Here is a 57,671-nt window from a genome sequence, read left to right on the forward strand (position 1 = left end):
GGTTAATAGAAATATTGCCCGGGGCTTTTCTCTTTCTGTCTCTCGTTCAGTGATGCACTTAAGACAGAAAGCCTTAAGCACCCGCTGACTATATTAAATGTCCGTCGATAAAATACCATAAAATCTGCGATGTAATTTTAGGCGCGATTTTTCATTGTTATGGAATTAACCTCGCAGAAGTTTAATAATTTATTGATGGTACTTTTGATTAATGGTTTTACTAGCGCCTTTTCTGAATATCCAGCGTTAATTCAGCGAGCGTTTTTGCGCCGTCGATGGCATTCGCACATAACAGACTCGCCCGAGCACAGGCATGCGCCAGTAAAATACTGTCAGAAAGCGACCAGCTTTCATGGCTACCGTATAGCAGGCCCGCGCAGAACGCATCGCCTGCGCCGACGCTACCGGCTATCTCCTCCTGGCTTAATGTCATTGACGCTATCCACAGACCCTCACCGCCGGATTCAACACCAAACGCGCCTTCCGGGCAGTGTATCACCACACGCTGACGCACACCGGCATTCAGCAACTGCCTGGCGACAGCGCCGATCGCGTCAATATCCGGGGTATGGTCATCCTTACGCATTGCCTGGCCGCTAAACTCGCCGGCTTCCAGTTCATTAATCACCAGATAATCCAGCCAGGGCAGGGCGGGCATGACTAAAGGTTGATAGCGTGGATCGCCCTGGCGCGACACCAAATCCAGCGAAGTTTGATAGCCCTGCTGTTGCATCTGCGCCAGCAAGCGGGCACTGCGCGTGCCGTAGTCAGCGTCGGGTAAATCCAGGCTATCGAGCAGCAATAAATAGCCAAGATGGAAAATCTTCATCCTGCTGTCGAGATGATCAAATGCCGGTAAATCCAGCAACCGGTTCGCACCGGGAGAATGAAAAAAGGTGCGCTGACCGCTGGGATCGGTCATGACCTGGGTCATCGACGTTGGCGAGAATGAGGTACGCTGCACGTGTTGGCGATTGACGTGGTATTGCTCAAGCATCGCCATAACAAAATCGCCATCATGATCTTCGCCGATAAGGCCCACCGCCTGAAGCGGCAGGCCGGTATGCATTTTCGCGAGGGTGAGCAAAACGTTAAGCGGCGCGCCGCCCGTGGAGCGCTCACTGCGGATGATTTCTGTTAACCAACCCGGCTCCGGCCATTTCACAATCTGATGGACATGGTCCACCAGCATATTGCCAGCGGCAATAACGCCTTTCCGTTCGCTCATTATCTCTCCTTACGCGTGCCCCGCGCTGCCAAAGGTGCGCATCTGTTCCGCCACCACATCGGTAATCGCTTCTTCAATCCCCAGCAGCAACTCAGCGAATTCGTCATACATTGGCTTACGATCTGCCATACGCCGTTCCACCGCACCCAGCGCCGCCTGAGACATACCGGTATAAAAGTTGATTTTATGGATGCCCAGCGAGATGGCGCGCCGGAAATCGGCATCGCTAATCCCCGAGCCGCCATGTAGCACCAGCGGAATACCGGTTTGCTGGCTGATGGCGCTGAGCCGGTCGAAATCGAGCTTCGGCTCGCCCTTATATTTACCGTGGGCATTGCCGATGGCGACCGCCAGAGCGTCGATACCGGTACTGTCGACAAATTCGCGGGCAATCGCGGGATCGGTGAATTTCGCGCTGTCCGCTTCGCCATACAGCGCGCCGCCTTCATCGCCGCCTACTGCGCCTAACTCCGCTTCTACCGATACGCCTACCGCGTGGCACATCTTCACGACTTCCCGGGTCTGGCGAACGTTCTCTTCATAACTCAGGGTTGAGCCATCAAACATCACTGAGCTAAACCCGAGACGCAGCGCCCGGACAACCGACTCAAAATGCAGGCCGTGATCGAGGTTGAGTACGACCGGAATATCGTGGCGCGCCGCCTCGAATTTCACGGCTTCCACCAGTGAATCCAGCGACACGTATTTAAAATGCACTTCTGCAATATTGATGATAAACGGTGAGCGCTCCTGCTTTGCCGCAGCGAAAAGCGCGCGCAGAAAGTGGCTATCCAGCACGTTAAACGCGCCGAGCGCATAGCCGTGCTGACGGGCGTGGGCCAGTCCGTCTGCAAGCGAAATCAATGCCATGTTGGCCTCCTGGAATTAACGGAAAACGCGGTATTCATTGCACAACACCAGTTGAGCGGGCTCGTCCTCTTCGATGGCGTTGAACCGTTCAAGGGGTTTAAGGAAGCGATTGTCACGGTCGTCGTCGTTTACCGTTGAGACCTCACCTGCCAGCACATCACCAAACCCGGCTTCAGCCCAAAAGCTGTGGTACATGCCGGGTGTCAGGCAAATGCTTTCCCCTGGTGCGAGGCGCAATTGGCTGCCGGCGCTGTGCGTCTGTCGGCAACCATCGATGACCACCGTGACATCGCTTTGTTCGGGTTGTTCGTACTGGTCTGCATTCCAGATTTCGATAATTAAATTGCCGCCGCCCCGGTTAATGATGTCTTCCCGTTTGCGCCAGTGAAAATGCATCGGCGTCACCTGGCCATCCCGGACGTGCATGATTTTTTCGGCATAGCTTTTCGGCCAGGGAACGCCGTCCACCGAGCCGTTGCGCAGGGTAAACAGCGTCAGCCCCTGGGCGGTAAAATTATTGCCGCCGAAGGCGGTCACATCCCAGCCGAGCTTTAAGTCGAAGACCTCTGCCCAACTGGCTTCATCCAGTTCGCGCCACTTTGTGGGGGCGAAGCTGGCAAACGGCGGCAGATGCACATCATGGCGGGAAAAAAACTGGCGTGTGTGGCCGATGATTTCATTGATTTCAGAGCGTTTCATTGCATCTCCCTGGTAGAGTGTGTTCTCTGCCTGAAGAAGAGGCGTGAGAGGCAGAGGCGCCCCTCACCCTCGCCTGAAGGTTATTTCACCGTCCAGCCTTTGTAAGTGCCGATGTTGTTCTTATCAATCATCGTCACCGGGATCAGCACCGGTTCTTTCGGCGCAGGTTTGCCCTGAAGGATGTCATAACCGATCTCCACCGCTTTGGCCGCCATCACCTGCGGGTCCTGGGCTGGCGTCGCCACGAACAACGAGTTATCGCGTTTCAGGGCTTCTTCCGCATCCGGCGATCCGTCCACGCCGACGATAAAGAACTCGTTACGCTGCGACTGCTTCGCCGCCAGATCTGCGCCTATCGCCGTTGGATCGTTGATCGCGAATACGCCGTCGATCTTCGGATTCGCCGCCAGCAGCGAGGTCATTATTTCCAGCCCTCCTTCGCGGCTGCCTTTGGCGTTCTGGTTCCAGGAGAGCACTTTGATATCCGGATGGCGTTTGAATTCGGTCTGGCAGCCTTCCACACGGTTTTGTACGGCGGATACCGGCGGTCCGTTGATGATCACCACATTGCCTTTGCCTTTCAGGCGGTCGGTAATGTATTTACAGGCGATTTCTCCGGCCTGGGTGTTGTTTGAGGTGATGGTGGCATCAGCCCCATCAGCCGCCACGTCAACCGCCACGACCACAATCCCGGCGTCTTTGGCGCGTTTCACCGCCGGGCCGATGCCTTTGGAGTCCGCAGCATTAAGGATGATCATGTCCACTTTAGCGGCGATAAAGTTATCGATTTGCGCCACCTGCTGACCCAAATCGTAGCCGCTGGACACCAGCGTCACTTTCACGCCGTCGCCCGCCAGCTTACGTGCTTCCAGCTCCGCCCCTTTGGTGATCTGCACGAAGAACGGGTTGGCGAGATCGCCCACGGTAACACCGATGGATTTTAACTCTTTGGCCTGGGCGGCACCGCCGGCGGCCAGCATGGCACCTACGCAAAGCGCGGTGACAAGAGGTTTCAAACGCATATTTCTCTTCCTCATATAGGGAGTAGGGTATTGTTGTTATGCACTTTGATGGTGACGGGTACGGTACTTGTCTATCAGCACTGCAATGATGATCACCGCCCCTTTGATCACCAGTTGCCAGAAGTAAGAAACGCCCATTAGGGTCATGCCATTGTTGAGGGTCGCGATGATTAACGCCCCCACCAGGGTACCGGTGATGGTGCCGATGCCCCCAACAAAGCTGGTGCCGCCGAGAATAACCGCCGCAATCGCATCCAGCTCATAGCCCATCCCCAGATTGCCGTTGGCGCTGTACAGCCGTGATGCGCTCATCAGCCCGCCAAGCCCGGAAAGCAGCCCGCTCATCCCATAAACAAACAGCAGTACCAGCCATACTTTGATGCCGGTCAGACGGGCCGCCTGCATGTTGCCGCCTACCGCATAGATATGAACCCCCAGCGTGGTGCGGCGCAGAATGAACCAGCAAATCGCCACCACCAGCAGCGCAATCACCACCAGCCAGGGAATAGGGCCGAGGTAGGCGTTGCCTATCCATTCAAAACCGATATTGGAGTTGATGACCGTGGTGCCATCCGCCAGCAGATACGCCGCGCCGCGCAGCGCCGTGTAGGTCCCCAGCGTGACGATAAACGGCGGTAGCCCGGCAAAGGCCACCAGCGCGCCGTTAAACAAACCGAGCGCCAGCCCTAACATCAGCGCCGCAGGCATCGACAGCATCGACAGTTCCGGGGAGAGCGAGACCACCATCGCCGCCACCGCCGTGGTGCCAAGTATTGAACCCACCGACAGGTCAATCCCGCCGGTCAAAATAATGAAGGTCATTCCCGCCGCCAGCACGATATTGATCGACGCCTGACGGGTGATATTCAACAGGTTGCTTTCGGTAAAGAAGTTGGGCGCGATAAAGCCAAATACCGCCACGATCAGGATCAGAATCGGCAAAATTCCCACCGTTTGCATGATGTCGCCCATCAGCATTTTTTTCACTGAGGCGGATTTTGGGGCGGGTGAAGTGGATGGCGTCATGGTTGGCCCCTTTTGGGAAGAGTTAGTCATTGCGCACCGCCTTGTGCCGTGAATCGTCAACGCCGGTAGCCAGCGTCATGATATTTTCCTGGGTGATGCCGAGACCGTTCAGTTCCCCGGCAATACTGCCTTCGCGCATCACATACACCCGGTCGCTCATGCCGACAACTTCCGGCAACTCGCTGGAAATCATCAGGATCGCCACGCCCTGGCGCGCCATCTGGTTCATGATGCGGTAAATCTCGCTTTTTGCGCCGACGTCCACGCCGCGCGTCGGTTCATCCAGAATCAGAATGCGCGGGCCGATGGCGACCCAGCGGGAAATCAACAGCTTCTGCTGGTTGCCGCCAGACAATCCGCCCGCCCGTACCTGGGCATGGGGCACGCGGATATTGAGCGTGGCGATAGCGTCATCGGAAATCGACTGCGCTTTTTTGCGATTCAGCAGCCCGTAACTGGCGTCGCGTTCCAGCGTCGCCATGGTGATGTTTTCCTGCGCCGCCATTTCCAGAAACAGCCCTTGCTCTTTGCGGTTTTCGGTTAAAAAGCCGATGCCGCGATCGATAGCATCGCGCGGGGAGTGGATCACCGCCGGTTTGCCGTCGATTTCGATACTGCCGCCGGTGGCTTTGCGCACCCCGAAAATCAGCTGCGCCAGCTCAGAACGGCCCGCGCCGACCAGACCTGCCAGCGCGACCACTTCACCGGCACGTACCTCCAGGCTGACCGGCTGGATTTTTTCGCCGTCGGTCAGATGATGCACCGCGAGCCGGACTTCGCCGCGCGGGATATCACGCTCTTTATTAAACAGATCGCTCAGCGGGCGGCCCACCATCATGCGTACCAGTTCCTGGGCGTTCAGCTGGTCACGCTCAAGGCTGCCCACGTACTGGCCATCGCGCAGCACGCTGACGCGGTCGGACAGCTCGTAAACTTCCGCCATGCGGTGGCTGATGTAGATAATCGCCATGCCTTCATTACGCAGCCGCATAATCAGCTCGAACAGGCGATGGGTTTCACGGGAAGAAAGAGCGGCGGTGGGTTCATCCATCACCAGAATGCGGCTGTTGCGATGCAGCGCGCGGGCAATTTCAACCTGCTGCTGTTCGGCGATGGTCAGTCGCATCACCCGGTCGGTAGCGCGGAACTGCGCGCCAAGCCGGTCGATAACTTTCTGGGCCTGCGCCACCATCTCTTTGCGGTTCACCAGCCCGGCGCTGGAAATTTCGCTGCCGAGGAAAATATTCTCGGCGACGGTTAAATTGGGCGCGAGCTGCATCTCCTGATAAATCAGCGTGATGCCCGCCTGTAACGCATCTTTCGGGCTTTTGATGCTGTAAGGTTGCCCGTCGATCAGGATCTCGCCGCTGGTGGCGGTATACGCCCCGGCGAGGATTTTCATCAGGGTGCTTTTCCCGGCGCCGTTTTCGCCCATCAGCGCGTGGATCTCGCCGGGATAGACCGTCAGGCTGACGCCTTTAAGCGCGTAAAATTTGCCAAATGCTTTGGCAATATCGCGCATCTCCAGCACAGGCGTTGCGTTCATGGCGCACTCCATTCGGGGTCAGGTGCCTTCAATTGACCACTGCCAGATAAATGCATGATGTCAAAAGCCATTCATATTTGTCATATACCCTTCATACTTCGCGTTGCAGATGCGTTGGCTACGTTCGCTCACCCCAGTCACTTACTGGTGTAAGCTCCTGGGAATTAATGAGAGACATCCTGTCTCTCACCGAAGGCCAGCCGTTGGCTGGTCAAATTCGTTCCAGACGAATTTGTCACTCTCTTGCCGCCTTTCTGCACCACGAATTATTTTGGGTAAAATGTTGAATAGTTAACATTGATCACATTCCCGCAACGCAACCGTGCCGGGGAACACTGCGAGGCGCTACTGTTTTGTTTTCGCCAGTGGAGTGGGTTATGACACAGCCAGCCAGCCGATTTTTGACCAGCGCACGCGGGCGGTTACTGTTTTTTAATCTGCTGGTGGTGTCGGTCACGCTGATGGTGAGCGTGGTGGCGATTGTCGGCTTTCGGCACGCCAGCGTGTTGCAGGAGCAGGTTCAGAAGCAGACGCTCAGCGATATGACTGGCAGCATGGCGCTGGCGCGTGATACCGCCAATGTCGCCACGGCGGCGGTGCGGCTAAGCCAGGTGGTCGGTGCGCTGGAGTATCAAAGCGAAGCGGATCGGTTAAAGCAAACACAGCTTGAGCTACAGCGCTCATTGCATTTGCTGTCAATGGCGCCGCTGGCGGCTCTGGAGCCGGAACTGGTCAGCAATATCATTTCCCGCAGCATCCAGTTGCAGCAAAGCGTGACCCAGATGCTGGAGCGCGGCCATCGCCGCCATCTTGAACGCAACGCGCTACTGAGCGCCCTGTATCAAAACCAAAGCTATCTCCATCATATTCAGACGCTTAATCAGCGAGCCGGGGAAACATTGCCCCCGCCTGCGCTGCTTATCGAAATGGATCGCCTGATCGACGCGGCAATCCAGACGCCGTCGCCGCGCCCGACGGTGGAACAAATCGACGCGGTAATGCAGCAACTGCCCGCTCAGCTCCGCGAGCCGCTGGTTAACGGCATCTATCAGGACTTTACCCGACAGTTGGGCCAGCTTGATCCGCTCTCCGCCGCGCTGGCGGAGAGCGATCTTGCTATTAGCTGGTCGATGTACCACATCAAAGCGCTGGTGGCGTTTCTGAATACCGACATCAATCATTATGTCAAACGCGTGGCGCAGGAGTCGGCGCTGCGTACCGCCGCCAGCCATAAAGAACTGCGCTCGATGATCCTGTTTATCGCGGTGTTTGCCGCGCTGGCGCTGATTATCACCGGGTTTGCCGGGTGGTATATCTACCGCAATCTCGGCTCGAACCTGACGGCGATTTCCACGGCGATGGCGCGGCTGGCGCGCGGCGAGCGGGATGTGACCGTTCCGGCGCAGCAGCGGCGCGATGAACTTGGCGAACTCGCCCGCGCATTTAACGTATTTGCTCGTAATACCGCGTCCCTGGAACACACCTCGCGGCTGCTGAAAGAAAAAAGCACCCAACTGGAAACCACTTTTCACGCTATGCGCGACGGCTTTGCGCTGTTCGACAGCCACGGCGAGCTGGTGGTATGGAACCCGCAATATCCTTTGCTGCTGGGCCTGGAGGCGGAAGGCGTGCAGCGCGGCCAGCACTATCTCCAGCTGTTGCGTCACGTCGCGCCCCAGGATGCCCACATTCAGGAAAACCTTGCGCTGCCGCTGCCCCATCCGCAGGAGTTACGGTTGGCTGACAACCGCACCATCGAGCTGCGCTTTAGCCCGGTGCCGGGTCGCGGTATGGTCAACGTGGTGCTGGATCGCACCGAGCGTAAAGGGCTTGAAGAGGCGCTGGTGCACGGACAGAAAATGAATGCCGTCGGCCAGTTGACCGGCGGGCTGGCCCATGATTTCAATAACCTGCTGGCGGTGATAATCGGTAGCCTGGAATTAACCGCGCCCGATACGCCGGACGCGCCGCGCATCGCCCGCGCGCTAAAAGCCGCCGAACGCGGCGCACAGCTCACCCAGCGCCTGCTGGCGTTCTCGCGTAAACAATCCCTGAATCCGCGCGCCGTACAGCTCAAGGCGCTGCTGGAAAACCTGGTCGAACTGATGCGCCATTCCCTGCCCGCGACCCTGGCCCTGGAACTGGAAGCACAGCAACCGGCATGGCCCGCGTGGATTGACGTCAACCAACTGGAGAACGCCATTATCAACCTGGTGATGAACGCACGTGACGCGATGGAAGGGCGCAGCGGCATCATCAAAATTCGTACCTGGAACCAGCGCGTGACCCGTGGCGACGGGCGGCGGCACGATATGGTGACGCTGGAGGTGATCGACGGCGGCTGCGGGATGTCGGACGAGGTGAAGGCCCACGTCTTCGAGCCGTTCTTCACCACCAAACAGACCGGCGAAGGCAGCGGTCTTGGCCTGTCGATGGTGTATGGCTTTGTGCGCCAGTCTGGCGGGCGTGTACAAATCGATACCGCCCCCGGCCAGGGTACAACGGTGCGCCTGCAACTGCCGCGCGCGCCGCAGGCGGCCAGTGAACTGGCGCTGCCGGTCGATATTCCTGATGTGTCTTCACAAGATGAGCTGGTGTTGTTGCTGGAAGATGAAGCCGATGTGCGCCAGACGCTGTGCGAACAACTGCACCAACTGGGCTATATCACGCTGGAAGCGCAGACCGTTGAGGAGGCCATTAGCCTGCTGGATAACGTCGGGGAGATCGGCATCCTGATTAGCGATCTGATGCTGCCCGGCGGCGTAAGCGGCGCGGAAGTGTTGAACTACGCGGCGATTAATCATCCGCATATCGCCCGGCTGCTGATCAGCGGCCAGGACTTACGCACCGCGCAAGACCCGGTGGCGCAGCCGGATGTGGAGTTGTTGCGTAAACCCTTTACTCAGGTACAGCTGGCGCAGGCGCTGCGTAATATGATGACATCACATAGAACTGAAACTTAGTTTATTTACTACAAAGGAGCTTTCAAAAGGTAAACTATTCTATAAGGTGATTTTTTATAAATAAAATGAATATAGTTAATGTAAGAAGTATTGAATACCTGTGGTTTCATCAGTTTTATAAGTAATTATGATAATTGCAATAAAAATGTATTGATTATACTTATGGATATTAAAATATAAATCTAAAATCTCGCATGCAATATATTAATTATTGAAGTACATGTCGCACAGTATAATGTATATAACAACACGGATAATAATTTCAAGCTATAAAAATCAATTATGAGTAAAATCAAGGGATATAAATTATCAGTAATATATATTATAAATATATAATATATTGCGTTGGTATTTTCACTATAAAAATGAATTTTAATTCTATCCACTTGAAATATAAAAACATTTTCAATTAACAAGTTAACATATTTTAAAATAATTTTTAGGCTTTACATTCGGTTTGAAGATGGTAATTTTCATTTAGCCCATATGAAAACATGGCTAACCGTTAATTTTATAGAACAAGGAAGAATTATATGAATATTTCAAAAGCTGATTTTTATAGATTTACATGTACAGCATTAAGTAGTGTTGCCGTTTTTTCATCGCACGCAAGTATTGATTCCAATGAAAGTAAGACGAGCACTCAAGTTACGAGTTCACAAATCATGTCAGAGAAATCTAAAGATACAAGCGCCTCCCGGGACATAAAGCTAAATCAGGGGATATTAACGTCTTGCATGTCGTGTTCGAATAATTCAGGTATTTAAAATTATAAGAGGCTCGCCTACCAGAGCCTCAAATTAACATATAGTAAAAGTAACTATCAAGGAAGATAAATGACTTACTTCATCAGCAAGGAAAACGTCACAGAAAACATAAACAAATTTATAAATGAAAGGGAAATTTCATTAGATATTTTACGATCAAAAACTGAATCACACTTTAAAAGTAAGGCTGTCTATTTTGGGGGCTCTATAGCATATGGTTTAAATAATCACTACTCGGATGTTGATCTTTTAGTAGTTGTTGAAAGTAATAATCAAGAAATACCTGCGCAGTTAACGCAGATTGACATTAATAATACCCGTATAGATTGCAGGCTAATATCTTTCCAGAAACTTTCATCAGCGGTAAAAAATATTATTGAAAAAGCAAATGTTATATTAAATAATAAAAGCCCCTTAAGGTTAGGGATTAGGAATGAGGAGCTAGAAGCACTAGATAGGATTAGAAACGGAATGCTAATCACAGGGACTGATTTATGTTTGGCACCTTACATTTCTCCTTTATCCATTATTTTAGTGTTCGATAGGCAAAACGACTATTATGGTATTTATCAAGATTCTATTGGGGCATTGCTTTCAGGTCATCTCCTATATTCATATAGCAGAGCGCTTGAATGCGCCGCAAAAAACGTTGATATATTTTTGGCGTTAAATGGTTATATTAATCCATCAGTCAAATCAAGAATCATTGTGCTAGAAAAGTATTATCCCACAAATAGAGTAACAAAGTGGTATAAAAGCTTAATAGTGAGAAATAGAACTTCTAATCTAGACAGGATTGAAATTTCAGACTTGTTAAGAGAAATTAACTATTATAATACTGAATTTCAATTAATGAAAATTGATCTTTTTAAAAAACATAATGAGTTCAAATTTTATGAAAGCATACAAAATAAATGTTGATGTTCGCATAATAATTGAAGGTCATAACAAAGTAATACTACAGAAATTTTGCTCTATGGCGCTGGGATCTAAATGTTTAGTTTTAGATGGGGCGCAAATAGTGCAGCTAATAAGGTTTTTATTTTTGCCGAGAACATTTGATGAAATCAATGAAAATTTTACCTTAAGTTTCAGAGATGAAAAAGTTATTATTGAACTGATTAATCTAAAAATAATTGATGTTATCAAAAATGACATTACCAATTAGTATCTTATTATATTTGTGGTTTAGCATGCCGCAAAATGAAAATTGGCAAATTAAATGTTCTCCATATCCTTATCAAATAAATGACTATGTAAATATTTTTGGTATTGAAAAAAGCCGCATGGATGTCTTTAATCATAGGAAAAACCCAAATATTGGATTTGATTTTGATGATACATTAATAACCCAAGTACTGAATGATAAAAAAGAAACGGTTATAAAGTATAATAAAAATGTTATTAAGGTTATGATCAAACATATTCTGCAAAAACAAAAGATATATATAATCACAAGAAGAGATAAAAATGAAAACAAATTAATACGGAACATCTTAAAAGAGAAAATAGGAAACGTTTACTTAAATAATATTATTATTTTGCATGCAAATAAATATTATCAAAATAAAAGCTTTCTCATCTCATTATATAATATAACCATATATTATGGTGATTCTGACTCGGACATGTATCACGCTTTACGAGGGGGGGCAAAACCCATAAGAGTTTTGAGAAATGTTAATTCAAAAGATAAATCATTAATTCACATTGGTTTATTAAAAGAAGATTTATTTTATTGTTCACAAATCATAGAGTGAAAATTAATATGCCTTTATTGTGCAAGCATATGGATGCTATAGGTATTATTGGATTAGGGTATGTTGGATTTCCTTTGGCAGTAGAATTTTCTAAAAAATATAAAGTCATTGGTTATGATATTGACCAGTATAGGGTTAGCTCATTGAACATGTGCTATGATGATACCAATGAAATATCATTTAAAGATTTGGATATAAAAAACTTAACCATAACAACAGAAAAATCAGAACTTGAAAAAGTCAATTTTTATATCGTTGCGGTTCCGACGCCAGTAGATTGTAATGAGAATCCTGACTTAACTTTTATAATTAACGCAACAAATACAATCGCACAGAATATTAAAAAAAATGACATAGTTGTTTACGAGTCTACTGTGTACCCGGGTACTACAGAAGAAATATGCATTCCTCTGTTAGAAAAGGTATCGGGTCTCACTAATGGAAATGATTTTTATGTCGGATATAGTCCTGAAAGAATAAACCCGGGAGATAAGCTCAACTCTTTTATTTTTATAGACAAAATCATATCGTGTAAATCGAACTATGGATTGAATAAGATAGAAGCAGTGTATAGCCAAGTTTTCAAAAGTAACTTGCACAGGACAAATAATATTAAACACGCAGAGGCTTCTAAATTATTAGAAAATACACAAAGAGATGTTAATATAGCTTTAATGAATGAGGTTGATGCTTTATTTAAAAAAGATGGGTTGGACATATTTGAGATTCTTAAATTAGCCTCAACAAAATGGAATTTCTGTGATTTTAAACCGGGATTAGTCGGCGGACATTGCATAAGCGTAGACCCTTACTACTTCTTAAAGTATGGAATCAATAAAAATGTTGATCTTCCTTTAATTAAAATTGCAAGGTTAATAAATTCAGAAGCGTACTATAGATTGTTTGAGAAAATAATGATCTTGATAAAACAGAAAGCAATGAGCCATCCTAGTTTTACTATTTTAGGTCTTGCTTTTAAAGAGAATTGTGCAGATATAAGAAACTCGCAATCTATCAAGTTGGCAAACTTATTATGTGCAAACGGATATAGTGTAAAAATTCATGACTATCTTGTTAATAATAGAAAAATACCAGCAGCGTTATTGCCTAACTTTCATCAAGAAATAAGTTTACTAGGAAGATCAGACTTTTTAATTGTGACTGTAAAGCATGAGCAATTTAAGCATATTACATCTCATGAAATAGAAAGTTTATTAAATGATAACTCTATAATAATGGATATAAATGACACCCTAGATAAAGTCGAATTATTAAAATTGAATAATGTCACAGTAATGAGAGGTTGAAATGAATAGATTATTAAATCTGATAAGAAATGATATACCTGGTAATTATAATGAAGCTTTCAATCTGTATAAACGAAAGGAAAATGTTTTATGCAATTTTAATAATATCATAATTCCACCCTATGAAGTGTTAATTCATGCGTCAAGCTATTGTAATTTGACATGCCAATGGTGTATAGGTGAGCATATACTAGTTGAAGGTAAAGGTAATAGTTATTACATGCCTAAAAAAAATGATAATATACTACCGAATGTTATCCATGATGAAAAAAAGATGATCAAGGTAATTGATAATATATTATCATATGAAAAAAACGTTAACTTACAAATTGGCGGATATCACATAAATAAAAAATTTTCGGTAGAAAATATTAGTTTCTCAGGGATAACTGGCGAGCCTCTTATTGCACAAAAGGCAATAACTGCAGCAATAAGAATGATAAAAAATAAAGGAAAGCGGACAGGTTTATTTACAAATGGTTTACTTATAGATATTAATAACTGTAATATTTTATCTAGGCTAGATTACATAAATATAAGCATTGATGCGGGTACTAACCAAACATATAACACTCTTAAATGTGGTGGGAGAACTTCTCAGAAATTTGAGTTAGATAAAGTATATAAAAATATAGCTTTACTTAATGCCGCAAAGAAAGAATTCAAAACACATCTAGAAATAAACTGCTCATGTATCCTTTATCCTGATAATTTTAATGAGATATATCTTCTTGCGTCTAATTTAAAGAAAATGGGTGTGTCTACTCTTAGGTTAAAAAAAGATATCTATGGGGAGCGGATGCTAAATTCACAGCAAAAAGAAATGTGTCTTAATCTAATTAATAAGATAAAAAATGATCTTGAGGATAATCATTTTAAACTGATAAATATACATGATCTGGATGACGATAAAGAACAAGAGCAAGATTTTGAAAAATGCTTTATTTCAAAAATGATGGCCGCGGTAGGTTCAGATGGGAATCTTTATCCATGCAACTATCATCCCAAAAAAGGGGGGTATACGCTTGGTAGTTTGATTGATATACCTTTCCAGACTATTTGGGAAGCAAGGGAAAGGAAATCTTTAGAAGAAAAGCTTCCTGGAATTTGTCCTTCAGTATGTGATCCCTTTAAAACACGTTCTAATAAATTATTTAATAAACTTCTGAAGATTTACGAGAAAGAAGGTATATCAGGTATTAGTAATATAATCTCTGAGGCTGAAATATATTTTGGAGGTAACAATAAATGAGACAGCCTATTCAGATACTAGTTATCCCATATCAAGTGATTTCTAGAGAGCTTTATTTTTTTATACTCAAAAGAGCTGATATGAACAAATGGCAATGGGTTGCTGGCGGAGTAGAACAAAATGAAGATGTTAATGATGCTGCAATAAGAGAAGCGGAAGAAGAGTTAGGGATTCAAATCACAAAAAAGGAAAATTTATTGCGTTTGGAATCTTATTGTACTATGCCACGCAGTATCTTTGATTGCGAAGCGTATTGGCCAAAAACTTTTTATACTGTAAAAGAATTTAGTTTTGCACTTAAATTAGATAATACTACTGCAATTAGTATTAGTGATGAGCATTTACAATTCAAGCTTATAAGATATTCAGATTTGGTAAAATTTAAAACTTGGGATAGCAATCGTACGGCAGCTTGGGAGCTAAATGAACGATTAAAAGATCTTGGCGAGAAAGATTAAATGACGAATAAAATTATAGTTAATTCATTCTTTGATGGCCATAAGTGGCATCGAGGGGGGGGGGGTGATTTCTTTTGATTCATTAAGTAACTTTCAATATGAAGAAAATGGAAGATATAAAAATAGTAATGTAATTGCATTACCAGGATTTATTAATTTGCATTCTCATTTATTCAATAAACCTAGGTATACGGCCATGCATTCTATGGATTTTTTAAATGATAAGCCAAATGGAGAGCAAATGGATAATTGCATGCAATTCAACACTTCACTCAAAGATGCTATATTCCACGGCACAAAAGTCATATGCTCAAGCGTTAGGCCTGAATATATAGATAAATTTATTCAACTAAACGAGAATAATGAAATATTAGTTATACCTTTTTTAAGTATAAAGAACTACCATGATGTAAATTATATTGAGAATTGTTTGTCGAAACTTGAAAGATACCTTTTAAAAAAAGGAAAGATAACTAAGCCCGGGTTACTAATACATTCATTATATAATATGAACTATGATAAGATATTACAATACCTTTATTTGGCGTCTTCTGGAAGATACATACTGAGTATGCATTTTTTTGAATCTGAATCAGAAAAAATTTTTTATGAGACTGGTAATCAAGAGTGTAGTTATGATGTTATTTATGAAAAGCTATTGATGAGATGGGAGCCAAAAGTATTTCAAACTTTTGTTCAGGATTTTTTATCAGACAAATATATCAATAAATTATTGATTCATTGCAACTACTTACCACAAGAACTTATTAATAAATATAATAATAATTTTGATATGGTTATTTGTCCTTCTTCATGCTGTAGACTTGCTAACAATATTAATATATCAATGAATTTAGATAATACATGTTTGGCAACTGATGGTGCTTTTACTAATTTTGGTTATAACCTTTTAACAGAATTAAAAATATTTCAATCAGCAGCCTGGCTGAAAAGGAAAAAAATCCCCTTGGGTAATTTTCTTTCAACAATAACTGTAACGCCAAAAAAGATTTTACAAAAGACTAATTTAGTCAAAGATTCGTATTACTTTGAAAGTTTATCTTTTTATAATTTTTTTGAAAAAATAACTGGCTTTATACCATACGGAAATGAAGTTGAAGATTTTTTAATCTATACTGATTCCTATAAGAGGATATCTTTTAATGAATAGTTTTATTAGTTATGGTGAACCATCCATAGGGTGTATAATTAACGAAGAATTAATTGACAAGTTTATATTTCACATTCAAAAACATTTAAGATCAGGAGTGTTAACAGCCAATGATCTTATATCAACATTTGAATTGGAATTTCAAAAATGCTTTGATGAGTCAAATTTTTGCGTATGTAACAATGCGACAACAGGTATAGAGTTAGTTTTATATTTAATTAAAAAAATAGCTGGATTTATTAATGTTACTACTCAGGCTATAGGTTTTTTTGGGGTATATTCAATGATTATATCCAGAGGTTATAGTTTTTCTCTTTGCGATACTGAACTTAATAGTTTCAATTTTAACCTTGATGACCTGAAAGAACAGCTTGAGAGTGGAGTAAATGTAATCATAATTACTCATATGAATGGAATCCCTGCTGATTCGAAAAAAATTAAAGAGATAGCAGATGATTATTCACGCATGAAAGGCTATAAAATATGGATTGTTGATGATCTTTCTAGATGCTTGGGTAGTCGCATTGAAAATCATAATATATCTTTCTGGAGCGACTTTTCAATTTATTCCTTCCAATCAAAAAAACATTTAACTCTATTAGGTGAAGGTGGCGGGATAGTGAGTAATGAATTTTCTCATCATCAAATGATACGAAATGCTATAAATTTCGGTAATAAAAAGTTTTTTGGATTCAACCATAAAATATCTTTTTCGCAAGTTCTTTTTGGAAATCTACTTTTGAATGATATTAATTGGCAAATTAATAAAAGAATAAATCTTGGTAAGAACAGAGATAATTACTTGAAAGACAAAAGCCTGTTTTCTTTTGTTTATCCCACTACATATAATCATTTGTGTAGTTATTACTTATATACGTTAAAGGTTAATGATGAGTATCCCTCTTATTTAAGGGATGAAATATGTTATAAACTAAAAAAATATAGCATTGGAACTTGCATTGCAAATTTACCAGTTTACAAGACTTCCTCATATATTAAGGAAAACATAAAAAATATTCATTTTCCAAATGCAGAGTCATTGGCTAATCGAATATTTTCTGTTTCATTACATCCTTCTTATGACGTTCATGATGAGAATTATATACTTCAAAACCTTTTTGATATCTCCGATTATTATGGTAATTAGTATGCCAAATTTTCTTGCTTATTATAAGAGCGTTTTTCCTTTTTCAGAGCGAATAAGGATACTTCAAGTGGACGATCTTCTTTTATTTGAATATACAAGTAAAATATATTGCGTTAAAATTTGCTCAATACAAAATAAACAAATTTTCAATTCATTGCTTGAGGTGCTGTCATGTGGTGAGTGTTATTATAATGTTGTGGCAAACGATTATGGAAAAATTATAACTACAACAGAGAAAATCGATTTTTACATTTATGAATACATTGAAGGCAATCATGAGTTTGTAGGCGACGATTTATTTGGAAAACTTGGGGTGTCAATTTTTGAGCTGCATAAAGATTTAAGCTCTGTAAATTTTCATGCTGCTAAAGAACCATTGCAACAACTATATTTAAAATTCCTAAAACGTCAGGATTTTAATCTGGCGAATTATTTATTAAGGAGAAAGTATATTGATGTTTTTATTTCCAAAACTAGTTTCATTTGTCCTTTTACTCCATCATTAATACACGGAGATTTATGGTTTAAAAACATTATCGTTAATTATAAGGGGTTTAATTTTATCGATTTTGATAATGTTAAATTATTTTACAGTGAATATGAATTTATGAGATTTTTTTTATAAGCTATATAAATGTAATAAATCCAGTTAATATTCAATATTTTATAATAAAAGCTAAAAACTATTTTTTATATTATAATAGACATAGGCAGGTTGATTTATGCAGCGTGTTTAAGTTATATCTTTTTGTTCTTTGTATTGAAAGTGACGTCGAAATACAGGCTAGAACATGTAGCGGGCTAAAAAAATTTCATGAGTCTCGGCAATGTTTGTTGTTAAATTTACTAGGTAATTACAAAAAAATAATATCAATATTTCAACTTTTAAATGAAGGAGGTATAAATGAATAACTATTCATTAAAAATCAAGCTTCTTAGCGAACCAATGGCGCATTACATATGTATTTTTACTACTGATAAAAGGTTTTATAAGTATATATCTTCGATTTTTTTAAGTTATATAGTTGACATTGAAAACTGCAAGGAATTCTATACTATAAGAATAGTATTCGACCACACCAGCCATATGAAAGGAAATGCGAATGAAAACGCGCGCAATCTGCGTGGGGGCATTTTTTTAAATTTAGAGAAAAACGAAAGGACTTATTATTGTACATCTTCATCTAATGATATGTTTAAAGCTGTATTTAGAGAGATTAGAGATTATTTTGATGAGTTAATCAGATCATGCAGAGTAATTTGTTTGCATGCCGCATGTGTTTCAAATTCACATAATGCCATATGTATTGTAGGCGATAAATTTTCAGGGAAAACCACCTTAATGCTTAGAATGTTATCGGAAGGTTATGATTTTGTCTCTAATGATAAAATTTATGTTTTTTTAACAAAAGATAAATTACATGTTTTTTCATTACCAATTAGTGCTGGTATACGAAATGGATCTTTTAAATTTCAACCTGAGTTGCTAGAACATATAAATAATAATCAATACTCTGAGCATGTCGAATATTCTAGCGAGGGGCGAATTCATTTATCACCATACTTTCTATGTGATTATTTTAAAGTGAACTTTAACAACTTTGCACCTTTAGAATACATATATTTCTTAAAATCTAATTATATGCCTTCTACTGTAATTGATGCTATGAATACAAATGACTTAATGGGTTTCGAACGGAACGTTTTGTTCTGTAATGATCATGCAATAATTAATAAGTGTATCATGGGCAACAAAATTATTTTCTGCAGAGATTCGGGGCAGGTTATTAACGAATTAAAAAGATCATTTCCTATTAAAGATTCATAAAGTTATTTATGTAATTTATCTTTGGTAAGATGTAATCATTAATATTGTATAAATTTCTTATGAAAAGGGATCTTTATCATTATTTTTTTAATTTTATCTAAGGGTGCAATCTGAACGTGAGATTGCTTAATTTTATATGTTTAATATAACATTAATCACGTATTTTACAATTTTCCTTAATTATTTCCTGCCCGTCAAAACCCGCTTCAACCCCCTCCGGTAGCGGGTTTTCCATCATCCAGGCGTCAAACTGGTGGCTGATATGGGTCAGCACCACGCGCGGGCTCTTTATCACCTCATTCAATGCGATCACCGTGTTTAAATCGCAGTGATTAGTCGGCGTCTGGTCGCGCGGCGCGTGGCTACAGTCAATCACCATCACGTCCGGCGGCCCCGCCTGCAAAAACTTCAGCGTTTTCTCCGGCAGCCCGGCGGTGTCGCACAGCCAGGCCACCCGGCTGTGGGCGGTTTCCAGCAGATAGCCGAATGTCAGCTTTGAGTGATTAAGCGGCAGCGGCGTCACCTGCAAACCCTGGAGGCTAAACACCACGAACGGCTCAACGGTATGGCTGAAATCAAGGATGCCGGGATGTTTAAACAGATCGTCGCAACCCTGTTCATCCGGCGGGCCGTACACCGCTATTTTCTCGCCCACGCCCCAGCGCAGCGGGAAAAGCCCCTGCACATGGTCCATATGGTAGTGGGTGAGCAGAAACTGGCGGAAACGCCCGGCGGGCCAGCGGTCCATCAGGTCGGGCAGCCCCGCATCCAGCAGCGTAACCGCGTCGTTGCAGTTAATCACCGCGCTACAGGGGCGGCGGCGAAAAGCCTCATCTTTGCGCGCCCGTTCGCAGGCTTTGCAGATACAGCCAAACGCCGGGACCAGTTGCGCGCCACCGGTGCCAGTGAGGGTCAGCGTTAAGGTCATCGCAACTCCTTAAAGCGGTTTGGTGAACCGAACGTGGCTCGGCTCATAGCCTTCGCGACGATAAAACCGATGAGCGTCGATGCGTTTCACGTTGGTGGAAAGCTCGGTCATCTCTGCGCCGTGCTGCTGCGCCACCGTCTGCGCCCAGCGTAACAAGCCTTTGCCCACGCCCGCGCTACGCGCGTCAGGCATGACCACCAGTTCCTGGATCTCGCCGATCCAGTTGGCGTGATGGAGATGAAATTGCAGATGCAGACTGATCAGCCCGACCGGTTTGCCGTCGAGCCAGGCCAGCGCCAGATGATAGTTGGCGTCGCGCAGGTTGGCGGCAAGGCCAGCGTCGAACGCGTCGCGGTCAAACGTGGCCTGTTTCAGTTCGCAAACCAGCGCGTAGATGGCGTCGCTGTGGGTGATATCGGCGCGCTGAATGTCATAAAGCATGTTGCGGCTCCCGTGGCTGTTGATGCTCATCGACCAGCGTTAATAATGTCTCGACTGACTGTAGCAGACTCCCGTCATTATTCAGTACCCGGCAGCCGGGTGGCAGGCTGGCGAACTGCGCCGCACGCGCCAGCCGGGCGGCGATTTGCCCGGCGGATTCCCGGCCCCGCGCCAGTAAACGCGCCCGCAACACCTCGGCGGACACCTGCAAACACACCGCCAGCAACTGCTCCCGGTATCGCGTCTGCGCCTGTTTCAGGTGCGCGCGTGAACCGTTCACCACCACGTTAAACCCCGCCTCCAGCCACAGATCGATCTCCTGGCCGATTCCATAGCGATGCCCGTTGGCCTGCCAGCTCAGGGCGAACAGCCCCTGAGCCTCGCGCTGTAAAAACTCGCTTTCGCTCAGCGCGATATGGTTTTCGTTTCCAGCGTTAAACGGGCGGGTGATGTAGCGATGCGCCACCAGCAGCGTCGGGCGCTCCCGCTCGCGCAGGGCGCTTAACAGGCTGTCTTTCCCGGACCCGGACGCCCCCATTAACCAGATCATGCGCCCCATCAGAACACCTGCTTTCCCTGACGCCAGACATTGCCGATATGCACGTGCTCCCCGTGCCAGTGCGCCAGCACCAGATCGGCGCGCTTGCCTTCGCCAATCACCCCGCGATCGTCGAGGTTGAGCGCCCGCGCCGGGTTGCGCGTCACCAGATGAATCGCCTGGGGCAGGGTAAAGGCGTTGCCGTCGTCGAGTGCCACGCGAAACGCCGCGTCCAGCAGGCTCGCCGGGTAATAATCGGAAGAGAGAATGTCCAGCAGCCCGGCCTGGGCCAGCGAGTGGGCCGCAACGTTACCGGAATGCGAGCCGCCGCGCACGATATTCGGCGCGCCCATCAGCACACTCATGCCGTGTTGGCGCGACGCCTGTGCCGCGTCCCAGGTGGTAGGAAATTCAGCAATCACGCTGCCCAGTTGGTGGGATTCCAGTACGTGCTCCGCCGTGGCGTCGTCATGGCTTGCCAGCGCGATATTCTGCGCCCGGCAGTGGGCGGCGATGGCTTCCCGGTTCGGCTGCGACCAGCGCTCGGCCAACGCCAGTTGCTCCTCTTCATAGCGCGCCATGTCGTGGTCATTGAGCTGGTATTTACCCTGATAATACTCGCGATACTTTTCCCGGTTGGCGAACTGGCGCTGGCCCGGCGAATGGTCCATCAGCGACACCAGCGTCACCGGTTCGCGGTGCATCAGTTGTTCAAACAGCGGCAGCGTGGTGTGATGCGGCAGTTCACAGCGCAGATGCAGGCGATGCTCGGCGCGGTTCACCCCGCGCCGCTGGCTGTGCTCCACCGCGTTAATCATCTTTTCCAGGTTCTCCAGCCGATCGCCGCCGTCGCGCACGTCGCCCAGCGCTACCGCGTCCAGCACCGTGGTGATGCCGCTGGCTACCATCAGCGCATCGTGGCTGCTCATGGCGGAGTGGGCGGGCCAGTCCACTTTCGGGCGCGGAGTGAAGAACTTATCCAGATTGTCGGTATGCAGTTCAATCAGCCCCGGCAGTAGCCAGCCGCCTTCGCCGTCCAGCGCGCCCGGCAGGCGGCTGCGGCTGTCGGCGTAGCGGGTAATTACCCCGTCGTGGATATCGATAGAGCCGTCTACCACCTCGTTTTCGAGGACCAGCTTTACGTTATTAATAATCATCTGTTTTCCCCATCGGGTGTAAACGGTCAGCTACGCGTTGGCGAATGGCGTCGTCATGGAAAATGCCGACAATAGCCGCGCCGCGCGCTTTGGCCTCTTCAATCAGCGCCACCACGGCGGCGCTGTTGTTGGCGTCCAGCGAGGCGGTAGGCTCGTCGAGCAGCAGAATCGGGTAATCGACGATAAACCCCCGGGCGATATTGACGCGCTGCTGTTCGCCGCCGGAAAAGGTCGACGGCGCGAGATGCCACAGGCGCTCCGGGACATTGAGGCGGGTCAGCAGGCTGGCGGCTTTGGCGCGGCACTCCTCGCGATCGACGCCCAAATCCAGCAGCGGCTGCATCACCACCGTTAATGCCGAAACGCGGGGGATCACCCGCAGGAACTGGCTTACCCAGCCGATGGTTTTGCGGCGTACCGCCATCACGTCCCGGGCCGGAGCGGCGACGATATCCAGCCACTGCTCGTTATGTTTCACCCAGATATGCCCGTTATCCGGCAGGTAATTGGCATACAGCGAGCGCAGCAGGGTGGATTTACCGCTGCCGGAGTGGCCGTGCAGCACCACGCATTCCCCCGCGTTAACCTCAAGGGTGGCGCTTTCCAGCACCGGCAGGCGAATACCGTTTTGATGATGAAGAACAAACGTTTTACTGACATTTTCAACCCGTAATGAAACCGTCATGGCGCGCCTCTAGTTTTGCAGAACCGATGAAACCAACAGTTGGGTGTAAGGATGATGCGGATCGTCGAGCACCCGGTCGGTTAGCCCACTTTCCACCACCTGGCCCTGCTTCATCACCAGTAGTCGGTTGGCCAGCAGCCGCGCCACGCCCAAATCGTGGGTGACAATGACCACCGCCAGGTTCAATTCCACCACCAGGCCGCGCAGCAGGTCGAGCAAACGCGCCTGCACTGAAACGTCCAGCCCGCCCGTCGGCTCATCCATAAACACCAGCCGGGGGTGCGTCACCAGATTGCGGGCGATTTGCAGGCGCTGCTGCATCCCGCCGGAAAACGTGGTAGGTAAATCGTCGATGCGCGAGGTAGGGATTTCAACTTCCTCAAGCCAGCGCGCGGCGGTGGCGCGGATATCACCGTAGTGACGCGCGCCTGTGGCCATCAGGCGTTCGCCGATATTGCCGCCGGCGGAAACCTGGCGGCGCAGGCCGTCCATCGGATGCTGATGCACCACGCCCCATTCGGTGCGCAGCAGGCGGCGGCGCTCGGCTTCGCTCATGCCGTACAGCGAACGATGCTGGTACATCACGTCACCCGCCTGCGGGGCCAGCCGCGCGGAAATCGACTTCAGCAGGGTGGTTTTACCGGAGCCGGATTCCCCGACAATCCCCAGCACTTCACCGGGCCATAAATCAAAGGAAACGTCGCTAAAGCCTTTGCCCGGCGCGTACAGGTGGGTCAGGTGATTAACCGAAAGCAGAGGTTGAGTCATGAGTTGTTGGCCTCGTAAACCGTGCGGCAGAAATCAGTATCGGAACAGACAAACATGCGGTTGCCCGCGTCATCCAGCACCACTTCGTCAAGATAGCTGTCATGGGACCCGCAGATGGCGCAGGGCTCGTCCCACTGCTGGACGCTGAACGGGTGGTCGTCGAAGTCGAGGCTTTCAACGCGGGTATACGGCGGCACCGCGTAGATGCGCTTTTCGCGCCCGGCCCCAAACAGTTGCAGCGCGGGCATTCTGTCCATTTTCGGGTTATCGAATTTCGGGATCGGCGACGGGTCCATGACGTAGCGGGCATTGACCTTCACCGGGTAGGCATAGGTGGTGGCGATATGGCCGAAGCGGGCGATATCTTCATACAGCTTTACCTGCATCACGCCGTATTCTTCCAGCGCGTGCATGGTGCGGGTTTCGGTTTCGCGCGGCTCGATAAAGCGCAGCGGCTCCGGGATCGGCACCTGGTAAATCAGGATCTGATCCTCCACCAGCGGCATCTCCGGGATGCGGTGGCGGGTCTGGATCAGGGTGGCATTTTCGGTGGATTCGGTGGTGGCAGCGTGGGTGACGCGCTGAAAGAAATTGCGGATCGACACGGCGTTGGTGGTGTCGTCTGCGCCCTGGTCGATCACTTTCAGCACGTCGGATTCGCCGATGATGCTGGCGGTGATCTGGATGCCGCCGGTTCCCCAGCCGTAAGGCATCGGCATTTCGCGGCCGCCAAACGGCACCTGGTAGCCGGGGATCGCTACCGCTTTTAAAATCGCGCGGCGGATCATGCGTTTGGTTTGCTCGTCCAGATAGGCGAAGTTATAACCGGCAAGATGAGTCACGGCGGGTCTCCTGTTCGCGTTGCAGGCGCTTAAGCAGTTCCAGTTCGGCCTGGAAATCGACGTAGTGGGGCAGTTTCAGGTGCGAGACAAACCCGGCGGCCTCGACGTTATCGGCATGGGCCAGTACGAACTCTTCATCCTGGGCCGGGGAGGAAATGTTCTCGCCGTAGTTCGGGGCCTGTAGCGCCCGGTCCACCAGCGCCATTGCCATGGCTTTGCGCTCGCTCTGGCCGAAGACCAGCCCGTAACCGCGCGTAAAGTGGGGGGATTCTTCTGGCGGATCGATAAAGCCGTTAACCATTTCGCATTCAGTCATCAGCAATTCGCCGACGTTGACCGCAAAACCCAACTCTTCGGGGATCAGTTCCACACCAACGTAGCCGCTGCGAATTTCGCTGGCGAACGGGTGGTTGCGCCCGTAGCCGCGCTGGGTGGAGTAGGCCAGCGCCAGCAAATAGCCCTCGTCGCCGCGCACCAGTTGCTGTAACCGCGAGGCGCGGGAACACGGGTAAACCGGCGGCTGGCGGGTGATGTCATCCGGCTGCTCGCCGCTGTCCTGCTCGGGCTTCGCCAGCTTTTGGGCTTCCAGCAGGCTAAACACGTGAGGCGCGTGCGGCTGGTCGCTATCGGCCTGCGTCAGCTTGGGGGCTTCACCCTCCGCCAGCAGAGCGAAATCCAGCAGGCGATGGGTGTAATCGTACGTCGGGCCGAGCAGCTGGCCGCCGGGCACGTCTTTGTACACCGCTGAAATGCGTCGTTCCAGGCGCATGGCGGCGGTATCAATCGGCTCGCTGACCGCCAGGCGCGGCAGCGTGGTGCGATAAGCGCGCAGCAGAAAAATGGCTTCCACGTTGTCGCCGCTGGCCTGCTTGAGCGCCAGTGCAGCCAGTTCGCGATCCGCGATGCCGCCTTCGGTCATCACCCGATCCACCGCCAGATTAAGCTGAGCATCGATTTGCGCCACGCTGAGTTCCGGGATCGCACTGTCGCCCCGGCGTTTGTGGTCCTGTAGGGCGTGCGCGGCGTCGATCGCTTTTTCGCCCCCTTTCACCGCAACGTACATCAGCACACCTCCACATGGGTGGTGCGCGGGATCGCCAGCAGACGATCGCCGCAGGTCAGGATCAGATCGATGCCCAGCGGGAACGGATGCGGGCGCTCGGTCAGTTCGTGGATCACGCATTCCGGCAACTGCGGCGCGACCATGCGCTCCTCATGAATGCCCGCGCCCGTGAGGCGCAGCATCCGCCCGCCGCTCAGGCTGGCGACCTGCATAATCAGCGTGGCGCTGGTTTCCGGCGCTACCGCGCTGCCCTGCGACAGCAGATTCAACTGCGTGGAAGTCAGCGTTTCATCGGCCACCGCGAACAGCGCGCTGGCGAGATCGTCGGTGAGCGGCGCGTTGGTATGAAAGCGCAGGTTCTGACGGACAAAATCGTTGCCCATTGCGGCGCTCAGCCACACCGGCGTGTCGTTATCCGCCAGTGTGAGCAGCACGCTGGTGGTGGCCTGGCCGAATGGCGGCCAGCCGTGGGCCAATTGATGCAGGGAAACAATCACGCCCGGCTCGCTCATGGCCTTGAGCAGGCGGCGAAAACTGTGTTGGGCGTCGTGAACCGGGGTAGCGAAAGCGGTTGTTAAGGTCATGCGTTATCTCCACGCACCAGGGTGAAAAAGTCGACCCGGCTGGCGTTCACCTGTTCGGCACGCGTTTGCAGGCGCGCGGCGCGGTGGGCTTCCAGCGGGGCAATAAGGGTTTCCAGCAGCGACGGATAGTGCTCCGGGTCCTGCATCAGTGCGTCGATCACCGCGCAGCGTTCGGCGTGGGGCTTGTTGCGCCCCAGTATCCAGCTGTAGCCGCACAGGCCGTTATTCAGGCGGATAACGGCGCGGGTCAGGGTGGCGTCGCCGGTATTAAAGCGTGAACCGGTGCCGCCCATGCGGCCCTGGATTTGCACCAGGCCGGTTTCTGCCGGGCGCAGGGTCTGGTACTCCGGCGCGATGCGCAGCGTTTCAACATAGCGCTGTAATTCGTCCGGCAGGCTGTGGGCCAGCACGGCCATCCAGCGCTGGCGTTGGGCGAGGGTGTAATGTGCCGCGTCCATTAGTGCTCCATGGTGAATTCAATCATGTCGGCGCGGGTCAGGCTGACGGAGTATTCCGCCGGTGTCGCCACGTCGTTGCGATGGTTAAGGGTGCGCACGCACAGCAGCGGCGCCATGTTGGGGATCTCCAGCAATTTGCTCTCTTTGGCCTGGGCGCGGCGCGCGCTGATGCGCGTCTGGGTGCGCAGCAGGCGAATATCGAGTTGCTGGTCGAGATAATCGTGCAATGAGCCCTGGCTAAAGCCCTGCAACGCAGGCCACCAGGCGAGCTCGGAAAAGTAGTGGTCGATCAGACACAGGGCGATGCCGTTGACCCGGCGCAGGGTGCGCAGATGGATCACGTTCTGTCCTTCGGTGACGTCCAGCGCCTGGGCGACCTGATTTGACGCCGGGCGCAGCACCGCTAACAGACGTTCGCTGGTGGGATGGCTGCCCTGTTCCAGCAAATTCTGGCTAAAGCGCGCCTGGGCGTTAAGCGGATAATCGAACGGGCGCATCAGTACCAGCACGCCGACGCCCTGACGGCGCTGCACCCAGCCGCGCTCCACTAACTGGTCAATGGCGCGGCGCAGGGTGTGGCGGTTAACCGAAAAGCGGTCCGCCAGTTGCTGTTCCGCCGGGAGATAGTCCCCGCAGCGGTAATGATTTTTCAGTTCCTCTTCAAGCTTTGCGGCAATTTCCTGATATCGGGTGGGGTAACTGGTCGGATGTCTGGATAAGTGCATAGCAATCAAAGCCTCGCAAATCAGATGAAGTGCTTACGCAAGCGCTGCGACAGGAAGTCGAGCAGGCTGACGGTAATGATGATGACAATCATCAGGGCGCAGGTTTGCTGGAACTGGAACCCGCGAATCGCTTCCCACAGCGTGACGCCAATCCCGCCTGCGCCGACCATGCCTACCACCGTGGCGGAACGGACGTTGGATTCGAAACGGTACAGGGAGTAGGAGATTAAGAGCGGCATCACCTGCGGCAGAACGCCGTAAAGAATTTCTTCGATTTTGTTGGCGCCGGTAGCGCGCACGCCTTCCACCGGGCCCGGCTCGATGGCTTCCACGGCTTCAGACAGCAGCTTGGACAGCACGCCGGTGGTGTGGATAAACAGCGCCAGCACGCCCGCGAACGGCCCTAATCCCACCGCCACCACGAACAGCATGGCGAACACCATCTCATTGATGGCGCGACAGGCGTCCATCAGGCGGCGCATCGGTTGGTAAATCCACCAGGGAACCAGGTTATCGGCGCACAGCAGGCCAAACGGAACAGACAGAACCACCGCCAGCGCGGTGCCCCAGACGGCGATTTGCAGGGTGATCAGCATTTCGCCCAAATAGTGTTGCCACTGGCTGAAATCCGGCGGGAAAAAGTCGGCGCTGAAGGTCGCCATATTGCCCGCGTCGCGGATCAAATTGAGCGGGGCCATCTCCGCGCCCTGCCATGAGGCGATCAGCACCGCCAGCAGCACGACCCAGCTCAGCAGGGTGAACCCGCTTCGCTTCGGGGCCGCAACAGTAATGGTTTGCATAAGGAACTCCGTAACGCGTCCTCACGGGCGAACCCGTGAGGACAGAGGATTACTGTGAGGCGGTGGTGACGTTGGTCATCGCGCCAAGCGCGGCGTTCAAACGATCCAGATCGTCCAGCTTCGCCTGAAGTTCTGCCGTTTTGGCGGCGCGATCCTGCTCGCTCAGGGTTTTGTTGGCTTTGACGCTCTGCATCTCTTTAAACAGCGCCAGTTGGCGAATCGGCACCAGTTGCAGGTCGCTGGACGGGCGGAACGGTGCCCAGGAAAGGCCCTTCAGCACCTGCTGCTCTTCAGCGGTTTTGCCGTAGGTGGTGAAGAAGTCGTAGATCTTGTCTTTGGTGGCATCAGAAAGGTTTTTACGCCAGACGATCGGATCGCTCGGGATCAGCGGTGATTTCCAGATCACTTTCAGCTGGTTAAATTTTTCCGGCGCGGTGACCTTCAGACGATCGAGGTTTTCGGTGTTGTTGGTCGCCACATCAAGCTGCTTGTTGGCTACGGCCAGCGCGTTGGTTTCGTGGTTGGCGTTCAGGGTGCGTTTGAAGTCGGTCGGCGCGATGTTGTTCTTCGCAAACACGTAGTAGCCCGGCACCAGGAAGCCTGAAGTCGAGTTAGGATCGCCGTTGCCGAAGGTCAGATCCTTACGCTTCGCCAGCAGTTCGTTAACGTCCTTGATCGGGTTGTCTTTGTTGACGATCAGCACGCTCCAGTAACCCGGCGATCCGTCTGCCGCCACGGTCTGGGCGAATACCTGGCCGTTAGCGCGATCCACCGCTTCCATGGCGGAGAGGTTGCCGTACCAGGCCACGTCGACTTTGTTAAAGCGCATGCCCTGGATAATGCCCGCGTAGTCCGGCGCGAAGAAGGCGTTGACCTTCATGCCCAGCTTTTTCTCCATATCCTTGAGAAACGGGTCCCACTGCGGTTTGAGGTTTTGCTGTGATTCGGTCGAAATGATGCCAAAGTTAATCGCCTTTTCCTGCTCTTGCGCCTGCGCCGGACTTAACAGGGCGCTAACGCTGAACATGCTGGTAAAGGCCAGAGCGGCAACCGCTTTGTAATTCATGAAATGTCCTCGGATAAGTTAGGCGGCCTGCGCGTTCTGTTCGACGCGATTCAGGCTGCGGTAGAGATGGTCGGAACGTTCGCTGTCGAAGGCGCTGCTGGCGCCATCGAAAAAGACCTTGCCCTGGCGCAGCGCCACAATGCGTTCGCAGTAGCGCAGGGCGTAATCCACCTGATGCAGCGTCACCACGATGGTGATGCCATCCTGGCGGTTAATGTCGCGCAGGGTTTCCATCACGATGCGCGCCGATTCCGGGTCGAGAGAGGCAATCGGTTCATCCGCCAGAATCACTTTGGCTTGTTGCATCAACGCGCGGGCAATCGCCACGCGCTGCTGCTGGCCGCCGGACAGCGTCGAAACCCGCTGGTACGCCAGATGCGCCATGCCGACGCGGGACAGCGCCTGAAGCGCGCGCTGCTTCTGCTCGCGGCTGAACCAGCTAAAACAGGTGCGCCAGAACGGCGTTGCGCCAAGTGCCCCGATCAGCACGTTTTCCATCACGGTCAGGCGGTTAACCAGGTTGAATTGCTGGAAGATATAGCCGGTCTGGGCGCGGGTCTGGCGGATGTCGCGGGCCAGGCGGCCTGCGCGCTGCACAGTGCGGCCCAGCATTTCGACGTGGATGTCGGGGGATTTGTCGCTGGTAATCAGCCCGCTGAGATGGCGCAGCAGGGTGGATTTCCCAGAGCCTGACGGCCCCAGCAGCGCAACCATTTCGCCATTATTGACCTCCAGACTCACACCCTTTAGCGCCTGATGGTTATGGAAAGTTCGGGTCAAATTTTCGACGCGGATAATCGTTTGCATTACACGGTCTCCATGAAAAGTGGCCTCATGTTGACCGGGTAATGTGACGATTCTGTTAACGGAAAATGGCAATCCGATGAAGAATGACCGTTATACAAGCCGATTTATTAGAGAATGCATTCAGCTACCTACTTTTGTCGTAGTGCAGTGCGCGGCGAGATTTTCTTAGCTTATGGGGTGCCGATTGTGCGCTTTTTCCGGGTAAGGCTGCGAGAGACTTTATGCGGGCGATTAACCTCACGTGACACGACGCGAAATTAACCTCTGGCAGCGGGAATCAACGATGAGCAAAGACATTGTTTTTTGTGCGGACGGGGTCTGGGGCGGGCCAGACCTTGACGTTCAACACAGCCCGGTTCGGGCTGGCAATGTTTACCAGCTGTTCGTGGCGCTGCGGGGGGAGGTGGATCAGCACAGCCTGCTGCTCGCCAATGAACAGGAGAAAACCTGGCGGGATCCCGACGGGGAAGTCTTACAGGTCGCAAAGTATATTCATGGGGTGGGCGACCCGAATAATCCGTTTGCGAACAGTCTGGATGGGGCATTTGGTGCCCGGCTTATCGTTCCCGTTGTCAGGGGTTATACCTTTATTAGCCGTCACTACCAGCCCGGCGATCGGATCTGGCTGATCGGATTTAGCCGCGGCGCGTACACGGTGCGGGCGCTGGCCGATATGATCCTCAGCCGTGGTTTGCTGGACAGCGCGCGCCTGGGGCTGAACGAGCATAACAAGCTTGATGCCTGGCGACGGGCGGCGGCAATCTGGACGCAGTATCGCGCCCACGCCGCGCATATGGATGGCGAGCTGCTCGGGCAGGTGGTGAGCGATCTGCCCGGCTACTTCTGCGAACCGCCTAAGCCCGACGAGCTGATTACCCACGTCCCGATTGAAGCGGTCGCCGCGTTTGAAACCGTGGGTAAAAAAGGCATTCCCGCCTATTACCAGGATCAACGCACCGACGTGTTCCGCTTCGGATCGTCGGTGCTGGGTCCCCAGGTAAAGTACGGTCTACAGGCGGTGGCGATAGATGAAGAACGTGTCGATCTGGAGCCGGTGCTGTGGGATTTCCGCGATCGGATTTTGCAGGTGCTGTTTGCCGGCATCCATGAGGATATCGGCGGCGGCTACGATGAAGAGAGCGAAGAAAGCGCGCTGGCCAACACCACGCTACGCTGGATGCGGGACGTCCTCAGCGACCTGGGTTTACCGCTGGAGGTGCGTCCGATTATCAGCAACGGGTTAGGACCGCTGCACTGCAACTGGTTCCCGCCGACGCCGTGGCGGCACATCGCGCCACGGCGGTTTCCTGCCCCGGTTCACTCTTCACTGATGATTCACCAGTCGGTGATCGACCGTATCTATGGCGGTAGCGCGCTGCCGTTCCAGTCTCCGGTTGATGGGATATGGAAGTTAAGCGATTACCAACCGGCGTCATTGCGAAAACATATGACCGCCGGCGGCATTCCGAAGAACTGGTCTGTTGCCTATTAACGTCTGTTAGCGAAAAACGGCAACGGCATCCACCAGCCGGGTCGCCTGATGCTTCACGGTTGCGGACGCTTCGGCTCCCTCTTGCACCAGGCTGGCATTTTGCTGGGTAATTTTATCCAGTTCGTCCACGGCGCGGGTAAGCTCTGTTAGCCCCTGCGCCTGGTGCGTCGTGGCGTCGCTGATTTGCGCAATCAGATTAGTGACGTTTTCGACCTGCTGTACAATCTCCCGCATGGTTTTACCCGCCACCTGTACCTGTTCTGAACCGGATTCTACATTGCGGGTGCTGGCCTCGATCAGCTTGCGAATATCGCTGGCGGCGGTTGCGCTTCGGCTGGCGAGATTGCGCACTTCGCCCGCCACAACCCCAAAACCTTTGCCCTGTTCCCCTGCACGGGCGGCTTCCACGGCGGCGTTCAGCGCCAGAATATTGGTCTGAAAGGCGATGCTGTCGATCAGGCTGGTGATGCTGCTGATTTGCGATGTACTTTGTGCAATCTGGTCCATGGTGGCGATGACGGTTTCCATCACTTCACCGCCGTTAGTGGCCGCGTGGCAGGTGGAAAGCGAGAGCTTGTCGGCAGCGCTGGCGGTTTCGGTATTATGTTGAACCGTGGCGGCGAGCTGGTTCATAGTGGCAAGGGTTTGCTGGACGTTGACCGCCGTCTGGCGGGTTCGCTCGCTGAGATCGTCATTGCCCTGCGCAAGCGCGTCGCTGCCCTGTCGTACGGTCACCACCTGGCTGCTGACGTCGTTGACCAGCCAGCGAAACATCAGCCCGAGCTGGCTAATCGCGCGCAGCGTGGTGCCGATTTCGTCGGCGCGCTGCATGTGATCCACACTGTGGCTGGCTCCCGTGGCTACCTGCAACGCCTGTTTGCAGACCTTTTCCATCGGACGGGAAACCTGTGTCTCCAGCCACAGACAAATCAGCAGGCTACAGATAGCCTGGAACCCCATAACGGTCAGCGCGCTATTCAGTGGCAACATGAGCGCCCAAAGCATCAGCGCGGTAAGGGGGAACAGTGTTAATAGCGGTAGCCGGATACGCCAGCGCAGCGGCAGCGTTTTAGACAGATTGAATAATCGGCCCACACCACGGCGTACCAGTAATCCGCTGTAGAATCGAAAGCCGGTTAATTTTCCCTGGTTAATTTTCTTATACAACGCATCGGCCTGCGCTATTTCCTCCGGCCAGGCTTTTGTTCGAATAGACATATAACCGCACGTCTGGTTATTTCGCACGATGGGGATCGCATTGGCCCGCACCCAATAAAAATCGCCATTATTACGGCGGTTTTTCACCAGTCCGGTCCACGGCTCGCCGCGCTTTAAGGTCTGCCACATGTCGGCAAATACCTGTTTTGGCATATCGGGATGGCGTACAACATTATGAGGATGGCTGATTAATTCCTCGGTACTAAAGCCGCTGGCGCTAATAAAACTGTCGTTAGTATAAGTAATATAACTCTGCAAGTCGGTGGTGGACATTAATGTATCATTATCAGCCAGAATATATTCTTTATTGGTCGTGTGAGGAGAATAACGCATAAATTCATCCTTAATAAACGGATAGGGTTTGTCAGAACGGATTTATTAATTATCGGTGGTGAGAGTATTATCTTTAGGTATAAAAGACGTTTTTATAATGTCCAAAAAAACATAGTTTTTTAATAATAAGAATATTGAATTATTATTAAGTAATTGATTAATATATGAATTACGATAAGCCTGTGATTGTTATCAAGTGGCTTGAATATATCTTTAAAGTAGCTTGAAATTATCAGCTTATCCGCTAAGGCATAACGGGATAAGCTTGCCACGAATAAGCGTCAGGATAGTGATGAAGTGCCAGAGGAAAAATGCTGCGCTGTATGACAGCGCAGCGTAGAAATCAGTTCTTTTTGACGAATTCTGATTTTAGCTTCATCGGGCCAAAACCATCGATTTTACAATCAATGTTATGGTCGCCTTCTACCAGACGAATGCCTTTCACTTTGGTGCCGATCTTCAGCATTGAAGAGCTGCCTTTCACCTTGAGATCTTTGATAACGGTGACGCTGTCGCCGTCGGCCAGCAGGTTGCCGTTGGCATCTTTAACGATCAGCGTATCTGCTTCCGGCGCTTCTTCAGTGGCGTTCCATTCGTGCGCGCACTCCGGGCAAATGAACATGCCGTTATCTTCATAGGTATATTCGGACTGGCACTGAGGGCAGTGGGGAAGTTGCATGGGGTTTCCTCTAAAAACGGTGGCGTGCTGTAAGCCGCAATAATGTGAAAAACGGGCATTCACCCGCAAAAACCGAGGATTATAACCTAAATCCCTGAACTTATCAGGGATTATTCCGCGCGCTGGCGCAACAACGCGCTACATCGGCTGCGACGCTTCACGAAGGTTGTCAATAACCTAAATTTTAGCGCAAATATGCGAAACATATATCGTGATTTGTCTTGTGTCGGTGTTATTCTGGCCTCTTAAGTGATATTTATTATTCTATGGTTATCGACAATCATCAGGGCTACACATCGGCCACAATGAGCGCACGCTTAATCACTTCATCGAATGGCTTATTTTTCCATTCAGGATGGCTTTTGCCCATAGCAGAGAAAAAAGAAAAATCCAGCATGGGTCGTCATTATTAGCGATTTTAATAACGTCACCAGATGGATAAACTGGTTATTTTCACCAAACAAAACGGCGTTTTAACTATTAAGGATTTATTTCCTTCAGGTAATTATAAAAGGCGTTACCCGATAATAAAAAGATAAAGCAAATAAAACTAAAGAAAATTTGCATTAAGGAAACATTTTATGCATACACAGACAATTTTTGAATTAAGCCAGGAAGCGGAGCGGTTAATCCATCTCGCCATGCATAACCTGGATATGCTGAAAAAAATCCCTTTGGCGGTGCAGGAAAATCCATCTGGTTTAGAGGGCGCGCGGATCGCGACGATCCATCCGTTACACTTCAGCCACAAGGGCGTGGAGGTTCAACAGGAAACCTTGCGCAATGAGCTACGTAAGGTGACGCATCAGGAAATGGTGCTGGCGATTGTCGGCACCATGAAAGCGGGGAAATCCACCACCATTAATGCCATCGTCGGCACAGAAGTGTTGCCGAACCGCAACCGCCCCATGACGGCACTACCGACGCTGATCCGCCATACGCCCGGCCAGGTCGACCCAATACTGTATTTTCCCCATGTCGGGCCTATTGAAACGTTAATGGCTGAACTGCAAAAAAAATTGTACGCCCGGCGTCGGGAAAACCTCGCTTCGCAACTGGAAATCGACAAGGACATGGACAGCCTGCTGTTGCGTATCGCCAGCGGCACCCGGTTTGAGAAACAATATTTAGGCGCGCAGCCGATCTTCCATTGCCTGAAAAGCCTCAACGATCTGGTGCGCTTGTCGAAAGTGCTGGATGTGGCGTTTCCCTTCAGCGCGTATACCGCGATCGAGCATATTCCGTTTATTCAGGTGGAGTTCGTCCACCTGGCGGGGATGGACCAGGGGTTAGGACAGTTAACCCTGTTGGATACCCCCGGCCCCAACGAGGCCGGACAGCCTCATCTGCAAAAAATGCTTCAGGAACAGCTGGCGAGCGCGTCGGCGGTGCTGGCGGTGATGGATTACACCCAGCTCAAGTCCGTTTCCGATGAAGAAGTGCGCCAGGCGTTATCCACGGTGGGCAAATCGGTGCCGCTTTACGCGCTGGTCAACAAATTCGATCAGAAAGACCGTAACAGCGACGATGAAGATCAGGTGCGGGCGCTGATTTCCGGCACCCTGATGAAGGGCCATATTGAGCCGGACCATATTTTCCCGGTGTCGTCGATGTGGGCGTATTTAGCCAATCGCGCGCGCCATGAGCTGATGCATAAAGGCCAGTTGCCGTCCCATACCCAGCAGCTGTGGGTGCAGGATTTCGCGGAAGCGGCGCTGGGCCGACGCTGGCGTACTGAATCGTTAACCGATATCACCGCGCTGCGCCATGCCGCCGAGCTTTTATGGGAAGATTCCCTGTTTGAGCAGCCGATCAAAACGGTGCTGCATGCGGCCCATGCCAACGCCTCGCTTTACGCGTTGCGCTCCGCATCGCATAAGTTGCTGAACTACGCCCAGAGCGCGCAAACCTATATGACTTTTCGCCGCCAGGGGCTGGATATCGCCAGCGACCAGTTGCAGCAGAGCATCGTACGGCTGCGCCAGAATATCGACGAGTTGCAGTCCTCCCGTAACGGGGTACGCGACGAGGTTCAGCACGAAGTGGCCCAGGCATTGCAGGGCGGAGCGGCGTGCATTGCGGATTATCAGCGCCGCATGATTGAAAGCCTGAGCAGCTATTTCCGCAGCGGGCAAATTCCTGAGGTTTCCCTGAGTGGTATTGGCCGCCACGACCCGCATCGCCGCCGCGATTTTGAGCCGGGTTGCCAGCAGATGATGCTGGAGTCTGAAAGCGAAGCGCGCACGCTGCTGCATAAAATCCGCGCCTCGTGCGATGTGATTATGCTGGGCTTTCAGGAAGGATTGATCCGCGACCTGGCGACCTTATTCAGCCAACTGGAAATCACCCTGACGCGCACCCTGCGCGATGCGTTGCATCCCATCGAAACCCGCGTCTCTGACGGCCTGATCCAGGCGGGATTTAAAGCGCACATTACGCTACCCGCATTCAGCGCCAATCAACTTAACTTTAACGCGCACTCGCTGTTTAACGACGCTATCGATCAGCAAACGCTGCCGCTTAACCGCGCCCGCGGCAGAGGCGGGATGAAAGGAACGGTGGTGCGCTGGCTGAACAGCTCGGAGTGGGGCTGGGAAGGCTATACCGCCAGCGCCCGGCGTTTCGTGATAGATATCCCGGGCCTTGAACAAAAGCTGTATCAGCATATCGAACAGTTCAGCAGCCAGGTGCGACAGGCGATGGACACGCAAATTGATGTCTCTGTCAGCGCGGGTCTCGCCAGCTTCTTCGCCGAGTTCTCCGGCGCGCTGTCCTCAATCGAAGCCAGCCTGCAGCAAAGCCTGGTCGCTCGCCAGCAAAATGAAGATGCGCTTCTGGCGCTGCGTAAACAGCTACAACAGTGCAATTCCACCGCCGGGTTTATTTATGAGGATGCCCGGTTACTGCGCGATGATATCCAAACCCTTTTTGCTGCGGAGTATGGCGTATGAGGCAGACCGCTTTACTTGATGGACCAGGACGGCTTTTACAAAGCGTCACGGATAAGTGGATGGTCGATACCACCCTGGCCGTTCAACAGCGGCGCGTCCCGCCTGCGGTTCCGCACCAGCAGGCGATAGGCGAGCGGTTGCAGAAGGAGTTGCTGGCGCAATCCAACCTGCCGAACTGGTGGACCACCGCCGCCATGACCGAGGGCGCGCAGTGGCTGCCGGGGTTGCTGGACGGCGTGAGCCAGTACCGCCAGCCGGGGCATATGGCGTTAAGCCTGATTGCTCAGGCGCTGCTGGCGGAAATCCCAGGCCGGGAGCCCGCCCTGGTGACGCAACTGGAACAGTTAGGCAGTTATTACCAGCAGTGCGCCACGCGGCTTGAAGATGAACTGGCCTCGCGCGGGCTGGAAAACGAAGGCCTCGAGCATATCGATGCGGTATTCGACCGCTGGCGTTCCGGCCATTACGGTGAGTTTTCTCCTGCAGGGCGGTGTTATGTGGTGCTGGAGGAGTTACGCTGGGGCCGTTGCGGCGCGGCTATTCGGCTGAGCACGCCAAAAGCGCGTGACGCGCTGCTGGAAGAGATCCGTCGGCAGGCGACGGCGTTGCTGGCCAAAAGCGTCGACGCCTCAGCGCAGACGCGTCACTTTTATCAGCAGTGGCTCAATTCCCCGCCGACGCCGAGCCTGTTGGATTATAAAGATACCCTGAGTTGGCTGGGCAACTGGAGCGACAGCGAACGCCAGCCGGTGTGCTGGTCAGTCACCCAAAGCTGGAAAAGCGTGGCGCTGGGTATGCCGCGTTTGTGTTCTGCGTCGCGTCTGGCCGGAGCGATGGTGGATGAAGTGCTGGTGGATTCGCTGGCAGCCTGATTTTATCTGATCCTTATAAAGCAAAACGCCGCACTCGGGAGTGCGGCGTTTTTTTTTACGGTTTAGCGATTAGTGGTGCTGAACCTGCTGCTCCGGCTGCTTCGCCTCAGCGGGTTTATAACCGCCGACGTGTTTGGCGTACAGCGCGGTGATAATCGGCACCAGGATGGCGGTAACGATAACGCTCGCGGCGACCAGCGCGGTGGCGGAAGCGGCGACCGGTTCAAACGCCGGGTTAATCTGCGCGATGATAACCGGGTTCGCAACCGCTGCGCCTGCTGCGGAAGACGCTGCCACACCGGCAGTACCATTACCGCCGCCAATCACGCGGTCTGCGATAATCAGCGGGATACCGGTGATAACGATAACCGCAACACCCAGAACTACGCCCAGAAGACCTGTATCCAGAATCACACCCAGGTTGATGGTGTTACCCAGCGCGAAGCCGAAGAACGGGATCAGAACCGGGGTCGCCTTGCTGAAGAACGCGCGGAAATCGTGGTCCAGGTTACCCAGGGTAAAGCCAATCAGGAACGGCAGCACAGCGCCGATAAAGTGGTGCGGCTCGAATGAAGCCAGACCTGCGGAACCCAGGATCACCATGGTCATCAGCGGGCCGGATTCCAGAGACATCAGGACGAATGCGCCAGATTCTTCTTTAGTACCGTACTGGTTCATCAGGCTGGCATACAGACCACCGTTGGTCATATCCATCGCAGACACGATTGCCAGCACCGAAATACCGGCAAAGAAGCCGGTCTGAATCCCGCCTTCCGGGATAAACGACGCGGCAATCATGGCGACCAGCCAGGCTACGCCGATTTTGGTAATAACCAGCGTACCGGACTTACGTAATACGGTGCCGGTTGCGCGTAAATCGATTGAGGCCCCGATACAGAAAAACCATACCGCAAGAATCGGTACCGTTCCGCTAATCATACCTTTGGTAAAGGAACCGAAATACGCGCCGGTATCCGGTGCAAAGGTATTGAGAATGGCACCGAGCAGGAGCGGAATAAGCATCATCCCGCCCGGGATTCGTTCCATAGTCGCTTTAATTTTCATGTACAGGCCTCTTAACTTAGATTTTCTGGTATCAGCAGACAGGTTTTGCAAGCTGCTAATAAAAAAGATTTTTTGTGCGTTGCGAGTCGTATTGTCTTCTCCGGGTGGCGCGCCTTTACGGGTCACCTTGCCGTCTGGCTTAAGTAAAAATCTGAATCTCGCTAATCAGTGGTGATACTATTGATCCATTGGAATATTGATTCAATAGAAATGAAACGTTGTTTTAGTTATCTTCGTCACAATATTGATTTTTGGTTTTGTTAAGATCGGTAACAGCGAAAATTAATGTAAAGAGTTTGTACTTTTTATTGTTGAATATGCTGAATTAATAATAACGGGCGTTATTCTTAGCCCCCGTAACGTCACTGAGGAGACATAATGGACGTACGCCAAAGTATTCATAGCGATCACGCTAAGACCCTGGACACCGCCGGGTTACGTAAAGAGTTTTTGATTGAAAAAGTTTTCGTGGCTGATGAGTACACCATGACGTACAGCCATATCGACCGCATTATTGTCGGCGGCGTGATGCCGGTTAACCGCACGGTGAGCGTAGGCGGCGAAGTGGGTAAACAGCTGGGTGTGACCTATTTCCTGGAGCGTCGTGAGCTGGGTGTGATCAACATTGGCGGGCCTGGCCTGATCCGCGTTGATGGCACCTGCTACGAAATGAACCATCGTGATGGCCTGTATGTGGGTAAAGGCGCGCAGGAAGTGGTGTTCGAAAGCGTCGACCCGGCGAACCCGGCTCGCTATTACTATAACTGTGCACCGGCGCACCTGACTTATCCGACCAAACGCGTTACGCCTGCTGATGTTGCGCCGGTAACCCTGGGCGAAGACGTGACCAGCAACCGCCGCACCATCAACAAATACTTCGTGCCGGATGTGCTGGAAACCTGCCAGTTGAGCATGGGCCTGACCGAACTGGCACCGGGCAACCTGTGGAATACCATGCCGTGTCACACCCATGAACGCCGTATGGAAGTTTATTTCTACTTCAACATGGACGAGAACAGTTGCGTATTCCATATGATGGGCCAGCCGCAAGAAACCCGTCACATTGTGATGCAGAATGAGCAGGCGGTGATTTCCCCGAGCTGGTCAATTCACTCTGGCGTAGGCACCAAAGCGTACACCTTCATTTGGGGTATGGTGGGTGAGAACCAGGTATTCGACGACATGGACCACGTTGCGGTGAAAGATTTGCGTTAAGTCCTGTTTCTTTTCGATAGTTAATACAAACGCACCGTAATTTATTTCTGAGCGTCGGTTGAGCCATCATCCGACGCTTTTTTCATTTCCAAATCACCGCCTATCATTTATTGCAGTTGCTTTAATCCTGCCAACTGATATAAGCAGCGCTCACAATTATTCTCTTCTAAGTCATTAATTAACCTAAGTTAAATTTATGAACGCATCTGAACTGAGAGGTCTACAGGCACTTCGTGGCCTGGCGGCACTGAGCGTTATGCTTTTTCATTTTCGCTGGAATCTTAACGACGTTTATCCTGGCGTCGGCGATCGTCTCTTCGGCTGGGGCGCGACCGGAGTCGATCTGTTTTTCCTGCTTAGCGGCTTTGTGATCACGCTGACAATGCAGCGTACTCCCACTGGCATACCGGGCGCTGTCCAGTTTTTAAAGCGCAGGCTATTACGGATATTTCCGGCGTATTATATTATTTTGCTGATCACCTTCTTATTATCCGGGGCAATGAGTATCTTTCATTATCCTGATAAATTAGCCAATTTAATTAGCTCTCTATTATTTCAGCCAATTTATCCCGACCACGCGCCATTTTATGTCGATGACGGGGGAATGTATGGCATTCGCTGGACGTTAAATTATGAAATTTATTTTTATTTGATTGCTGGGCTATCGATTATCATGCCGGGGCGCTGGGTTGGCATTGTGTCTTATTTCCTGCTGACGTTGTTTTTATTGCCGGTGATGAGCGGGTATGCTTTTACGCTTTCTCCACAAGGTTACCCGTACGCGTCGCCCTTACTGGGGTTGATCACTAACCCTATGATTTTTCTGTTTCTGGAAGGCATGTTATTCGGGCTGCTGTATCCCTTGCTAAAAAAAGCACCTGCCAGGCTCATGACTGCAATTTTTATTGGCAGCGTCATCCTCGCGGTGGTGATGTTTAGCAATAATCGGCTAACCGGGCATGGCGTAATGAGTTCAGGGCTGGTGTATGTATTTATGCTGATAAGCGTTATTGGCGCTGAAAAAGCCATTGGCAAATATGTGCCTCGCAGCCTTGTGGTGTTGGGGAATATCTCCTTTTCGCTTTATCTTATCCATACGTTGATGAATACCGGTATTGGCAAGCGATTTGAAAGCATAGGGATTGAATCCGGCGTGACGCGTTTTGCGCTGTCTGCGGTGTTGTCACTGATTCTCGCCTGGCTGTCCTGGCGATACATTGAACAGCCATTTTATGCAAAGCGTAAAGGGGCAGGGAAGCGGGTGATAGCGGCAGAGAATTGATTGTCGCGCGGCGGCTCTTTTCGGGCTGCCGCTTGAAAAAATTGTCAGGATGTAGAAAAGCAAAAACCCGCCTTGTGGGCGGGTTCTTTGAATAGTGGTGCCCGGACTCGGAATCGAACCAAGGACACGGGGATTTTCAATCCCCTGCTCTACCGACTGAGCTATCCGGGCAACGGGGCGAATTAAACCGTAAAGGCCGCATGGCGTCAACGGCTTTGTCATAAAAAATCGGTAAATCTGTGTTGATTGCCTGCTTTTCATGCAAAATCCGCAAAAGCGGACGTTTTCACGTCAGGGCACCGCCGAGACGGCACTGGGCGAAACGCAGAATATCTTCCGCCAGATGGCGAGCGGTATCCACATCAGCCTGGCTGCGTTTTACCAGCAGGCGGCTCAGGCAGCCTTCCAGGATCAGCTCCATCTGCTTTGCGACCATCGTTGGGTCGTCCACTTCCAGTTGCGTAAGCAGCGCATGCGTGTAATCCAGCGCCGCTTTTTTCTGGCGGTCGGCAATCTGGTGGATCGGGTGCGAAGCATCAGGATAAAAAGTGCAGGCAGCGATAAACAGACAACCCGGATAGCGGTTCTGGCTGACGCACTCGGTCAGCGCCTGATAGCGGTACAGCAGCTTCTGCTCAATGCTGAGCTCGTCATTATGAAGCAGTTGCCTGCGCCAGGCTTCAACCTGCTCATTCAGGTGACGCAACGCATCATAAAACAGCGCCTCCCGGTCGGGCCAGAAGCGTACGATCTCCTCAGCGGGATAATTCGCTCTGGCGGCCACCATCTCCAGCGTGGTGTTGGCAAGCCCCTTTTCTTCTAATACATGCAGGGCATGCTCAAGTACTTGTTCGCGTTGCACGGTTCACTCCTCCGTTCGTCCCAACGGTTATTTCCACCCCAAGTGTTGTTTACCGGACCAGATTGTGCAAATGCGCGGTAAAATCAGCGGCGTTCATAAAGCCGGTGACGCGCTGCTGCGGTTGTTCCTGACCGTTAGCGTCAAAGAACAAAATGGTCGGTAAACCCAGCACCTGGAGATGTTTTAACAAGGCCACATCCTGAGGGCTGTTGCGGGTAACGTCCGCCTGTAGCAGCACGGTGTTTTCCAGCGCGCGATGCACATCAGGATGGCTGAAGGTGTATTTTTCAAACTCTTTGCACGCTACGCACCAGTCGGCGTACAGATCCAGCATTACCGGTTTCCCTTTTGCCTGCGCCAGTGCGCTGTTCAGGGAATCAATATCGGTAATACGTGTAAAGTTGAGATGGGCCTGAGCCGTCTGTACTGGCGTATTGAACGCCCAGTCCTGCAACGGACGGGCGGCAACCAGCGCAGCGCCCAGCAGAACGATTTGCACCACGCGCATCCAGCCTTTTTGGCTGTTAAGCGAGGTGATAAACGCCCAGCCGAAGAACGCGATGCCCAGCAGGCTCCACAGGCGTAATCCCCAGGCCTCGCCAATCACGCGTTCCAGCAGGAACACCGGGAGGGCCAGGATCACAAAACCAAACGCGATTTTAACCTGCTGCATCCACGGGCCGCTTTTCGGCAGCAGCCGGTTGCCGAACACGGTCACCATGATCAGCGGCAGCCCCATGCCCAGCGCGTAGAGATATAACGTCCCGCCCCCCAGCCAGAGATTGCCGCTCTGGGCGATATACAGCAGGATGGCGCTCAGCGGTGCCGTCGTGCACGGCGAGCAAATCAGCCCGGCAATCGCGCCCATACTGAACACGCCCGCCAGCGAACCGCCCTGTTGACGGTTGCTGATAAGCGTCAGGCGCGTTTGCAGCGAAGAGGGCAGTTGCAGCGTGTAAAGGCCAAACATCGACAGCGCCAGGGCGATAAACGCCACCGACAGACCAATCAAAATATAGGGATGCTGAAGCGCGGCCTGGAACTGCAACCCGGCGGCCGCCACTATCAGGCCCAGTGCCGTATAGGTGAGCGCCATCCCCTGAACATAGACAAATGACAGCCACAGCGCGCGCGTCGTCGACAGGCGCTGTTTGCCCCCTAAAACGATGCCGGAGATCAACGGGTACATCGGCAGAACGCAGGGTGTAAACGCGATGCCGATGCCAATTAACAACGCCCAAAGTGCAGAGAAGGGGAGTTGCGACGGTTTCTCTTGCGGCGTGGTAACCGGCGCGGGGGCAAATTCACCTGGCGCGACCGCATTAAGCGGCACCACTTTGGTTTCCGGCGGATAACAGAAGCCCGCTTCGGCACAGCCCTGGTAAGTCACGCGCAGGGTCGCACCCTGTGCCGCCTCGGTAATCGGCAGCGTGACGGATAGCTGTTGTTTATAAATTTCAGTTTTGCCGTAAAACTCATCTTCATGCCACTCACCGGCGGGAAGATCCAACGCGCCGACCGTGGCCTGGGCAGGCGTCACGCTGATTTGCTGGCGGTAAAGATAGTAGCCGGATTTAATTTGCCAGTTCAGCCCCAGGCTGTTGCCCTGTTGCTGGAAGTCAAATGCGAAGGCGCTGTCCACCGGGACAAACTGGCTTTTCTGGGAATCGAATAATCCGGCGTAAACCTGGGTGCTGCAAAACAGCAGAATTAGCGTAAGGATGCGTTGAGCCATGACAGGTAATCACTATCTCCGTGGAGCACTGGCAAAACCAGTAATTCAGGTGTCTGGTAAGGATGATGGGACTTCAGACACGCCAGCAACGCGTCCTGACGCTGGGTATCGCTTTTCAGCAGCATTTGCACTTCATACTCCTGCTCGAGCTTCCCTTCCCAGTAATAGAGCGACGAGGCGCCAGGCAGTAGCGTGACGCAGGCGGCGAGTTTTTCGCTCAGAACTTTTGTCGCCAGTTCTTGTGCGGTGGCTTCATCCGGGGCGGTGCAGAGTACTACGACAGCGGTGGGCGTGGTCATAATCATCCTCGTCTCAGTGAAAGCAGGCACTATATCACGGGCAAGGGGCAGGGATAATGAAACGGGCCGCAATGCGGCCCGTATTTACTTTTGATGACAAGGGTTGTGACTACAGCACCATACCGCCCACGATAAAGCCGAGGATGACGCACAGCGCGATGGCGACAACGCCCGGGATCAGGAAGGCGTGGTTAAACACGTATTTACCGATACGGGTTGAGCCGGTGTCGTCCATTTCGACTGCCGCCAGCAGCGTCGGGTAAGTCGGCAGCACGAACAGCGCGGAAACCGCAGCGAAAGAGGCAACAGCGGTGAGCGGACTAACGCCCAGCATCAGCGCAGCCGGCATCAGGGCTTTGGTGGTCGCCGCCTGGGAGTACAGCAGGGTAGCCGCGAAGAACAGCACCACCGCCAGCAGCCACGGGTAGCTGTTCAGCAGGTCGCCCGCCACAGCCTGGATGTCTTCAATGTGGTGTTTAACGAAGGTATCGCCCAGCCACGCCACGCCCAACACGCAAATACAGGCGCTCATACCGGATTTGAACGTCCCTGCGTTAAGGATGTCGCCAGTGTTGATTTTGCAGGTCAGGCAGATCAGCGTTGCCACGGTAAGCATGAATACTACGATCGCTTCGTTACGCGGCAGCACCGGATTCGCGATCAGGCCCACGGTCGGGCTAATGGCGGTGGCATACAGCATAACGGCCACAATCCCGATCAGGAACAGCATCACAGCGCGTTTGGCGTGCGGTTTGATAACAAACGCCTGCGTGCCGCGCAGGCTGACTTCGCCACGGGCTAAACGCTCCTGGTAAACCGGATCGTCTTTCAACTCGGCACCCAGGAAGTTACACAGTACGGCGGTCAGCATTACGGCTACCAGCGTCACCGGAATACAAATGCCCAGCAGCGTCAGATAGCTCACGCCCAGCGGCTCAAGGATACCGGCGAAGAACACTACCGCTGCAGAAATCGGCGACGCGGTGATCGCAATTTGCGAAGCGACAACGGCGATAGACAGCGGACGGGAAGGCCGGATGCCCTGTTCTTTCGCCACTTCGGTGATGACCGGCATGGTGGAGAACGCGGTATGGCCGGTCCCTGCCAGGATGGTCATAAACCAGGTGACCAGCGGTGCAAGGAAGGTAATGTATTTTGGATGACGGCGAAGCAGTTTTTCCGCAAGACTCACGAGGTAATCCATCCCGCCGGCAACCTGCATTGCAGCGATAGCGGCGATAACCGCCATGATGATCTCGATAACGTCAAACGGGATTGCCCCGGGTTTAATTTGAAACATCAGGGTCAATACCAGAACGCCCAGACCGCCAGCAAAGCCAATGCCTATGCCGCCGAGCCGGGCACCGAGGTAGATCGCCAAAAGGACTATGACGAGTTCAGCACCAAACATAATGCGCTTCCTTGTATTTTAACGAGTTGATAATAAGTTGTTGTATTTTGGTATCCGCCAGAAACGAAAAAGGCACGTCACAAGTGACGTGCCTTTTGCAGTATTACGAAGAACTCTTACTGTTCGCTTTCATCGGTGTAACGTTTTGCCTTATAAGCCGGGTGCATCAGATTATTCACGGAAAAAATATCGTCAAGCTCTGCTTCAGTGAGCAGACCACGTTCAAGGACGACTTCGCGCACACTCTTACCGGTTTCGGCACAGATTTTCCCGACAATATCGCCGTTGTGGTGGCCGATAAACGGGTTCAGGTAGGTGACGATACCGATGGAGTTATAAACGTAGCTTTCACAGACTTCTTTGTTTGCGGTGATACCGTTAACGCATTTTTCCAGCAGGTTGTAGCAGGCGTTAGTCAGAATGTGAATTGACTCAAACATGGCTTCGCCAATTACCGGCTCCATCACGTTTAGCTGCAACTGACCGGCTTCAGACGCCATCGTTACGCAGGTGTCGTTACCAATCACTTTGAAGCACACCTGGTTAACCACTTCCGGCACAACCGGGTTCACTTTCGCTGGCATGATGGAAGAACCGGCTTGCAGTTCCGGTAGGTTGATTTCATTCAGGCCCGCGCGTGGACCAGAAGACAGCAGACGCAGGTCATTACAGATTTTAGAGAGTTTGACCGCCAGACGTTTCAGGGCGCTGTGTACCATTACGTAGGCGCCGCAGTCGGAAGTGGCTTCAATCAGGTCTTCTGCAGGAACCACCGGCAGGTTAGACACTTCAGCCAGTTTCTGTACCGCCAGATGCTGGTAGCCGTCCGGGGTATTCAGGCGAGTACCGATGGCGGTTGCGCCGAGGTTCACTTCCAACAGCAGTTCTGAGGTACGCAGCAGGTTTTTGGTTTCTTCGTTCAGCAGTACGTTAAACGCATGGAATTCCTGGCCGAGGGTCATCGGCACCGCGTCCTGCAACTGGGTGCGGCCCATTTTCAGGATGGTTTCGAACTCAACGGCTTTGCGCTGGAATCCATCGCCCAACTGGTTGATCGCGTCCACTAATTTAACGATGGAGGCGTAAACCGCGATGCGGAAGCCGGTCGGGTAGGCGTCGTTAGTGGACTGGCATTTGTTAACGTGGTCGTTCGGATTAAGGTATTGATACTCGCCTTTCTGATGTCCCATCAGTTCCAGGCCGATGTTCGCCAGCACTTCGTTGGTATTCATGTTTACAGAGGTGCCTGCGCCGCCCTGGTAAACGTCTACCGGGAATTGATCCATGCATTTCCCGTTGTTCAGCACTTCATCACAGGCAGCGATGATGGTGTTCGCAATACTTTTAGGAATGGTTTGCAACTCTTTGTTGGCCATTGCAGCCGCCTTCTTCACCATCACCATTCCGCGAACGAATTCCGGTATGTCGCTGATTTTGCTGTTGCTGATGTAAAAGTTTTCAATCGCTCTCAGAGTGTGTACGCCGTAGTAGGCCTCCGCTGGAACTTCCCTGGTACCCAACAAGTCTTCTTCGATACGAATGTTGTTTAACATGTGAACCTTCTTTCTCAAGCTGACGAATGTTTTACCAAACTCACAGAATATATGTGGTTATGGAGGATTAACGACCGACAAATATCTCCTTATTCGGTCTGATACCCATGATCATATGCTGTTATCCGCGAAAAGCCGTAATCTGGATCACTTATTATGGGCGTTGTTGCATTACATTTATTAATCTGTGAAATAGGTCACCGCTTAACAATTTCTAAAAAAAATGTCTCGGCAATCCGATTGAAAACTGGCTATGGCGTCGCCATTTCCTGATGATGCGTGAGCAAACTTATTCCTACAGGCGCGTCAGCGCCTGTTTTATTCACAGGAGAACACTGTGCGTTGGTTACCTTTTATTGCTTTTTTTCTCTACGTCTATATTGAGATTTCGATTTTCATCCAGGTTGCCCATGTCTTTGGCATCTTTATGACACTGGTACTGGTGATTTTCACCTCGGTTATCGGGATGTCGCTGGTGCGTAACCAGGGATTCAAAAATTTCATGCTGATGCAGCAGAAAATGGCGGCGGGCGAGAGCCCGGCGGTAGAAATGATCAAAAGCGTCTCGCTGGTCATCGCCGGTTTCCTGTTGCTGCTGCCCGGCTTCTTTACCGACTTCCTCGGCCTGTTGCTGCTGCTCCCGCCGGTACAAAAGCATCTTACCCTCAAGCTGATGCCGCATTTGCGCTTTAGCAAAATGTCTGGCGGCAACAGCGGTCAGACTTTCGACGGCGAGTACCAGCGTAAAGACGATACCTCGAACCGCCTCGAAGACCGCGATCGCGACGATCGCTAAAAAAGTTAAATTTTTTTCTTCTTCCCCCCTTGAAGGGGGGAAAACCTAACCCCATCTCTCAGGGCACCAGCCGGAAACCCAGTGGGTTACGGCGTTACCCGAAAACTAATACGGACTTTCTCAAAGGAGAGCTCTCAATGAATATTCGTCCATTGCATGATCGTGTGATCGTCAAGCGCAAAGAAGTTGAAACCAAATCTGCTGGCGGCATCGTTCTGACCGGCTCCGCAGCGGGCAAATCTACCCGTGGCGAAGTACTGGCTGTAGGCAATGGTCGCATCCTGGAAAATGGCGAAGTGAAGCCGCTGGATGTGAAAGTTGGCGACATCGTGATTTTCAACGATGGCTACGGCGTGAAAGCAGAGAAGATCGACAATGAAGAAGTGTTGATCATGTCTGAAAGCGACATTCTGGCAATTGTTGAAGCGTAATTACACGCGTTAACTCACTGAACGAACGAATTTAAGGGAAAGAAACAATGGCAGCTAAAGACGTAAAATTCGGTAACGACGCCCGTGTAAAAATGCTGCGTGGCGTAAACGTACTGGCAGATGCAGTGAAAGTGACCCTGGGCCCGAAAGGCCGTAACGTGGTTCTGGATAAATCTTTCGGTGCACCGACCATCACCAAAGACGGCGTGTCCGTTGCGCGTGAAATCGAGCTGGAAGACAAGTTCGAAAACATGGGCGCGCAGATGGTGAAAGAAGTGGCCTCTAAAGCGAACGACGCTGCGGGCGACGGCACCACCACCGCAACCGTACTGGCGCAGTCCATCATCACTGAAGGCTTGAAAGCGGTGGCTGCGGGCATGAACCCGATGGACCTGAAGCGTGGTATCGACAAAGCCGTTCTGGCTGCGGTTGAAGAGCTGAAAGCGCTGTCCGTACCGTGCTCTGACTCTAAAGCTATCGCGCAGGTGGGTACTATCTCCGCTAACTCCGACGAAACCGTGGGCACCCTGATTGCCCAGGCGATGGAGAAAGTGGGTAAAGAAGGCGTTATCACCGTTGAAGAAGGCACCGGTCTGCAGGACGAGCTGGACGTGGTAGAAGGTATGCAGTTCGACCGTGGCTACCTGTCTCCGTACTTCATCAACAAGCCGGAAACCGGTTCTATCGAACTGGAAAGCCCGTTCATCCTGTTGGCTGACAAGAAAATCTCCAACATCCGCGAAATGCTGCCGGTTCTGGAAGCCGTTGCTAAAGCAGGCAAACCGCTGCTGATCATCGCTGAAGATGTGGAAGGCGAAGCGCTGGCGACCCTGGTGGTGAACACCATGCGCGGCATTGTGAAAGTAGCTGCGGTGAAAGCACCGGGCTTCGGCGACCGTCGTAAAGCGATGCTGCAGGATATCGCTATCCTGACTGGCGGTACTGTTATCTCTGAAGAGATCGGTATGGAACTGGAAAAAGCCACCCTGGAAGACCTGGGCCAGGCTAAACGTATCGTGATCAACAAAGACACCACCACCATCATTGATGGCGTGGGTGAAGAATCTGCAATCCAGGGCCGTGTGACTCAGATTCGTCAGCAGATCGAAGAAGCAACGTCTGACTACGACCGTGAAAAACTGCAAGAGCGCGTAGCCAAACTGGCTGGCGGCGTTGCGGTAATCAAAGTCGGCGCAGCCACCGAAGTTGAAATGAAAGAGAAAAAAGCACGCGTTGAAGATGCCCTGCACGCCACCCGTGCTGCGGTTGAAGAAGGCGTGGTTGCTGGCGGCGGCGTTGCGCTGATCCGCGTGGCGTCCAAACTGGGCGAACTGCGTGGCGCGAACGAAGACCAGAACGTGGGTATCAAAGTTGCGCTGCGCGCAATGGAATCCCCGCTGCGTCAGATCGTGCTGAACTGCGGCGAAGAGCCGTCAGTTGTGGCTAACACCGTGAAAGCGGGCGACGGTAACTACGGTTACAACGCGGCCACCGAAGAGTACGGCAACATGATCGAAATGGGTATCCTGGATCCAACCAAAGTAACCCGTTCCGCTCTGCAGTACGCAGCCTCTGTTGCTGGCCTGATGATCACTACCGAGTGCATGGTTACCGACCTGCCGAAAAGCGACGCGCCTGACTTAGGTGCTGCTGGTGGTATGGGCGGTATGGGCGGTATGATGTAATTTAATCTTCATACTTCACGCTGTGGATGCGGCGTGAAGGCGTCGATTAAATAGCAATTACGCTTAAAATGTGAAACCCCCGGTCAGAAATGGCTGGGGGTTTTTCTTTTGTTCATGTTTTTAGTATAAGGTCTTACGGATAAGAGTTGTCCCAGTCTACCAATAACGAGGAATAACATGCGCATTACAGTCTCAGCGGGAATGGTTGCGGCGGCGCTGCTGCTTGCAGGATGCAGCACGGGTAATCAGTTATCGAGCGGTGGTCAAAACGTTCGTTTTGTAGAAGATAAACCCGGTGCGGAGTGCCAGTTGCTGGGTGCTGCCACGGGCGAGCAAAGCAACTGGCTGTCTGGCCAGCATGGCGAAGAGGGCGGTTCTATGCGCGGCGCGGCTAATGAATTACGTAATAATGCGGCTGCGATGGGTGGCAACGTGCTGTATGGGGTATCCAGCCCTGGCCAGAACCTGCTTTCCAGCTTTGTTCCTACCGCCAGTAAAATGGTCGGCCAGGTCTATAAGTGCCCGAACTGATCAAATTAGCCCGGACCTGATGCGATACAAAAGGGAATGCGTTCCCTTTTGTATGCCGGAAACGCTAGTGTTTTGCCGGGTCGCGAAGCGCGGCGACACACAGACGATGCAGTGAATCCAGGCACTCCTGTTTTGTCAGCTCACTGCCTGACGGTGTTATTTCACTACAAAATATCTTGCAGGGACGATTGGCGATCTTTCTTAACCGGCGGCTAAACTTCATCGCGCGTTGAGCAATGCCCTGTACTTCCTGCGAGCCAGACATCACATTGGTTTTAATTACCGCGCCGCAGTAACCGTCATGTTCGGTATCCTGCTGATATTTATAAACCACCAGTAAATATCGATTAAAGAGGGGTAATTTCCAGGGGTGTGGATTATAGCTGTCATATTCCATCTTGCCGTCTTTTAATAAATCCATATCATACAAAGCAATAAAGTCGAGCATTGAAGAGACGGTTAATAAAATATCTTTAAAGCCTGCGTTGTTAATTGCGAAGATAATTGCCCGGATAATCACATCGACCTGATTATCATTAATAACCAGAGAGACTTTCTCAGCCGTCCGGGAAACGATTTCCAGTTCAACGCCGGATGCGTTAACCACCGCACTGATTGCCGTAACGCGCGAGGCCTCGTTCGCCGCTTTCAGCTCTTCTTGATGTAGAGCGGGCGCATAGCGCAGCATCTCAGGTTGACTGCTTTCCTGCGGTTGCTCAAAAGACTCGGCCCGGCTCTCAAGTACATGCAATAAATCTTTTAATTGCGGGAGTGAAAATAAAAAAAGGTTTTCCGTCTCGTCGGTGCGGCGTATTTTTAACGCCAGAGAGACAAACTGTTTATTCTGGCAAATAACGCCTGAATTAATTCCTTTTATGATGGCTGGCATAGTGACTCTCAAAATAATTACCCCGGGCTATGGCTACAGCACCGGGAGAAATTTGATTAATAGTTTTGAGAAGCTAGCACATCCCTGTGCGCGGAAATAATCCGTTTCCAGACTTATTTCCGCACCGGGTATTAACGCTGTCGTAACTGTAAATCCAGCGGTGTTTTACTGGGTTCACCGCCGATCTCGCGCGCCAGTTTCGGCACCATATAACCCGAGACCAGCGTCAGCAGTTCGCGCATGATGTTGCGGGCGTCGTCATCGCTGACCAGAAAATGCGCCGCGCCCTGTACATGGTCCAGCACGTGAAGGTAATAGGGCATCACGCCTGCATCAAACAGCGCGTTACTGAGCGCTGCCAGCGTATGCGCATCGTCATTCACCCCACGCAACAGCACGCTCTGGTTGAGCAACGTCACGCCTGCCCGGCGCAGTTGCGCCATCGCTGCGCGAAACGCCTCATCAATCTCATTGGCATGATTGATGTGGTTCACCAGGAGTATTTGCAGATGGGATTGGTCAAAGCGCGCCGTTAGCGCGTCGGTGATGCGTGCCGGGATCACAATCGGCAGGCGGCTATGAATACGCAGCCGTTTGATATGGGCAATGCCTTCAAGCTGGGTGATAAGCCAGTCGAGTTCATGATCTTTTGCCATCAGCGGATCGCCGCCGGAAAAAATAATTTCATCCAGCTCAGGATGCGCGGCGATGTAATCCAGCGCGGCCTGCCAGTTGCGTTTGTTCCCCTGGTTATCGGCGTAAGGAAAATGGCGACGGAAGCAGTAGCGGCAGTTAACCGCGCAGCCGCCTTTCACCAGCAGCAGCGCGCGATTGTGGTACTTGTGTAGCAGGCCTGGCACCACGCTGTGTTGTTCTTCAAGGGGATCGGTGGAAAACCCCGGCGCCATGATGAACTCTTCGCGCGAGGTTAAAACCTGCCGCAACAAGGGGTCGTTGGGGTTGCCTTTTTCCATGCGCGCCACGAAAGCACGCGGCACGCGCAGAGCAAAAAGCCGTCTTGCTTCACGCCCTGCGAGGAGATCTTTATCCGCTTCTATATTTAAAACATGCAGAAGCTCGTCAGGATCGGTTATAACATCGGCGAGTTGCGCTAACCAATCTTCTCTGGAAGGGGGGTTTAGGGTTACAATGTCTGCCATTTTTTTGGCTAAGCTACCAGTTAACATATTCAGAGGGCCTTATGGCGACTTATTCTAGCAACGATTTTCGTGCCGGTCTTAAAATCATGATGGACGGCGAACCCTACGCCGTAGAATCCAGCGAATTCGTTAAACCGGGTAAAGGTCAGGCTTTTGCGCGCGTTAAGCTGCGCCGTCTGCTGACCGGCTCCCGCGTAGAAAAAACCTTTAAATCTACTGACTCTGCTGAAGGCGCAGACGTAGTCGATATGAACCTGACTTACCTGTACAACGACGGTGAGTTCTATCATTTCATGAATAACGAAACCTTCGAGCAGTTAGCGGCGGATGAGAAGGCCATCGGCGATAACGCGAAATGGTTGCTGGATCAGGCTGAATGCATTGTGACGCTGTGGAACGGTCGTCCGATTGCTGTACAGCCGCCGAACTTCGTTGAGCTGGAAATCGTTGATACCGATCCAGGCCTGAAAGGCGATACCGCAGGTACCGGCGGCAAGCCTGCAACGCTGAGCACCGGCGCGGTTGTTAAAGTGCCGTTGTTCGTGCAGATTGGTGAAGTGATCAAAGTGGATACCCGCTCTGGCGAATACGTATCCCGCGTGAAATAAATTTTACGTCTGGTTCGCGGCGTGGTTCTCCACGCCGCCGTTTGCAGGAAGCTATCGAACGTGAACCGTATTTTTAAACCTCTGCTTGTAACCTTTCTTCTCTCGCTGTTGTTGAGCGGCTGTAATACGGCGCGTGGATTCGGCGAAGACATTCAGCATCTTGGCGGCGCTATTGAGCGTGCGGCGAAGTAATCTCTAATTCTCCTAAAAATCTTTACTTAACCTTTACTTCCCAAGTTTTTGGCTATGCTTAAGTAGCTATACACAAAAACATTGGCTATTAAAGGATAAGGTTATGATCAAGAAAACAATTGCTGCGTTCTTTTCATTAGTGGTCCTTTCATCACTGCTGACTGCCTGTAACACCACCCGCGGCGTTGGTGAAGATATTCAGGATGGCGGTAGCGCCATTTCTGGCGCAGCAACCAAAGCACAGCAGTAAGACTGCAAGACGGCGCGGCGCATCTGCTGCCGTGCCGTTATATTTCTGCCAGTTCTGTCCCACGGCGAAATAGCGTAAAGCGATTATCCGCGCCCAGCTTCATTCGAATATTGCGTTTGTAGGTGTAGACCGTCTTCACGGTGATTTGCATGCATTCGGCAATACTCTCGTTACTGTCCCCTTTTTTCCACAGTTGCAGGATCTGTTCTTCGCGTAGTGTCAGCAGCGAGGCGATGTGCCGGGCATCGACTTTGGCATGCGTGCGGGTCAGGGCATTTTGCAGCGCTTCATCCAGCGCTTCCAGCGAACAGGACTTATCGGCGCTGAACCAGATATCCTGGGTGGCGCAATAGTTCTCTAACTGCGCCGATCGCGCGGCAGGCAGCAAAATAAATCGGGTTTTGGCAGAGCTGGCGGCAAAAATGGATGAGAGCTGATCGATATGGTGCAAGTTGTGTAAGAAGCCGTAGAAATCGGCAATAACGATATCGGGTTTCCATTTCATGTACTCCCTGGCCCGCAACAGATCGTCTGTGTGAACAACGTCTGTGGATAACGCAGATTCGCTAATGAGTTGGGCCAAACCTGTACGGCTGTAGTAACAACGGTCTATCACTAAAATTTTAGGCATACATGATTTCTGAATACTCTGCGGCTATGTACTAGCCTCCTGGACGCGTCAGCTAATAATAAAGAATAATCCTAAAAATTAACCCGCGAGTTACGCTGAGATACTCCGCTAATTCTGGCGTTAAATGAGGGAGATAACGTAACGTAAAGTAAAGAAGTTGATTTTGGCGGCGCGGATGAGGATGATATGCCACTCTTATCGATACCTGACGGGACGACCCGTTAGCGTTTGTTCAACAGGGGACGGCCCCGCACTATGGAGACCGTTATGTCCTGGATTATTCTACTGATTGCTGGCCTACTGGAAGTGGTATGGGCGGTTGGCCTGAAGTACACCCACGGTTTTAGCCGATTAACCCCGAGTATCATTACCGTCACCGCGATGATCGTCAGTATTGTGCTGCTGTCATGGGCGATGAAAACCCTGCCGACCGGCACGGCTTATGCGATATGGACCGGCATTGGCGCTGTCGGGGCCGCCATTACCGGAATGGTGCTCTTAGGTGAATCCACCAGCCCGGCGCGTATCCTTAGCCTGGCGCTGATTGTGGCGGGGATTATCGGCCTTAAACTCAGTACCCATTAAGGTTTCTGCCTGACCCAAATCAGTTTTTCAACTTTGAAGCCCTGCCGGGTCGCGGCGCTTAACATCTGCTGTTTCACCTCGTCGCTGATGGTTGGCGTACGGGACAGTATCCACAGATAGTCGCGATCCGGCCCGCAAACCAGCGCATGTTGATAATCCTTATCCAGCGCAATCACGTTATACCCGCCATAGAAGGGCCCAAAGAACGACACTTTCAGCGCCGCGCGATTCGACGAACCGGTGAAATACGCTTTACCTATACTCTGCTGCCACATCCCACGATCGGGGTTAAACCCGCGGTTAATAACCTGAATTCCGCCGTCATCCATAGTGCTGTACGTGGCGGTGACCTGCTCTAAACCGCGTTCAAAGCTGTGGTCGAAGCGGGCGATTTCATACCATCTGCCCAGATAGCGTTTAGCGTCAAAGTTTTCCACTACGGTAACGCCTTTCGGCGGAGTCGGGGAGCTACAGGCGACAACCAGAAACGCGACGGCGACAGTGGTGATAATGGGTAGGATGCGCATAGAGATTTCCTTAGACGTTTTTTTTTAAGTGTAGATTGCGTCCCGGAAAACGCGCCCGTGCGGCGCGTTAAGATTTTTGCTCTGCGGCAATCATCGCCGCGACATTCATAATCGCGGCGGGTGGCTGCTGATGGCGGATCTGGTTAGCCATAAAGCGCATATACGGATCCATGTGGCTGAACATCGCCTTGTAACCCGCGCACAGATGGTTATGCCAGCGTTCACCCACCTGGCGGATGCGGTGTTTTGGACAGCCGCCGTGACAGGCGAAGCGCCACTCACATTGCTGGCACAGCGATGACACCTGCGCTTTCATCATCCCGAACTTACGCTGCTGCTTGCCGCCCGCCAGCGCGGCCAGATTATCGGTGCGCAGATTGCCCAGCCGGTGCTCCGGGTACACATAGTGGTCACAGCTGTAGATATCGCCGTTCTGCTCCACCACCAGCCCGAAGCCGCAGGTGGATTGCATTACGCACAGCGACGGTTTTTCCCCAAGCCAGGCGGCCAGCGCGCTATCAAACAATTGAACGTAAACCCGCCCTACGTCGCGCCGCACCCAGTAATCAAAGACAGTATTGATAAACGCGCCCCACTGCTCGCCGCTGACTGACCACTCGGTCACCGCGCCGGTTTGCTGTGGATACAGCAGCTCGCCGTATTTTTCGTGAATCGGGCGCTGTTCCACCGCCGGGATAAACTGCACGTGTCTGGCACCCAACTCCTCGGTAATAAACCGATAAATTTCCAGCGGCGCTTCGGCGGTGGCGTTGTTCACCACCGTCAGCACGTTCACCTCGACGCGGTGCTTTTGCATCACCGCCATGGCCTGCACGACCTTGTCGAACACCGACTTTCCGCCGCGCGTTTTGCGATAGCGATCGTGAAGCCAGGCAGGACCGTCAACCGATAACCCGACCAGAAACTGGTTACGCGCCAAAAATTCTGCCCACTGCTCGTCAATCAGCACGCCGTTGGTCTGCATACTGTTACGGATGATTTTGCCGCCAGCGTACTGTTTCTGGTACGCCAGCGCTTGTTGATAAAACGCCAGCCCGGCCAGCGTTGGTTCGCCGCCTTGCCAGGTAAATTCTATTTCCTGCGCCGGGTTGGCTTCGATGTACTGCTTCACGTAGCGGCGCAGGGTATCGTCATCCATATGGCGGGCGGCCTTCTTCGGCTTCAGCGTGCCCTGTTCTTTCTCCAGGTAGAAACAGTAATCGCAGGCGATATTGCACTGGTAGCTGACGGGTTTCGCCATAAGGTGGAATGCTTTATTCATAATCGTCCCGTCCTGAAGAAGAAATGCCAACGCGCGAAAGTGATCTTAATCACTCTTTAGACATTGGGGATTGACAGTAAGCCATGCCTGTAGAAATAATAATTTCACAAACATAAGTTAGCAATGAAATTTAATATTCAAATTAATTACACCAACACCAGGGATACACCATGAGCAAACTTTTTGCTGGTGCACAAAATCTGGGCAAGTCGTTTATGTTGCCCATCGCCGTACTTCCCGCAGCGGGTCTCCTGCTGGGGATCGGCGGCGTTTTTTCTAATCCGATTACCATTGAAACCTACTCTCTACTCGACAATGCCGTGCTGCAAGCCATTTTCACGCTGATGAAAATGTGCGGCAGCGTGGTGTTTGATAACCTGGCGTTGCTGTTCGCCGTGGGGATCGCGGTCGGGCTGGCGCGCAGCGATAAGGGCACAGCCGGATTAGCCGCCGTGCTGTGCTTTATCGTGATGAACAAAGCCATCAACGCCATGCTGTTTTTAAACGGCACTCTGGCGACGGAAAACTTCGCCGCCGTGGGCCAGGCGAGCGTGCTGGGCATCGTCACGCTGCAAACCGGCGTAATGGGCGGCATTATCAGCGGCCTGCTGACTGCCTGGCTGCATGGGCGATTCAGTAAAACTGAGCTACCGAACCTGCTGGCGTTTTTTAGTGGTTCGCGTTTTGTCCCCATCGTCACCTCGTTTTTCGCAATCCTGCTTGGCGTGCTGCTGTTCTGGATCTGGCCGCCGGTGCAGGCGGGCATCACCCACCTGGGCGGGCTGGTGGAGAAAACCGGTTATATCGGCACGCTGTTCTACGGCATGATCCTGAAATGCCTGATCCCGCTTGGGCTGCATCACCTGTTTTACCTGCCGTTCTGGATGACCAGCGTGGGCGGCGAAATGATGGTCAACGGTCATTTGGTTCAGGGCACCCAGAAAATTTTCTTTGCCCAGTTGGCCGATCCCAGCGTGACGCAATATTACATCGGCGTGTCGCGTTTTATGGCCGGGCGTTTCGCTGACTTTATGTTTGGCCTGCCGGGCGCGGCGCTGGCGATTTACCACTGCTCAAAGCGCGAAAATCGCACCAAAGTCGCCAGTCTGATGCTGTCAGCGGCGCTGACCTCATTTGTTACCGGCATTACCGAACCGCTGGAGTTCGCCTTTATGTTCTGCGCGCCGCTGTTGTATGTGGTGCACATCGTGCTGACCGGCGTGGCGTTTAT

Annotated in this window: 58 protein-coding genes and 1 tRNA gene (1 of these 59 cut by a window edge); 25 read left to right on the forward strand and 34 right to left on the reverse strand. The window is 51.3% G+C overall.

What is annotated here, in order from left to right; translation table 11 throughout:
* Positions 1-220: 220 nt before the first annotated feature.
* From RT120_RS09760 to RT120_RS09785, 6 genes are all read right to left on the reverse strand, one after another.
* Positions 221-1,228, reverse strand: coding sequence for a carbohydrate kinase family protein (locus tag RT120_RS09760; RefSeq protein WP_312982166.1), 1,008 nt, complete (start codon positions 1,226-1,228; stop codon positions 221-223).
* Between the two features lie 9 nt (positions 1,229-1,237).
* Positions 1,238-2,098: a ketose 1,6-bisphosphate aldolase gene (locus RT120_RS09765; protein WP_312982168.1), complete on the reverse strand. Its 861-nt coding sequence runs from the start codon at positions 2,096-2,098 to the stop codon at positions 1,238-1,240.
* A 15-nt stretch (positions 2,099-2,113) separates the two neighbouring features.
* Complete coding sequence (locus RT120_RS09770) at positions 2,114-2,797, reverse strand: D-lyxose/D-mannose family sugar isomerase (protein ID WP_312982170.1); 684 nt, start codon at positions 2,795-2,797, stop codon at positions 2,114-2,116.
* An 80-nt stretch (positions 2,798-2,877) separates the two neighbouring features.
* Entirely contained in the window at positions 2,878-3,819 is a 942-nt protein-coding gene (locus RT120_RS09775; RefSeq protein ID WP_312982172.1) for an ABC transporter substrate-binding protein, read from the reverse strand.
* A gap of 36 nt (positions 3,820-3,855) precedes the next feature.
* Positions 3,856-4,845 (reverse strand): ABC transporter permease subunit, encoded by a 990-nt coding sequence (locus RT120_RS09780; RefSeq protein WP_312982174.1) that lies wholly within the window; start codon positions 4,843-4,845, stop codon positions 3,856-3,858.
* Positions 4,846-4,867: 22 nt separating this feature from the next.
* Positions 4,868-6,391, reverse strand: coding sequence for a sugar ABC transporter ATP-binding protein (locus RT120_RS09785; RefSeq protein WP_312982176.1), 1,524 nt, complete (start codon positions 6,389-6,391; stop codon positions 4,868-4,870).
* A 377-nt stretch (positions 6,392-6,768) separates the two neighbouring features.
* On the opposite strand from RT120_RS09785, the gene RT120_RS09790 reads away from it, so the two are divergent.
* From RT120_RS09790 to RT120_RS09840, 11 genes are all read left to right on the forward strand, one after another.
* Positions 6,769-9,354 carry an ATP-binding protein gene (locus tag RT120_RS09790; protein WP_312982177.1) on the forward strand — a complete coding sequence of 862 codons (2,586 nt, stop codon included), beginning with the start codon at positions 6,769-6,771 and terminating at the stop codon, positions 9,352-9,354.
* 836 nt (positions 9,355-10,190) lie between these two features.
* Positions 10,191-11,042, forward strand: coding sequence for a nucleotidyltransferase domain-containing protein (locus tag RT120_RS09795; protein ID WP_312982179.1), 852 nt, complete (start codon positions 10,191-10,193; stop codon positions 11,040-11,042).
* Positions 11,017-11,289 carry a hypothetical protein gene (locus tag RT120_RS09800; protein ID WP_312982181.1) on the forward strand — a complete coding sequence of 91 codons (273 nt, stop codon included), beginning with the start codon at positions 11,017-11,019 and terminating at the stop codon, positions 11,287-11,289. Before RT120_RS09795 ends, RT120_RS09800 begins: the two co-directional genes overlap by 26 nt.
* Positions 11,290-11,314: 25 nt before the next feature.
* The gene (locus tag RT120_RS09805; RefSeq protein ID WP_312982182.1) at positions 11,315-11,881 is read left to right on the forward strand and encodes a hypothetical protein; all 567 of its coding nucleotides are present in this window, start codon (positions 11,315-11,317) and stop codon (positions 11,879-11,881) included.
* Between the two features lie 29 nt (positions 11,882-11,910).
* On the forward strand, positions 11,911-13,188 hold the full coding sequence (locus tag RT120_RS09810) for a nucleotide sugar dehydrogenase (RefSeq protein WP_312982183.1): 1,278 nt from the start codon (positions 11,911-11,913) through the stop codon (positions 13,186-13,188).
* Between the two features lies 1 nt (position 13,189).
* Positions 13,190-14,440 (forward strand): SPASM domain-containing protein, encoded by a 1,251-nt coding sequence (locus tag RT120_RS09815; RefSeq protein ID WP_312982185.1) that lies wholly within the window; start codon positions 13,190-13,192, stop codon positions 14,438-14,440.
* The gene (locus RT120_RS09820) at positions 14,437-14,898 is read left to right on the forward strand and encodes an NUDIX domain-containing protein (RefSeq protein ID WP_312982188.1); all 462 of its coding nucleotides are present in this window, start codon (positions 14,437-14,439) and stop codon (positions 14,896-14,898) included. Before RT120_RS09815 ends, RT120_RS09820 begins: the two co-directional genes overlap by 4 nt.
* A gap of 64 nt (positions 14,899-14,962) precedes the next feature.
* Positions 14,963-16,069 (forward strand): hypothetical protein, encoded by a 1,107-nt coding sequence (locus RT120_RS09825; RefSeq protein WP_312982195.1) that lies wholly within the window; start codon positions 14,963-14,965, stop codon positions 16,067-16,069.
* Entirely contained in the window at positions 16,062-17,216 is a 1,155-nt protein-coding gene (locus RT120_RS09830; RefSeq protein ID WP_312982198.1) for a DegT/DnrJ/EryC1/StrS family aminotransferase, read from the forward strand. Before RT120_RS09825 ends, RT120_RS09830 begins: the two co-directional genes overlap by 8 nt.
* A gap of 67 nt (positions 17,217-17,283) precedes the next feature.
* On the forward strand, positions 17,284-17,841 hold the full coding sequence (locus tag RT120_RS09835) for a hypothetical protein (RefSeq protein ID WP_312982199.1): 558 nt from the start codon (positions 17,284-17,286) through the stop codon (positions 17,839-17,841).
* Positions 17,842-18,120: 279 nt separating this feature from the next.
* Positions 18,121-19,044, forward strand: a complete 924-nt coding sequence (locus tag RT120_RS09840) for a hypothetical protein (protein ID WP_312982201.1) — start codon at positions 18,121-18,123, stop codon at positions 19,042-19,044.
* A gap of 151 nt (positions 19,045-19,195) precedes the next feature.
* Here the strand turns inward: RT120_RS09840 and phnP are convergent, their stop codons facing one another.
* From phnP to phnC, 14 genes are read right to left on the reverse strand one after another with little or no spacing between them, the layout of a single operon-like run.
* Positions 19,196-19,972, reverse strand: coding sequence for a phosphonate metabolism protein PhnP (gene phnP / locus RT120_RS09845; protein WP_312982203.1), 777 nt, complete (start codon positions 19,970-19,972; stop codon positions 19,196-19,198).
* Between the two features lie 9 nt (positions 19,973-19,981).
* On the reverse strand, positions 19,982-20,413 hold the full coding sequence (gene phnO / locus RT120_RS09850; RefSeq protein WP_312982204.1) for an aminoalkylphosphonate N-acetyltransferase: 432 nt from the start codon (positions 20,411-20,413) through the stop codon (positions 19,982-19,984).
* Positions 20,403-20,972 carry a ribose 1,5-bisphosphokinase gene (phnN, locus tag RT120_RS09855; RefSeq protein WP_312982206.1) on the reverse strand — a complete coding sequence of 190 codons (570 nt, stop codon included), beginning with the start codon at positions 20,970-20,972 and terminating at the stop codon, positions 20,403-20,405. Before phnN ends, phnO begins: the two co-directional genes overlap by 11 nt.
* Positions 20,972-22,108 carry an alpha-D-ribose 1-methylphosphonate 5-triphosphate diphosphatase gene (gene phnM, locus RT120_RS09860; RefSeq protein ID WP_312982207.1) on the reverse strand — a complete coding sequence of 379 codons (1,137 nt, stop codon included), beginning with the start codon at positions 22,106-22,108 and terminating at the stop codon, positions 20,972-20,974. Before phnM ends, phnN begins: the two co-directional genes overlap by 1 nt.
* Positions 22,098-22,793, reverse strand: coding sequence for a phosphonate C-P lyase system protein PhnL (gene phnL / locus RT120_RS09865; protein WP_312982209.1), 696 nt, complete (start codon positions 22,791-22,793; stop codon positions 22,098-22,100). Before phnL ends, phnM begins: the two co-directional genes overlap by 11 nt.
* 9 nt (positions 22,794-22,802) lie before the next feature.
* The gene (gene phnK / locus RT120_RS09870; RefSeq protein ID WP_312982211.1) at positions 22,803-23,561 is read right to left on the reverse strand and encodes a phosphonate C-P lyase system protein PhnK; all 759 of its coding nucleotides are present in this window, start codon (positions 23,559-23,561) and stop codon (positions 22,803-22,805) included.
* On the reverse strand, positions 23,558-24,403 hold the full coding sequence (locus tag RT120_RS09875; RefSeq protein ID WP_312982214.1) for an alpha-D-ribose 1-methylphosphonate 5-phosphate C-P-lyase PhnJ: 846 nt from the start codon (positions 24,401-24,403) through the stop codon (positions 23,558-23,560). The genes phnK and RT120_RS09875 overlap by 4 nt, the downstream gene beginning before the upstream one ends.
* The gene (locus tag RT120_RS09880; RefSeq protein ID WP_312982216.1) at positions 24,381-25,466 is read right to left on the reverse strand and encodes a carbon-phosphorus lyase complex subunit PhnI; all 1,086 of its coding nucleotides are present in this window, start codon (positions 25,464-25,466) and stop codon (positions 24,381-24,383) included. Before RT120_RS09880 ends, RT120_RS09875 begins: the two co-directional genes overlap by 23 nt.
* Positions 25,466-26,050 (reverse strand): phosphonate C-P lyase system protein PhnH, encoded by a 585-nt coding sequence (gene phnH / locus RT120_RS09885; protein WP_312982218.1) that lies wholly within the window; start codon positions 26,048-26,050, stop codon positions 25,466-25,468. Before phnH ends, RT120_RS09880 begins: the two co-directional genes overlap by 1 nt.
* Positions 26,047-26,508, reverse strand: coding sequence for a phosphonate C-P lyase system protein PhnG (gene phnG, locus RT120_RS09890; protein ID WP_312982219.1), 462 nt, complete (start codon positions 26,506-26,508; stop codon positions 26,047-26,049). The genes phnH and phnG overlap by 4 nt, the downstream gene beginning before the upstream one ends.
* The gene (gene phnF, locus RT120_RS09895; protein ID WP_312982221.1) at positions 26,508-27,233 is read right to left on the reverse strand and encodes a phosphonate metabolism transcriptional regulator PhnF; all 726 of its coding nucleotides are present in this window, start codon (positions 27,231-27,233) and stop codon (positions 26,508-26,510) included. The genes phnG and phnF overlap by 1 nt, the downstream gene beginning before the upstream one ends.
* Positions 27,234-27,253: 20 nt before the next feature.
* Complete coding sequence (gene phnE / locus RT120_RS09900; protein ID WP_312982225.1) at positions 27,254-28,033, reverse strand: phosphonate ABC transporter, permease protein PhnE; 780 nt, start codon at positions 28,031-28,033, stop codon at positions 27,254-27,256.
* Between the two features lie 49 nt (positions 28,034-28,082).
* Positions 28,083-29,099, reverse strand: coding sequence for a phosphonate ABC transporter substrate-binding protein (phnD, locus tag RT120_RS09905; protein ID WP_312982227.1), 1,017 nt, complete (start codon positions 29,097-29,099; stop codon positions 28,083-28,085).
* Positions 29,100-29,117: 18 nt separating this feature from the next.
* On the reverse strand, positions 29,118-29,906 hold the full coding sequence (gene phnC, locus RT120_RS09910; RefSeq protein WP_312982229.1) for a phosphonate ABC transporter ATP-binding protein: 789 nt from the start codon (positions 29,904-29,906) through the stop codon (positions 29,118-29,120).
* A gap of 283 nt (positions 29,907-30,189) precedes the next feature.
* On the opposite strand from phnC, the gene RT120_RS09915 reads away from it, so the two are divergent.
* Complete coding sequence (locus RT120_RS09915; RefSeq protein ID WP_312982231.1) at positions 30,190-31,398, forward strand: DUF2235 domain-containing protein; 1,209 nt, start codon at positions 30,190-30,192, stop codon at positions 31,396-31,398.
* Positions 31,399-31,404: 6 nt separating this feature from the next.
* Here the strand turns inward: RT120_RS09915 and RT120_RS09920 are convergent, their stop codons facing one another.
* Together RT120_RS09920 and RT120_RS09925 are read right to left on the reverse strand one after the other, a co-directional pair.
* Positions 31,405-32,949, reverse strand: coding sequence for a methyl-accepting chemotaxis protein (locus RT120_RS09920; RefSeq protein WP_312982232.1), 1,545 nt, complete (start codon positions 32,947-32,949; stop codon positions 31,405-31,407).
* A gap of 343 nt (positions 32,950-33,292) precedes the next feature.
* Complete coding sequence (locus RT120_RS09925; RefSeq protein ID WP_312982233.1) at positions 33,293-33,628, reverse strand: zinc ribbon domain-containing protein YjdM; 336 nt, start codon at positions 33,626-33,628, stop codon at positions 33,293-33,295.
* A 581-nt stretch (positions 33,629-34,209) separates the two neighbouring features.
* Between RT120_RS09925 and crfC the strand changes: the two genes are divergently transcribed.
* Entirely contained in the window at positions 34,210-36,579 is a 2,370-nt protein-coding gene (gene crfC / locus RT120_RS09930) for a clamp-binding protein CrfC (protein ID WP_312982235.1), read from the forward strand.
* Between the two features lie 59 nt (positions 36,580-36,638).
* Positions 36,639-37,451 (forward strand): diguanylate cyclase regulator RdcB family protein, encoded by an 813-nt coding sequence (locus RT120_RS09935; RefSeq protein WP_312982237.1) that lies wholly within the window; start codon positions 36,639-36,641, stop codon positions 37,449-37,451.
* Positions 37,452-37,520: 69 nt separating this feature from the next.
* Here the strand turns inward: RT120_RS09935 and kdgT are convergent, their stop codons facing one another.
* On the reverse strand, positions 37,521-38,516 hold the full coding sequence (kdgT, locus tag RT120_RS09940) for a 2-keto-3-deoxygluconate transporter (RefSeq protein ID WP_312982240.1): 996 nt from the start codon (positions 38,514-38,516) through the stop codon (positions 37,521-37,523).
* Positions 38,517-38,894: 378 nt separating this feature from the next.
* Here kdgT and kduI point away from each other — a divergent pair, with 378 nt between their 5' ends.
* Positions 38,895-39,731, forward strand: a complete 837-nt coding sequence (kduI, locus tag RT120_RS09945) for a 5-dehydro-4-deoxy-D-glucuronate isomerase (RefSeq protein WP_312982242.1) — start codon at positions 38,895-38,897, stop codon at positions 39,729-39,731.
* Positions 39,732-39,927: 196 nt separating this feature from the next.
* On the forward strand, positions 39,928-41,013 hold the full coding sequence (locus RT120_RS09950; RefSeq protein ID WP_312982244.1) for an acyltransferase: 1,086 nt from the start codon (positions 39,928-39,930) through the stop codon (positions 41,011-41,013).
* A 95-nt stretch (positions 41,014-41,108) separates the two neighbouring features.
* Here RT120_RS09950 and RT120_RS09955 read toward each other — a convergent pair.
* The 6 genes from RT120_RS09955 to aspA form a co-directional block, all read right to left on the reverse strand.
* Positions 41,109-41,184: transfer RNA gene (locus RT120_RS09955), tRNA-Phe, on the reverse strand.
* Between the two features lie 115 nt (positions 41,185-41,299).
* Positions 41,300-41,875, reverse strand: a complete 576-nt coding sequence (locus RT120_RS09960) for a transcriptional regulator (protein WP_312982247.1) — start codon at positions 41,873-41,875, stop codon at positions 41,300-41,302.
* A gap of 49 nt (positions 41,876-41,924) precedes the next feature.
* Positions 41,925-43,610, reverse strand: coding sequence for a protein-disulfide reductase DsbD (locus tag RT120_RS09965; RefSeq protein ID WP_312982248.1), 1,686 nt, complete (start codon positions 43,608-43,610; stop codon positions 41,925-41,927).
* Positions 43,586-43,909, reverse strand: coding sequence for a divalent cation tolerance protein CutA (cutA, locus tag RT120_RS09970; RefSeq protein ID WP_312982249.1), 324 nt, complete (start codon positions 43,907-43,909; stop codon positions 43,586-43,588). The genes RT120_RS09965 and cutA overlap by 25 nt, the downstream gene beginning before the upstream one ends.
* Positions 43,910-44,018: 109 nt before the next feature.
* Complete coding sequence (locus RT120_RS09975) at positions 44,019-45,320, reverse strand: anaerobic C4-dicarboxylate transporter (RefSeq protein WP_312982251.1); 1,302 nt, start codon at positions 45,318-45,320, stop codon at positions 44,019-44,021.
* Between the two features lie 116 nt (positions 45,321-45,436).
* The gene (gene aspA / locus RT120_RS09980; protein ID WP_312982252.1) at positions 45,437-46,873 is read right to left on the reverse strand and encodes an aspartate ammonia-lyase; all 1,437 of its coding nucleotides are present in this window, start codon (positions 46,871-46,873) and stop codon (positions 45,437-45,439) included.
* A 337-nt stretch (positions 46,874-47,210) separates the two neighbouring features.
* Between aspA and RT120_RS09985 the strand changes: the two genes are divergently transcribed.
* From RT120_RS09985 to RT120_RS10000, 4 genes are all read left to right on the forward strand, one after another.
* Positions 47,211-47,669: an FxsA family protein gene (locus RT120_RS09985; protein WP_312982255.1), complete on the forward strand. Its 459-nt coding sequence runs from the start codon at positions 47,211-47,213 to the stop codon at positions 47,667-47,669.
* A gap of 137 nt (positions 47,670-47,806) precedes the next feature.
* A complete protein-coding gene (locus tag RT120_RS09990; RefSeq protein ID WP_125294674.1) occupies positions 47,807-48,100 on the forward strand; it encodes a co-chaperone GroES in 294 nt (97 codons plus the stop codon).
* A 47-nt stretch (positions 48,101-48,147) separates the two neighbouring features.
* Positions 48,148-49,785: a chaperonin GroEL gene (gene groL / locus RT120_RS09995; RefSeq protein WP_312982256.1), complete on the forward strand. Its 1,638-nt coding sequence runs from the start codon at positions 48,148-48,150 to the stop codon at positions 49,783-49,785.
* 177 nt (positions 49,786-49,962) lie between these two features.
* Positions 49,963-50,316, forward strand: a complete 354-nt coding sequence (locus RT120_RS10000) for a DUF4156 domain-containing protein (protein ID WP_312982257.1) — start codon at positions 49,963-49,965, stop codon at positions 50,314-50,316.
* A gap of 64 nt (positions 50,317-50,380) precedes the next feature.
* Here the strand turns inward: RT120_RS10000 and yjeJ are convergent, their stop codons facing one another.
* Both yjeJ and epmB read right to left on the reverse strand, forming a co-directional pair.
* Positions 50,381-51,205 carry a YjeJ family protein gene (gene yjeJ, locus RT120_RS10005; protein ID WP_312982258.1) on the reverse strand — a complete coding sequence of 275 codons (825 nt, stop codon included), beginning with the start codon at positions 51,203-51,205 and terminating at the stop codon, positions 50,381-50,383.
* Between the two features lie 131 nt (positions 51,206-51,336).
* Positions 51,337-52,365, reverse strand: coding sequence for an EF-P beta-lysylation protein EpmB (epmB, locus tag RT120_RS10010; RefSeq protein ID WP_312982259.1), 1,029 nt, complete (start codon positions 52,363-52,365; stop codon positions 51,337-51,339).
* Between the two features lie 41 nt (positions 52,366-52,406).
* Here epmB and efp point away from each other — a divergent pair, with 41 nt between their 5' ends.
* From efp to ecnB, 3 genes are all read left to right on the forward strand, one after another.
* Positions 52,407-52,973, forward strand: coding sequence for an elongation factor P (gene efp, locus RT120_RS10015; RefSeq protein ID WP_312982260.1), 567 nt, complete (start codon positions 52,407-52,409; stop codon positions 52,971-52,973).
* A 69-nt stretch (positions 52,974-53,042) separates the two neighbouring features.
* Positions 53,043-53,165 (forward strand): entericidin A/B family lipoprotein, encoded by a 123-nt coding sequence (locus tag RT120_RS10020; protein ID WP_409515038.1) that lies wholly within the window; start codon positions 53,043-53,045, stop codon positions 53,163-53,165.
* Between the two features lie 103 nt (positions 53,166-53,268).
* Positions 53,269-53,415 carry a lipoprotein toxin entericidin B gene (gene ecnB, locus RT120_RS10025; RefSeq protein ID WP_002434063.1) on the forward strand — a complete coding sequence of 49 codons (147 nt, stop codon included), beginning with the start codon at positions 53,269-53,271 and terminating at the stop codon, positions 53,413-53,415.
* A gap of 37 nt (positions 53,416-53,452) precedes the next feature.
* Here ecnB and RT120_RS10030 read toward each other — a convergent pair whose 3' ends face one another.
* On the reverse strand, positions 53,453-53,920 hold the full coding sequence (locus tag RT120_RS10030) for a LuxR C-terminal-related transcriptional regulator (RefSeq protein ID WP_312982262.1): 468 nt from the start codon (positions 53,918-53,920) through the stop codon (positions 53,453-53,455).
* A 393-nt stretch (positions 53,921-54,313) separates the two neighbouring features.
* Here RT120_RS10030 and sugE point away from each other — a divergent pair, with 393 nt between their 5' ends.
* A complete protein-coding gene (sugE, locus tag RT120_RS10035; RefSeq protein ID WP_183169828.1) occupies positions 54,314-54,631 on the forward strand; it encodes a quaternary ammonium compound efflux SMR transporter SugE in 318 nt (105 codons plus the stop codon).
* On the opposite strand, the gene RT120_RS10040 is transcribed toward sugE, so the two are convergent.
* Both RT120_RS10040 and RT120_RS10045 read right to left on the reverse strand, forming a co-directional pair.
* Entirely contained in the window at positions 54,628-55,158 is a 531-nt protein-coding gene (locus RT120_RS10040; RefSeq protein ID WP_312982263.1) for a lipocalin family protein, read from the reverse strand. The genes sugE and RT120_RS10040 overlap by 4 nt on opposite strands.
* A gap of 67 nt (positions 55,159-55,225) precedes the next feature.
* Positions 55,226-56,440 carry an anaerobic sulfatase maturase gene (locus RT120_RS10045; RefSeq protein WP_312982265.1) on the reverse strand — a complete coding sequence of 405 codons (1,215 nt, stop codon included), beginning with the start codon at positions 56,438-56,440 and terminating at the stop codon, positions 55,226-55,228.
* A 170-nt stretch (positions 56,441-56,610) separates the two neighbouring features.
* Here RT120_RS10045 and RT120_RS10050 point away from each other — a divergent pair, with 170 nt between their 5' ends.
* Positions 56,611-57,671 carry the 5' portion of a PTS transporter subunit EIIC gene (locus RT120_RS10050; RefSeq protein WP_312982266.1) on the forward strand. The gene runs 481 nt beyond the window's last position, so only the first 1,061 of its 1,542 coding nucleotides appear in the window; the start codon lies at positions 56,611-56,613; its stop codon lies off the right edge, out of view.

It is taken from the genome of Atlantibacter sp. (assembly GCF_032062175.1).
GTDB lineage: Bacteria > Pseudomonadota > Gammaproteobacteria > Enterobacterales > Enterobacteriaceae > Atlantibacter.

Coding starts and splice junctions, on each gene's coding strand:
- RT120_RS09775 (WP_312982172.1), bottom strand. CDS start 3,819: ATGCGTTTGAAACCTCTTGTCACCGCGCTTTGCGTAGGTGCCATGCTG.
- RT120_RS09915 (WP_312982231.1), top strand. CDS start 30,190: ATGAGCAAAGACATTGTTTTTTGTGCGGACGGGGTCTGGGGCGGGCCA.
- phnG (WP_312982219.1), bottom strand. CDS start 26,508: ATGGACGCGGCACATTACACCCTCGCCCAACGCCAGCGCTGGATGGCC.
- RT120_RS09770 (WP_312982170.1), bottom strand. CDS start 2,797: ATGAAACGCTCTGAAATCAATGAAATCATCGGCCACACACGCCAGTTT.
- RT120_RS09765 (WP_312982168.1), bottom strand. CDS start 2,098: ATGGCATTGATTTCGCTTGCAGACGGACTGGCCCACGCCCGTCAGCAC.
- RT120_RS10040 (WP_312982263.1), bottom strand. CDS start 55,158: ATGCGCATCCTACCCATTATCACCACTGTCGCCGTCGCGTTTCTGGTT.
- aspA (WP_312982252.1), bottom strand. CDS start 46,873: ATGTTAAACAACATTCGTATCGAAGAAGACTTGTTGGGTACCAGGGAA.
- phnN (WP_312982206.1), bottom strand. CDS start 20,972: ATGGGGCGCATGATCTGGTTAATGGGGGCGTCCGGGTCCGGGAAAGAC.
- RT120_RS09800 (WP_312982181.1), top strand. CDS start 11,017: ATGAAAGCATACAAAATAAATGTTGATGTTCGCATAATAATTGAAGGT.
- RT120_RS09760 (WP_312982166.1), bottom strand. CDS start 1,228: ATGAGCGAACGGAAAGGCGTTATTGCCGCTGGCAATATGCTGGTGGAC.
- RT120_RS09965 (WP_312982248.1), bottom strand. CDS start 43,610: ATGGCTCAACGCATCCTTACGCTAATTCTGCTGTTTTGCAGCACCCAG.
- crfC (WP_312982235.1), top strand. CDS start 34,210: ATGCATACACAGACAATTTTTGAATTAAGCCAGGAAGCGGAGCGGTTA.
- RT120_RS09880 (WP_312982216.1), bottom strand. CDS start 25,466: ATGTACGTTGCGGTGAAAGGGGGCGAAAAAGCGATCGACGCCGCGCAC.
- cutA (WP_312982249.1), bottom strand. CDS start 43,909: ATGACCACGCCCACCGCTGTCGTAGTACTCTGCACCGCCCCGGATGAA.
- RT120_RS09805 (WP_312982182.1), top strand. CDS start 11,315: ATGCCGCAAAATGAAAATTGGCAAATTAAATGTTCTCCATATCCTTAT.
- kduI (WP_312982242.1), top strand. CDS start 38,895: ATGGACGTACGCCAAAGTATTCATAGCGATCACGCTAAGACCCTGGAC.
- RT120_RS09810 (WP_312982183.1), top strand. CDS start 11,911: ATGGATGCTATAGGTATTATTGGATTAGGGTATGTTGGATTTCCTTTG.
- RT120_RS09920 (WP_312982232.1), bottom strand. CDS start 32,949: ATGCGTTATTCTCCTCACACGACCAATAAAGAATATATTCTGGCTGAT.
- phnM (WP_312982207.1), bottom strand. CDS start 22,108: ATGATTATTAATAACGTAAAGCTGGTCCTCGAAAACGAGGTGGTAGAC.
- phnP (WP_312982203.1), bottom strand. CDS start 19,972: ATGACCTTAACGCTGACCCTCACTGGCACCGGTGGCGCGCAACTGGTC.
- yjeJ (WP_312982258.1), bottom strand. CDS start 51,205: ATGCCAGCCATCATAAAAGGAATTAATTCAGGCGTTATTTGCCAGAAT.
- RT120_RS09990 (WP_125294674.1), top strand. CDS start 47,807: ATGAATATTCGTCCATTGCATGATCGTGTGATCGTCAAGCGCAAAGAA.
- RT120_RS10000 (WP_312982257.1), top strand. CDS start 49,963: ATGCGCATTACAGTCTCAGCGGGAATGGTTGCGGCGGCGCTGCTGCTT.
- RT120_RS09925 (WP_312982233.1), bottom strand. CDS start 33,628: ATGCAACTTCCCCACTGCCCTCAGTGCCAGTCCGAATATACCTATGAA.
- RT120_RS09785 (WP_312982176.1), bottom strand. CDS start 6,391: ATGAACGCAACGCCTGTGCTGGAGATGCGCGATATTGCCAAAGCATTT.
- phnD (WP_312982227.1), bottom strand. CDS start 29,099: ATGAATTACAAAGCGGTTGCCGCTCTGGCCTTTACCAGCATGTTCAGC.
- sugE (WP_183169828.1), top strand. CDS start 54,314: ATGTCCTGGATTATTCTACTGATTGCTGGCCTACTGGAAGTGGTATGG.
- RT120_RS09790 (WP_312982177.1), top strand. CDS start 6,769: ATGACACAGCCAGCCAGCCGATTTTTGACCAGCGCACGCGGGCGGTTA.
- phnF (WP_312982221.1), bottom strand. CDS start 27,233: ATGCACTTATCCAGACATCCGACCAGTTACCCCACCCGATATCAGGAA.
- RT120_RS09780 (WP_312982174.1), bottom strand. CDS start 4,845: ATGACGCCATCCACTTCACCCGCCCCAAAATCCGCCTCAGTGAAAAAA.
- phnK (WP_312982211.1), bottom strand. CDS start 23,561: ATGACTCAACCTCTGCTTTCGGTTAATCACCTGACCCACCTGTACGCG.
- phnL (WP_312982209.1), bottom strand. CDS start 22,793: ATGACGGTTTCATTACGGGTTGAAAATGTCAGTAAAACGTTTGTTCTT.
- phnE (WP_312982225.1), bottom strand. CDS start 28,033: ATGCAAACCATTACTGTTGCGGCCCCGAAGCGAAGCGGGTTCACCCTG.
- phnC (WP_312982229.1), bottom strand. CDS start 29,906: ATGCAAACGATTATCCGCGTCGAAAATTTGACCCGAACTTTCCATAAC.
- epmB (WP_312982259.1), bottom strand. CDS start 52,365: ATGGCAGACATTGTAACCCTAAACCCCCCTTCCAGAGAAGATTGGTTA.
- RT120_RS09935 (WP_312982237.1), top strand. CDS start 36,639: ATGGTCGATACCACCCTGGCCGTTCAACAGCGGCGCGTCCCGCCTGCG.
- RT120_RS09975 (WP_312982251.1), bottom strand. CDS start 45,320: ATGTTTGGTGCTGAACTCGTCATAGTCCTTTTGGCGATCTACCTCGGT.
- RT120_RS09815 (WP_312982185.1), top strand. CDS start 13,190: ATGAATAGATTATTAAATCTGATAAGAAATGATATACCTGGTAATTAT.
- RT120_RS10030 (WP_312982262.1), bottom strand. CDS start 53,920: ATGAAATGGAAACCCGATATCGTTATTGCCGATTTCTACGGCTTCTTA.
- phnH (WP_312982218.1), bottom strand. CDS start 26,050: ATGACCTTAACAACCGCTTTCGCTACCCCGGTTCACGACGCCCAACAC.
- phnO (WP_312982204.1), bottom strand. CDS start 20,413: ATGCTTTATGACATTCAGCGCGCCGATATCACCCACAGCGACGCCATC.
- RT120_RS09840 (WP_312982201.1), top strand. CDS start 18,121: ATGAATAACTATTCATTAAAAATCAAGCTTCTTAGCGAACCAATGGCG.
- RT120_RS09950 (WP_312982244.1), top strand. CDS start 39,928: ATGAACGCATCTGAACTGAGAGGTCTACAGGCACTTCGTGGCCTGGCG.
- RT120_RS10045 (WP_312982265.1), bottom strand. CDS start 56,440: ATGAATAAAGCATTCCACCTTATGGCGAAACCCGTCAGCTACCAGTGC.
- efp (WP_312982260.1), top strand. CDS start 52,407: ATGGCGACTTATTCTAGCAACGATTTTCGTGCCGGTCTTAAAATCATG.
- RT120_RS09820 (WP_312982188.1), top strand. CDS start 14,437: ATGAGACAGCCTATTCAGATACTAGTTATCCCATATCAAGTGATTTCT.
- RT120_RS09830 (WP_312982198.1), top strand. CDS start 16,062: ATGAATAGTTTTATTAGTTATGGTGAACCATCCATAGGGTGTATAATT.
- groL (WP_312982256.1), top strand. CDS start 48,148: ATGGCAGCTAAAGACGTAAAATTCGGTAACGACGCCCGTGTAAAAATG.
- kdgT (WP_312982240.1), bottom strand. CDS start 38,516: ATGAAAATTAAAGCGACTATGGAACGAATCCCGGGCGGGATGATGCTT.
- RT120_RS09795 (WP_312982179.1), top strand. CDS start 10,191: ATGACTTACTTCATCAGCAAGGAAAACGTCACAGAAAACATAAACAAA.
- ecnB (WP_002434063.1), top strand. CDS start 53,269: ATGATCAAGAAAACAATTGCTGCGTTCTTTTCATTAGTGGTCCTTTCA.